This window comes from Methylobacterium dankookense (assembly GCF_902141855.1).
In the GTDB taxonomy this organism is placed as follows: Bacteria; Pseudomonadota; Alphaproteobacteria; order Rhizobiales; family Beijerinckiaceae; genus Methylobacterium; species Methylobacterium dankookense.
Genome location: NZ_CABFVH010000001.1, coordinates 1 through 54,906 on the forward strand (window position 1 = coordinate 1; position 54,906 = coordinate 54,906).

56 protein-coding genes and 1 pseudogene (1 of these 57 only partly in view) are annotated in these 54,906 nt (G+C 69.6%); 22 read left to right on the forward strand and 35 right to left on the reverse strand.

What is annotated here, in order from left to right; translation table 11 throughout:
- Positions 1–526 precede the first annotated feature (526 nt).
- From MTDSW087_RS00005 to MTDSW087_RS00040, 8 genes are all read right to left on the reverse strand, one after another.
- Positions 527–1,207 (reverse strand): metal ABC transporter permease, encoded by a 681-nt coding sequence (locus MTDSW087_RS00005; protein WP_144758390.1) that lies wholly within the window; start codon positions 1,205–1,207, stop codon positions 527–529.
- A 145-nt stretch (positions 1,208–1,352) separates the two neighbouring features.
- A complete protein-coding gene (locus tag MTDSW087_RS00010; RefSeq protein WP_144758393.1) occupies positions 1,353–2,264 on the reverse strand; it encodes a molybdopterin-dependent oxidoreductase in 912 nt (303 codons plus the stop codon).
- Between the two features lie 2 nt (positions 2,265–2,266).
- Positions 2,267–3,154, reverse strand: a complete 888-nt coding sequence (locus MTDSW087_RS00015) for a cytochrome b/b6 domain-containing protein (protein ID WP_373321955.1) — start codon at positions 3,152–3,154, stop codon at positions 2,267–2,269.
- 33 nt (positions 3,155–3,187) lie between these two features.
- The gene (locus tag MTDSW087_RS00020; RefSeq protein WP_144758396.1) at positions 3,188–3,418 is read right to left on the reverse strand and encodes a hypothetical protein; all 231 of its coding nucleotides are present in this window, start codon (positions 3,416–3,418) and stop codon (positions 3,188–3,190) included.
- A 545-nt stretch (positions 3,419–3,963) separates the two neighbouring features.
- Positions 3,964–4,731, reverse strand: a complete 768-nt coding sequence (locus MTDSW087_RS00025; protein ID WP_144758399.1) for an anti-sigma factor — start codon at positions 4,729–4,731, stop codon at positions 3,964–3,966.
- Entirely contained in the window at positions 4,728–5,267 is a 540-nt protein-coding gene (locus tag MTDSW087_RS00030; RefSeq protein ID WP_144758402.1) for a sigma-70 family RNA polymerase sigma factor, read from the reverse strand. Before MTDSW087_RS00030 ends, MTDSW087_RS00025 begins: the two co-directional genes overlap by 4 nt.
- A 60-nt stretch (positions 5,268–5,327) precedes the next feature.
- A complete protein-coding gene (locus MTDSW087_RS00035; RefSeq protein WP_306421683.1) occupies positions 5,328–6,218 on the reverse strand; it encodes a DUF4394 domain-containing protein in 891 nt (296 codons plus the stop codon).
- Positions 6,219–6,465: 247 nt separating this feature from the next.
- Positions 6,466–6,828 (reverse strand): response regulator, encoded by a 363-nt coding sequence (locus tag MTDSW087_RS00040; protein WP_238178976.1) that lies wholly within the window; start codon positions 6,826–6,828, stop codon positions 6,466–6,468.
- A 140-nt stretch (positions 6,829–6,968) separates the two neighbouring features.
- Between MTDSW087_RS00040 and MTDSW087_RS00045 the strand changes: the two genes are divergently transcribed.
- Complete coding sequence (locus MTDSW087_RS00045) at positions 6,969–8,234, forward strand: GAF domain-containing sensor histidine kinase (protein WP_238178974.1); 1,266 nt, start codon at positions 6,969–6,971, stop codon at positions 8,232–8,234.
- 38 nt (positions 8,235–8,272) lie between these two features.
- Here the strand turns inward: MTDSW087_RS00045 and MTDSW087_RS00050 are convergent, their stop codons facing one another.
- The 3 genes and pseudogenes from MTDSW087_RS00050 to rnhA all read right to left on the reverse strand — a co-directional run.
- Complete coding sequence (locus tag MTDSW087_RS00050; RefSeq protein WP_144758408.1) at positions 8,273–10,501, reverse strand: CHASE3 domain-containing protein; 2,229 nt, start codon at positions 10,499–10,501, stop codon at positions 8,273–8,275.
- Between the two features lie 363 nt (positions 10,502–10,864).
- Positions 10,865–12,397 carry a sensor domain-containing diguanylate cyclase gene (locus MTDSW087_RS00055; protein ID WP_144758411.1) on the reverse strand — a complete coding sequence of 511 codons (1,533 nt, stop codon included), beginning with the start codon at positions 12,395–12,397 and terminating at the stop codon, positions 10,865–10,867.
- 533 nt (positions 12,398–12,930) lie between these two features.
- Positions 12,931–13,353: pseudogene (gene rnhA, locus MTDSW087_RS00060) on the reverse strand (ribonuclease HI); the annotation flags it as partial.
- A gap of 705 nt (positions 13,354–14,058) precedes the next feature.
- Between rnhA and MTDSW087_RS00065 the strand changes: the two are divergent.
- Entirely contained in the window at positions 14,059–14,553 is a 495-nt protein-coding gene (locus MTDSW087_RS00065; RefSeq protein ID WP_144758417.1) for a hypothetical protein, read from the forward strand.
- 124 nt (positions 14,554–14,677) lie between these two features.
- Here MTDSW087_RS00065 and ssb read toward each other — a convergent pair whose 3' ends face one another.
- Both ssb and MTDSW087_RS00075 read right to left on the reverse strand, forming a co-directional pair.
- Positions 14,678–15,235, reverse strand: a complete 558-nt coding sequence (gene ssb / locus MTDSW087_RS00070; protein WP_144758420.1) for a single-stranded DNA-binding protein — start codon at positions 15,233–15,235, stop codon at positions 14,678–14,680.
- Positions 15,236–15,438: 203 nt separating this feature from the next.
- Entirely contained in the window at positions 15,439–16,452 is a 1,014-nt protein-coding gene (locus tag MTDSW087_RS00075; RefSeq protein ID WP_144758423.1) for an NADP-dependent oxidoreductase, read from the reverse strand.
- A 123-nt stretch (positions 16,453–16,575) separates the two neighbouring features.
- Here MTDSW087_RS00075 and MTDSW087_RS00080 point away from each other — a divergent pair, with 123 nt between their 5' ends.
- Entirely contained in the window at positions 16,576–16,992 is a 417-nt protein-coding gene (locus MTDSW087_RS00080) for a DUF4174 domain-containing protein (protein WP_144758425.1), read from the forward strand.
- Positions 16,993–17,033: 41 nt separating this feature from the next.
- Here the strand turns inward: MTDSW087_RS00080 and MTDSW087_RS00085 are convergent, their stop codons facing one another.
- On the reverse strand, positions 17,034–17,525 hold the full coding sequence (locus MTDSW087_RS00085) for a hypothetical protein (RefSeq protein WP_144758428.1): 492 nt from the start codon (positions 17,523–17,525) through the stop codon (positions 17,034–17,036).
- Positions 17,526–17,751: 226 nt separating this feature from the next.
- Here MTDSW087_RS00085 and MTDSW087_RS00090 point away from each other — a divergent pair, with 226 nt between their 5' ends.
- The gene (locus MTDSW087_RS00090) at positions 17,752–18,498 is read left to right on the forward strand and encodes a phosphodiester glycosidase family protein (protein WP_144758432.1); all 747 of its coding nucleotides are present in this window, start codon (positions 17,752–17,754) and stop codon (positions 18,496–18,498) included.
- Between the two features lie 141 nt (positions 18,499–18,639).
- Here the strand turns inward: MTDSW087_RS00090 and MTDSW087_RS00095 are convergent, their stop codons facing one another.
- The 9 genes from MTDSW087_RS00095 to MTDSW087_RS00135 all read right to left on the reverse strand — a co-directional run bounded on the left by MTDSW087_RS00095 (position 18,640) and on the right by MTDSW087_RS00135 (position 28,433).
- Positions 18,640–19,098, reverse strand: coding sequence for a peptidylprolyl isomerase (locus MTDSW087_RS00095; RefSeq protein WP_144758435.1), 459 nt, complete (start codon positions 19,096–19,098; stop codon positions 18,640–18,642).
- Positions 19,099–19,191: 93 nt separating this feature from the next.
- Positions 19,192–19,611, reverse strand: a complete 420-nt coding sequence (locus tag MTDSW087_RS00100; RefSeq protein WP_144758438.1) for a hypothetical protein — start codon at positions 19,609–19,611, stop codon at positions 19,192–19,194.
- Positions 19,612–19,652: 41 nt separating this feature from the next.
- Positions 19,653–20,201, reverse strand: coding sequence for a peptidylprolyl isomerase (locus MTDSW087_RS00105; protein WP_144758440.1), 549 nt, complete (start codon positions 20,199–20,201; stop codon positions 19,653–19,655).
- Between the two features lie 54 nt (positions 20,202–20,255).
- Positions 20,256–20,759: a pantetheine-phosphate adenylyltransferase gene (gene coaD, locus MTDSW087_RS00110; RefSeq protein WP_144758443.1), complete on the reverse strand. Its 504-nt coding sequence runs from the start codon at positions 20,757–20,759 to the stop codon at positions 20,256–20,258.
- A gap of 237 nt (positions 20,760–20,996) precedes the next feature.
- Positions 20,997–23,723, reverse strand: a complete 2,727-nt coding sequence (gyrA, locus tag MTDSW087_RS00115) for a DNA gyrase subunit A (protein ID WP_144758446.1) — start codon at positions 23,721–23,723, stop codon at positions 20,997–20,999.
- A gap of 137 nt (positions 23,724–23,860) precedes the next feature.
- Entirely contained in the window at positions 23,861–24,157 is a 297-nt protein-coding gene (locus MTDSW087_RS00120; RefSeq protein ID WP_144758449.1) for a hypothetical protein, read from the reverse strand.
- 114 nt (positions 24,158–24,271) lie between these two features.
- A complete protein-coding gene (locus MTDSW087_RS00125; RefSeq protein ID WP_144758452.1) occupies positions 24,272–24,946 on the reverse strand; it encodes a trna delta -isopentenylpyrophosphate transferase in 675 nt (224 codons plus the stop codon).
- 175 nt (positions 24,947–25,121) lie between these two features.
- Positions 25,122–27,212: a 3-hydroxyacyl-CoA dehydrogenase NAD-binding domain-containing protein gene (locus tag MTDSW087_RS00130; RefSeq protein ID WP_144758455.1), complete on the reverse strand. Its 2,091-nt coding sequence runs from the start codon at positions 27,210–27,212 to the stop codon at positions 25,122–25,124.
- 30 nt (positions 27,213–27,242) lie between these two features.
- Complete coding sequence (locus MTDSW087_RS00135) at positions 27,243–28,433, reverse strand: CaiB/BaiF CoA transferase family protein (protein WP_144758458.1); 1,191 nt, start codon at positions 28,431–28,433, stop codon at positions 27,243–27,245.
- Between the two features lie 167 nt (positions 28,434–28,600).
- Between MTDSW087_RS00135 and MTDSW087_RS00140 the strand changes: the two genes are divergently transcribed.
- From MTDSW087_RS00140 to MTDSW087_RS00185, 10 genes are all read left to right on the forward strand, one after another.
- Positions 28,601–30,316: an AMP-binding protein gene (locus tag MTDSW087_RS00140; RefSeq protein ID WP_144758461.1), complete on the forward strand. Its 1,716-nt coding sequence runs from the start codon at positions 28,601–28,603 to the stop codon at positions 30,314–30,316.
- Positions 30,313–31,497 carry an acetyl-CoA C-acyltransferase gene (locus tag MTDSW087_RS00145; protein ID WP_144758464.1) on the forward strand — a complete coding sequence of 395 codons (1,185 nt, stop codon included), beginning with the start codon at positions 30,313–30,315 and terminating at the stop codon, positions 31,495–31,497. Before MTDSW087_RS00140 ends, MTDSW087_RS00145 begins: the two co-directional genes overlap by 4 nt.
- 2 nt (positions 31,498–31,499) lie before the next feature.
- Positions 31,500–32,696: an acyl-CoA dehydrogenase family protein gene (locus tag MTDSW087_RS00150; RefSeq protein WP_144758467.1), complete on the forward strand. Its 1,197-nt coding sequence runs from the start codon at positions 31,500–31,502 to the stop codon at positions 32,694–32,696.
- Between the two features lie 60 nt (positions 32,697–32,756).
- A complete protein-coding gene (locus MTDSW087_RS00155) occupies positions 32,757–33,908 on the forward strand; it encodes an acyl-CoA dehydrogenase family protein (RefSeq protein WP_144758470.1) in 1,152 nt (383 codons plus the stop codon).
- Positions 33,909–34,049: 141 nt separating this feature from the next.
- Positions 34,050–34,664 carry a hypothetical protein gene (locus MTDSW087_RS00160; protein WP_144758473.1) on the forward strand — a complete coding sequence of 205 codons (615 nt, stop codon included), beginning with the start codon at positions 34,050–34,052 and terminating at the stop codon, positions 34,662–34,664.
- On the forward strand, positions 34,651–35,019 hold the full coding sequence (locus MTDSW087_RS00165; RefSeq protein ID WP_144758476.1) for a transcriptional regulator: 369 nt from the start codon (positions 34,651–34,653) through the stop codon (positions 35,017–35,019). Before MTDSW087_RS00160 ends, MTDSW087_RS00165 begins: the two co-directional genes overlap by 14 nt.
- 65 nt (positions 35,020–35,084) lie before the next feature.
- Positions 35,085–35,810: a di-trans,poly-cis-decaprenylcistransferase gene (locus tag MTDSW087_RS00170; protein WP_144758479.1), complete on the forward strand. Its 726-nt coding sequence runs from the start codon at positions 35,085–35,087 to the stop codon at positions 35,808–35,810.
- 111 nt (positions 35,811–35,921) lie between these two features.
- A complete protein-coding gene (locus tag MTDSW087_RS00175) occupies positions 35,922–36,452 on the forward strand; it encodes an ankyrin repeat domain-containing protein (RefSeq protein WP_144758482.1) in 531 nt (176 codons plus the stop codon).
- Positions 36,453–36,695: 243 nt separating this feature from the next.
- Complete coding sequence (locus tag MTDSW087_RS00180) at positions 36,696–38,483, forward strand: pyrroloquinoline quinone-dependent dehydrogenase (protein ID WP_144758485.1); 1,788 nt, start codon at positions 36,696–36,698, stop codon at positions 38,481–38,483.
- A gap of 22 nt (positions 38,484–38,505) precedes the next feature.
- Positions 38,506–38,916 (forward strand): acyl-CoA thioesterase, encoded by a 411-nt coding sequence (locus MTDSW087_RS00185; RefSeq protein ID WP_144758488.1) that lies wholly within the window; start codon positions 38,506–38,508, stop codon positions 38,914–38,916.
- 179 nt (positions 38,917–39,095) lie between these two features.
- On the opposite strand, the gene MTDSW087_RS00190 is transcribed toward MTDSW087_RS00185, so the two are convergent.
- The 3 genes from MTDSW087_RS00190 to MTDSW087_RS00200 all read right to left on the reverse strand — a co-directional run bounded on the left by MTDSW087_RS00190 (position 39,096) and on the right by MTDSW087_RS00200 (position 41,324).
- On the reverse strand, positions 39,096–40,001 hold the full coding sequence (locus MTDSW087_RS00190; RefSeq protein ID WP_144758491.1) for an alpha/beta hydrolase: 906 nt from the start codon (positions 39,999–40,001) through the stop codon (positions 39,096–39,098).
- A gap of 158 nt (positions 40,002–40,159) precedes the next feature.
- Positions 40,160–41,143, reverse strand: coding sequence for a lytic transglycosylase domain-containing protein (locus tag MTDSW087_RS00195; protein ID WP_144758494.1), 984 nt, complete (start codon positions 41,141–41,143; stop codon positions 40,160–40,162).
- The gene (locus MTDSW087_RS00200; RefSeq protein ID WP_144758497.1) at positions 41,124–41,324 is read right to left on the reverse strand and encodes a hypothetical protein; all 201 of its coding nucleotides are present in this window, start codon (positions 41,322–41,324) and stop codon (positions 41,124–41,126) included. Before MTDSW087_RS00200 ends, MTDSW087_RS00195 begins: the two co-directional genes overlap by 20 nt.
- Before the next feature lie 215 nt (positions 41,325–41,539).
- On the opposite strand from MTDSW087_RS00200, the gene MTDSW087_RS00205 reads away from it, so the two are divergent.
- From MTDSW087_RS00205 to MTDSW087_RS00215, 3 genes are read left to right on the forward strand one after another with little or no spacing between them, the layout of a single operon-like run.
- Positions 41,540–43,159, forward strand: a complete 1,620-nt coding sequence (locus MTDSW087_RS00205) for an ABC transporter ATP-binding protein (RefSeq protein WP_144758500.1) — start codon at positions 41,540–41,542, stop codon at positions 43,157–43,159.
- A gap of 4 nt (positions 43,160–43,163) precedes the next feature.
- Positions 43,164–44,378 (forward strand): phosphopentomutase, encoded by a 1,215-nt coding sequence (locus tag MTDSW087_RS00210; protein ID WP_144758503.1) that lies wholly within the window; start codon positions 43,164–43,166, stop codon positions 44,376–44,378.
- A gap of 8 nt (positions 44,379–44,386) precedes the next feature.
- Positions 44,387–44,575: a DUF1192 domain-containing protein gene (locus MTDSW087_RS00215; protein WP_144758506.1), complete on the forward strand. Its 189-nt coding sequence runs from the start codon at positions 44,387–44,389 to the stop codon at positions 44,573–44,575.
- 9 nt (positions 44,576–44,584) lie between these two features.
- On the opposite strand, the gene MTDSW087_RS00220 is transcribed toward MTDSW087_RS00215, so the two are convergent.
- Entirely contained in the window at positions 44,585–44,974 is a 390-nt protein-coding gene (locus MTDSW087_RS00220; RefSeq protein WP_144758509.1) for a thioredoxin family protein, read from the reverse strand.
- 83 nt (positions 44,975–45,057) lie between these two features.
- Positions 45,058–45,372, reverse strand: a complete 315-nt coding sequence (locus MTDSW087_RS00225) for a hypothetical protein (RefSeq protein WP_144758512.1) — start codon at positions 45,370–45,372, stop codon at positions 45,058–45,060.
- A 196-nt stretch (positions 45,373–45,568) separates the two neighbouring features.
- Between MTDSW087_RS00225 and MTDSW087_RS00230 the strand changes: the two genes are divergently transcribed.
- The 5 genes from MTDSW087_RS00230 (at position 45,569) to MTDSW087_RS00250 (ending at position 48,969) form a co-directional block, all read left to right on the forward strand.
- Positions 45,569–46,198, forward strand: coding sequence for a TetR/AcrR family transcriptional regulator (locus MTDSW087_RS00230; RefSeq protein WP_144758515.1), 630 nt, complete (start codon positions 45,569–45,571; stop codon positions 46,196–46,198).
- A 70-nt stretch (positions 46,199–46,268) separates the two neighbouring features.
- Positions 46,269–46,718, forward strand: a complete 450-nt coding sequence (locus MTDSW087_RS00235) for a DUF2852 domain-containing protein (RefSeq protein ID WP_144758518.1) — start codon at positions 46,269–46,271, stop codon at positions 46,716–46,718.
- A gap of 151 nt (positions 46,719–46,869) precedes the next feature.
- A complete protein-coding gene (gene upp / locus MTDSW087_RS00240) occupies positions 46,870–47,502 on the forward strand; it encodes a uracil phosphoribosyltransferase (protein WP_144759463.1) in 633 nt (210 codons plus the stop codon).
- A gap of 48 nt (positions 47,503–47,550) precedes the next feature.
- Positions 47,551–48,561 carry an NAD(P)H-quinone oxidoreductase gene (locus MTDSW087_RS00245; protein WP_144758521.1) on the forward strand — a complete coding sequence of 337 codons (1,011 nt, stop codon included), beginning with the start codon at positions 47,551–47,553 and terminating at the stop codon, positions 48,559–48,561.
- A 102-nt stretch (positions 48,562–48,663) separates the two neighbouring features.
- Positions 48,664–48,969, forward strand: coding sequence for a hypothetical protein (locus MTDSW087_RS00250; protein WP_144758524.1), 306 nt, complete (start codon positions 48,664–48,666; stop codon positions 48,967–48,969).
- Positions 48,970–49,043: 74 nt separating this feature from the next.
- Here the strand turns inward: MTDSW087_RS00250 and MTDSW087_RS00255 are convergent, their stop codons facing one another.
- The 7 genes from MTDSW087_RS00255 to MTDSW087_RS00290 form a co-directional block, all read right to left on the reverse strand.
- Positions 49,044–49,925, reverse strand: a complete 882-nt coding sequence (locus tag MTDSW087_RS00255; protein ID WP_144758527.1) for a 3-hydroxybutyryl-CoA dehydrogenase — start codon at positions 49,923–49,925, stop codon at positions 49,044–49,046.
- Positions 49,926–50,096: 171 nt separating this feature from the next.
- A complete protein-coding gene (locus MTDSW087_RS00260) occupies positions 50,097–51,047 on the reverse strand; it encodes an electron transfer flavoprotein subunit alpha/FixB family protein (RefSeq protein WP_144758530.1) in 951 nt (316 codons plus the stop codon).
- A gap of 94 nt (positions 51,048–51,141) precedes the next feature.
- Positions 51,142–51,891 (reverse strand): electron transfer flavoprotein subunit beta/FixA family protein, encoded by a 750-nt coding sequence (locus MTDSW087_RS00265; RefSeq protein ID WP_144758533.1) that lies wholly within the window; start codon positions 51,889–51,891, stop codon positions 51,142–51,144.
- Between the two features lie 248 nt (positions 51,892–52,139).
- On the reverse strand, positions 52,140–52,706 hold the full coding sequence (locus MTDSW087_RS00270; protein ID WP_144758536.1) for a cob(I)yrinic acid a,c-diamide adenosyltransferase: 567 nt from the start codon (positions 52,704–52,706) through the stop codon (positions 52,140–52,142).
- 250 nt (positions 52,707–52,956) lie between these two features.
- Positions 52,957–53,589 carry an acyloxyacyl hydrolase gene (locus MTDSW087_RS00275; protein ID WP_144758539.1) on the reverse strand — a complete coding sequence of 211 codons (633 nt, stop codon included), beginning with the start codon at positions 53,587–53,589 and terminating at the stop codon, positions 52,957–52,959.
- A gap of 695 nt (positions 53,590–54,284) precedes the next feature.
- Positions 54,285–54,470: a twin transmembrane helix small protein gene (locus MTDSW087_RS00285; protein WP_144758542.1), complete on the reverse strand. Its 186-nt coding sequence runs from the start codon at positions 54,468–54,470 to the stop codon at positions 54,285–54,287.
- Between the two features lie 39 nt (positions 54,471–54,509).
- On the reverse strand, positions 54,510–54,906 hold the 3' end of the coding sequence (locus tag MTDSW087_RS00290) for a TIGR02302 family protein (protein ID WP_306421707.1). It continues 2,198 nt past the right edge of the window; 397 of the gene's 2,595 nt are visible here — the last part of the coding sequence; the start codon falls outside the window, past its right edge; it ends in the stop codon at positions 54,510–54,512.

Genomic DNA, 54,906 nt, shown 5'->3' on the forward strand with positions numbered 1-54,906 from the left:
GGCGACCCTCGCCTCGGCCCAAGCCTTCCTCTACGCCGCTGCCGTCATGATCCTCGTTCGACGGCTGGGACGCGCCTCATGACTTATCGGACGGACTCTGAGGATGCGCCCTTACGGGGGGCGTCAGGGCCTCTACGAAGACCACGAGTGAGAAAGTTTCAGCCTTTCACGTTGGCGCCGCGAAGAAAAATGATCGCTCCGTCATCCATCGTTCGGTTGTTGCAAGATGCTGAGCCAGAGCGCCCGAATGGGCCGGGGGCGAGCTTCCACGTTGCGGTCAGAGAGGACGTTCAGCCGAAAGATTCACCGGAGGATGTCGGCGGTCCTAGTTTGCCGAGCCCCCGCCGGAACATCGTCGCTCATCGGCTAGGATACGCGGCCGCCCTCCAGGACTGCCGTTCGGTCGGCCCGCACAGTCAATGGGTTCGGGCGGCCATCGCGTCGCTCTTGCCACCCGGAGATCATCGGAGACAAAGGCATCCCGACGCACGGCACTCGCCCGAACCAGCTTCGTCAGAGGTCTTGATCACATGGGCGGCGTCAAACCGTCCTTGCCCACCGCAACCAGCTTGCCGTCCGTCTTGCCGCCATCCTTGGCGACCACGGCGAAGACCTTTGCGCCCGCTGCCAGCGCGGACTTGTCGGCCGGCTCGAACGCGACGACCGGCGCGGAAGGCGGAACGACGATCGTCTTCGTGCCGCCCTCCTTGCCGTAACTCACGGTGAGGGTGCGCGCGCCGTCGCCCGTGCCCGTGCCGGCCTGGACGGTGCCGTTCGTCATCGCGCTCTTCACCTTCGGGGCGCCGCTCGTCTCGGCCTTGACCGTGCCGTTCGTCATGGCGCTCTTCACCTTGGCGCCGCCGGCGGTGTGGTCGGTGATCGCGTCCCAGGCGTAGTGGCCCTCACCCGTACCGCGCATCGCCTCGGGGAAGAGCACGACTTCGAGCGCCGTCATCGGGTTCTCGCCCTTGGTCGCGGTTCCGATGAACACGCCCTCCTTGATCGCGTCGAGGTTCGAGGGGACCACGGACACGACCTTGGCGGCGCCGAGATCGATGATCTCGGTCGCGCCGGCATCCGTCTTCACGGTCACGGTGCTACCATCCGCCTTGTCGATCGTTCCGCGCACGCGCTCCAGCGCCGAGGCAGCGGTTGCGCCGGTCAGCGTCATCAGCGCGGCGACGGCGAATGTCGTGTAGGACTTCATCGGATCGTCTCCCAGTTGCGTGGTCGCTTTATGGTGCGCGGCGCCGCCGATGGAATGCTTGCGTGCAATCAAAATCGATTGATCGGCCCATAAAAATATAATAAGTATTTCTGCCTTATCTTGCGGGGCACCGACGGACGAAGACTTATATCCCGGCGTACCACTCGTAGCCGCGGTCTTCCCAGTAGCCGCCCAGGCCGTCGCCGATCCCGGCCAGGGTCTCGACGACCTCGATCCGCATCACGTACTTGGCCATCTTGTAGCCGAGCTGCCGCTCCACGCGCAGGCGCAGGGGGGCACCATTGCCGACCGGCAGCGGATTGCCATTCAGGTCATAGGCCAGGATCGTCTGCGGGTGGACGGCGTCCACGAGGTCGATGCTCTCGTAGTAGCGGATCGGTGTACGACCCGCCGTCTCGTCCGAGGTCTCGTCCGTGGCCGGCTCGCCGCCGCCCCAATCGTCCGAGCCCGCCGCGGCGACCTGGACGTGGCGGACATGATCCGGCTTCACCGGCCGCAGGCTCGCGCCCTCGAGGCCGGCACCGGCATATTCCAGCGTGTCGGCGCAGTGGAACACGATGTATCGCGCTTGCGGCTTCAATCCGGCGCGGATCAAAATCTCGGCGAGCGGCACGCCCGTCCACGTGCCGATGCAACTCCACCCCTCGACGCAGTCGTGCCGCGTCGTCTGGGTGCGGGCTGGCAGGGCGCGCAGATCCGCCAGGCCGAGCGAGAGCGGGCGCTCGACGAGGCCGCCGACGCCGAGCCGGTAATCCGCGAACCCTCCGGAGGCCAGCCTGCGGTAATCCCGGTCGGGTGGATCGATGGTGCCGTTCGGCTTGAACCACGGCGAGACGGCCGAGGTCGGGAACTCGCGTGCCAGCGAGCCGGGTGAGAGCAGCAGGCGCTGCACGAAGAGATTGGCGTCCTCGCCGAGCCGGAGCGTGCGCCGGCCTGCATCAGTCCCGGCGAAGCGGTCACAGCCGCCGAGAGTTGCGGTGCCAAGGGCGGCCAGGGAGGTCGTGAGGAATCGGCGGCGCGGGGTGATGATGGCCATCGTCAACGGGTCTCCGTGCCGAGGCTGAACCACCCAGTGACCATGCCGCGCATGTTGTTCCAGAAGCCGGAAACGAGCACGAGGAGGACGTGCACGATGACGAACAGCACCAGGAGGTTGGCCGCGATGAAGTGCACGCTGCGCGCCGATTGCCGCCCGCCGAAGAGGGTGGTCAGCCAGGGCCATGCTGCGTCCATAGCGGGCGACATGGCGAGACCCGCAAGTATCATCACGGGCAGGAGCAATAGGACGACCACCAGATAGGTCAGCTTCTGCAGCACGTTGTAGCGCCGCGCCTCCTCGCCTTCCGGGAAACGCAGGCGCACATGCTCGCGCACCGAGCCGCCGATATCGCGAATCTGGTCGCGGTCGGGGATGAGACGGCGGCGCAGCTGTCCGCTTCCGATCCCGTAGAGGAGATAGAGGAGGCCGTTCAGCACGAAGGCCCAGGCGAACAAGTAGTGCCAGCGGCGTCCGGTCGCGAGATCCTGGTTTGCGGGCAGGGTTGCCCAGGCGGGAAAGGCCCGCTCGTTCTCGACCCCGGCAACTTTGGAGAGCCCGAGCACGCCGGTGGTGTCGAGGCGCAGCGCACCGACCTGCAATACGCCGCGCCCGGTGCCGCTTGCGCCGCTCTCGGCCGTGATCGACAGAGCCGGTGCGTCGAAGGTCGATCGATCACCCCAGTACAGGGCTGGATGCGCGTTGAAGATCTGCAGTCCGCTCATCAGCAGGACGAGCAGGCAGACCGCGTTGATCCAATGGGTGACCCTGATGACGAGAGGATGCCGGAACATCCAGCGACGGCGTTCGACCTTCCGGTGGTCCGAAGCGGAGCGTGTGAGGTAGGTTCGTGGCACGGTCTTCCTTTCACGGCTGGCGGCGGAGGTCATGGACCGGACCTCCGCCGCCCTTCGAGGCGCCGCTTACATGCGGTTCATCATCCGACGCTTCATCATGCGACGCTCCATCATCTTCTTCCGCATCATGCGCTTCTTCATCATCATGCGTTCGCTGCGCGTCATGCGGACCTGGGTGACGGTCGAGGAACCAGCCTGAAGGCCGTTCGGGCCCATCGGCGCGGCGGAGGCAGCGCCGGTTCCGAGGGCGAGGCCGCCGAGGACCGAGGCGGCGAAGGCGAGGGTGGTGATTTTCATTTGGTGTCTCCTGTACGGGGAAGGAAGCCTCTGTGGCACAGTGAGAAAGGCGAGGATATCACTGTAAGTTCCTGATCTATCAAATAAATTATCTCCCGCCGATGGCCGTTAGGCGCAGGTTTTCAGGCGCTGAAGCAGGGCCCCACGCCGCGCCCTGGCTGGGCGTACGCCGGCCTGTACGGGGACCCAGCCTGAAAGGTTTCAGCCCGAACTAGAAAAGGCGGTTCCGCCCTCCCACCCGCTACCGTTTGTGGGGCTACCGGGCGATACCGACGCAGCGCGCCGCCGTGATCTTGCTCAGCATGCGAGAGAGCTGTTCCGCCAAGTACGGCTTGTGCACGAGCTCGAACCAATGAAAGGCGTCCTGGACCAGGACGTAGCTGTAACCCGAGGTCATGACTTGGGACACAGCAGCAAAGAGGGCCGACCAGAATAGTGAGGGCGCAACGGTCTGCTTTCGGCCGGCAAAAGAAGCGGCAGACGTTTGCCATGTGACGAAACTCGGCTGGAAGAAGAGAGAGTTCGTGAGCAGCTTGCTCGCGCCGTCACAACGTCTGCGCCGCAGCTCCCTTCGCGCGGCCTATGAACAGGATCCGGCCTGTCGGACGACCGATCGGCGAGCCCGCCTCAGGTTCCAGCGTGATCTCGAAGAGCTGCCCATCGCCTATGGTTTCCAGTCGTTCCGGCGGCAGGCGGATTGCCCCGCCCGGCGGCAGCACACCGAGCGAAACCGGTCCGCGCGCCTGATCCCACAGGGTCCAGAGCTGCAGCGAGCGCCCGCTCCCCGGCCGCACCTCGGCCAGCGGCAGAGACCGCACCGTACCGTTCTGGGCAATCTGGATGAGCCAGCCAGGGCCGCTCTCCTGCCCGGCAGCATCGCGGCTCTGCAGGATCGCGAAGTAGCGCGTCGGGCTCTCGGCAGGGGCCGACAGACGGTTGGGCAGGATCGCCAGCAGGATCGCGGCGGCCGTGGCGAGGGCCGTGGTGGCCCGCCATAGAGCGGCGCTCCGCCACGCCGCTCTCACCGCCCCGTACCGTGGCCGTGACGGGGCCGAGGTCGTCGCCCGGCCGAGTGCCTGCCGGCGCGTCGCGAGATCCCGTTCGATCCGTGCCCATTGGGTCGGATCGACCTCGGCCTTTCCGAGAGCGGCGGAGGCCGGCAGCAATCGCTCCTCCCAGAAGGCGACGCGGCGAGCGAGATCCGCATCAGAAGCCAAGGCCTGCTCGACCTCCGCCGTGGCAGCGGCGTCGAGCAAGCCCAGCACGTACTCGCCCGCCAAGACGTCGCGGTCTTCCGGCTCGCTCGGGATCATGACAGGCAATCCTTCAGGGCGATGAGGCTGCGGCGGACCCACGCTTTCACGGTCCCGAGCGGTGTACCAAGCCGCTCGGCAATCTCGGACTGCGAAAGGCCATCGACATAGGCGAGCAGGATCACCTGCCGCCTGTCCGCGTCGAGCTGCGCGAGGCAGCCGTGTAGACGGGCGCCGTCCTGCGATGTCGCCAGCTCGGCGAATGGATCGGGCGCCTCGTCCGCGATCTCGGCCCCCGCCGCCACATCGAGGTTCGTTCCCCGGCCGGCTGCCCGAACGTGCTTCAGCGCGCGGTGTCGCACGATGCTGGTGATCCAGGCGCGCCCCGCACCCCGGTCGCGATCGAAGGTCCCGGCGCGCATCCAAATGTCCAGAAAGGCATCGTGCAGGACGTCGGCGGCAACGTCGCGCCGCCGCACGATCCTGAGCGCGACGGCGAGCAGGAAACCGGCCTCGTGCTCATAGAGACGACGCAGCGATGCCCTATCCCCGCGGGCACAACCCTCGAGCGCGGAGGCGTGGTCGAACGGCTCCATGATCCTCCCGGCGCCCGGCAGGACCGGCCGCCAAGCCGGTCCTGCGTCATCTGAACGAGCTTACATCTTGGGCAGGATGGCGATGTCACGGACCTTGCCGGACACGCCGTCGATCTTGGCGGCCATCTCGCCCTTTCCGGTGGCGAGATCCACCTTGTAGAGCGTGTCGCCGGCCATGGCCCAGGCCTGATTGCCGCCTTGGCCGTCCGAGAGGATGTCGAAGGCCACGGCGTCGCTGGACATGCCGAGCATGCCGACGGTGTTCAGGATGCCGTCATTCGGTGGAGCCTGCTTCAGCAGCGCGCCGGAGGCCTCGATGTCGAACAGGACCGTTTCCTTGGTGCCCTTGAAGGCATTGGTGTAGGCGCCGGCCACCACCTTCGGGGTCTTGCCCTCCATCGCGTCGGTTTCGGCAAATTTCAGCTGGCCATCCTTTGTGACCTTCCCATCATCGACGTTGGCGCGGAGGTTCGTGCCGTCCGAGCCGATGATGCGCAGGCGGTCGGCCACGGGATTGAAATCAACGGTCGCCGCGGTGCCGCCGGTCAACGTCGTGTCGAGCTTCGACTTGGCCGTGGCCTTGCCCGACATCGGATCGATCGTGACGACGCTGCCGTCGGAGATCACCGCGTAGAGCATGCCGTCGGCTGGCCGTACGTCGATGCCGAGGACGCTCCCGCTGATCCCGGTGATCGTCACCGTCTTCGTGACCTTCTTCGCGGCCGTGTCGACATGCGCCAAGGTGGCATCACCAACGAGCGCCGCCACGGTGTCCGCACGAGCGGCGGTTCCGAGGCAGGTGCCGGCGAGCAGAGTTGCGGCGATGAGGCTCGATCGCATGGTGTTCTCCATCTGCCGCGGAGGCGGCATCAGGCGGGCTAGCCATGAACCGAGGGATCGGATGCAGCCAACGGCGAATTTTTCTCCTCTGCGGGACCCATCCGCATTCAAGGACCGCTCAGGTTGTGAACAAGACCTGCTTTTGATCGACGCTCATCTCTCTGCATCTGGCAGCCCGGCTTGCGCAGATCTGCTTCCGAACCGCCCGATGGACAGGCTGGGCGTTCACACAGGCGTGAACCCGTTACAGTACCATTCCGCTCGGCCCGTTCAATGATCCGCGAACAGTATCCACAACGCCATGGCGCGGCTCAGGCTGACGGGAGGAGGCTTACGCATCGGAGCTACACGTTTTCGATCAAGCGGCCAGGAGGTTCTCGACGATCCGCACGACCTCCGCGCCGCAATAGGGCTTCGACAGGTAGCGGGCGTCGCGGGCCATGTTGCCCGGACCAGGCGCGGCGCGGCCCGACACGACCACGATGGCGCAGCCGGGGCACAGCTCCCGCACGTGGCGCGCCAGCGCGAACCCGTCCGGCTCGCCCGGCATCTGCACGTCCGTCATCACGGCGCCGATGTCGGGCCGCTCGGCCAGCATCGCCAGGGCGAGGGCGCCGTTCGCGGCCTCAAGCACCTCGAAGCCGGCGTCGGCGAAATGGTCGGCCGCCAGCATGCGCAGCAGCGCCTCGTCGTCCACCACCAGGATCACCGGGACCGCCACCGCGCTTCCTCCATAGGCCGGACCACCTCAACCCGGGCCGCGGCCGAATGATCCGTCGAAACAAGCACATGCGTCTTGGTGGTGACGCCTCGGCCGAGGTACAAAAGTGGCCGGGCGGTCCGAACGGGCGGAAGCGAGCAGTGACGGAAGGATTGACGGAAGACGCGGCACTGGTCGCCGGCCTGAAGGCGGTTCCGGGCGTCCTGGAGGTCGTCCGGGCGGCGACCGGCATGCGCTTCGCCGCGGTCGCGCGGGTCACGGCGGACCGCTGGCTGGCCTGCGCGGTGGAGGACGGGATCGGCCTCGGCATCGAGGCGGGCGGAGAGCTCCCGGTCGAGACGACGATCTGCCGCGAGGTCCGGCAGGCGGTGGTGCCGGTCGTCATCTCGGACGCGCGATCCGACGCCGTCTACTGCAGCCACCCGACGCCCTCGATGTACGGGTTCCGCAGCTACGTCTCGACGCCCATCGTGCTGCCGGGCGGCTCGTTTTTTGGTGTGCTCTGCGCGCTCGATCCCGAGCCGAGGGACCTGTCAGCGCCTTGGCTGTTGCGCATGTTCAAGCTGCACGCCGAGCTCGTCGCCTTCCAGATCGACGCCCATCGCCGGCTCGCCGCCGGCGCGGCGGACCTGGCGACGAGCCGGCGTGACCTCGCGACGAGCCAGGCTGACCTAGCGACCAGCCGCGCGGATTTCGCGATGAGCCAGGCCGATCTGGCGACGGCCCAGGCCGACCTCTCGACCAGCGCGGCCTCGCTCACGGACGAGCGGGACAGCTCGGCCCTGCGCGAGCAGTTCATCGCCGTCCTCGGTCACGACCTGAGGAATCCGCTCGCCTCCATCGATGCCGGCGCGAAGCTCCTAGCCAAGGAGAACCTGTCGGAGCGCGGGCGGGGCATCCTGGACCTCGTCGGCAAGAGCGTTGGCCGCATGGCTGGGCTGATCGACGACGTGCTCGACTTCGCCCGCGGCCGGCTCGGCGGCGGCATCGCCGTTAACAAGGCCGACAGGGTCCCGCTCGCCCCCATGCTGCGCCAGGTCGTCGACGAGCTCGCGACTGGCCACCCCGACCGCCGGATCGAGGTCGAGCTCGACGGGATCGGCGACTGCCGCTGCGACCCGGCCCGCATCGGGCAACTTCTGTCCAACCTCGTCGCCAACGCCCTGACCCACGGCGCGTCCGACGCTCCGGTCACGGTCCGCGGCGTGATGATCGACGGCATCGTCGAACTCTCGGTCGGCAATGCCGGCAGGCCGATCTCGCCGGAGGCGATGGCAAACCTGTTCCAACCCTTCGTGCGCGCGTCGAGCCGCCCGAGCCAGCAGGGCCTGGGGCTCGGGCTCTACATCGCCTCCGAGATCGCACGGGCGCACGGCGGCACGTTGACGGCCACCCTCCGGTCCTGAGGCGACGACCTTCGCCTTCGTGATGCCGGCCTGAGGCCCTACGCGCCACGCCGGGGCAGGAGCTCGATCACGTTCTCCGCGGTGGCCGGGGCGGACTGCGCCGGTACCCCGAGCGCGGCCGCGACCTGGACGGCGAGCTGGTCGCGCCGGAAGGGCTTGGAGATCAGCCGCACGCCGTCGTCGAGGCGACCATGGTGGACGATGGAGTTCTCGGTGTAGCCGGACATGAAGACCACCTTCACCTCCGGCCGCAGGGCCAGGATGCGCTCGGAGAGTTCCCGGCCCCGGATCCTGCCGGGCAGCACCACGTCGGTGAGGAGGAGATCGATCGCGGGTGCGTTCGCGCCGAAGACGCGAAGGCCCTCCTCACCGTCGGCCGCCTCCAGCACCCGGTAGCCGAGGTCGGACAGGATTGCGCAGGCGATCTCGCGCACGGCCGCCTCATCCTCCACCACCAGCACCGTCGCAGAGCCGCGCGGCAGTTCGACCGGCGTACCGGTGCGTGCCGGCGCGGCGGCCGCGCCGATGGCCCGCGGCAGGTAGAGCTTCACGGTCGTGCCCTCGCCGGGCTCGGAGTAGACCTTCACGTGCCCGCCGGACTGCTTCACGAAGCCGAACACCATCGCGAGGCCCAGCCCGGTGCCCTTGCCGTCCGGCTTCGTGGTGAAGAACGGCTCGAAGACGCGGGCCGCGACCTCCCGGGTCATGCCGTGGCCGGTGTCGGAGACCGCGACCATCGTGTAGTCGCCCGGCGTCACCTCAGCGTGGTGGCGGGCGTATTCATGGTCGATGGTCTTGTTGGCGAGCTCGATGGTGAGACGCCCGCCGCCGGGCATGGCATCCCGGGCATTCAGGGCGAGGTTGAGCACCGCGCTTTCGAGCTGCGCGGGATCGGCCATCGCCGGCCAGAGACCGGCGCTCTCGACGTAGCGCACCTCGATGTGCTCGCCGAGTGTCCGCCGCAGCAGCGGCACGAGGTCCGGCATGGTTGCGGCGAGGTCGATGGCGGCGGGCGCCAGCGGCTGCTTACGGGCGAAGGCGAGGAGCTGCCCCGTCAAGGTCGCGCCGCGCTGGGCTGCCCAGGCGGCGCGCTCGATGCGCTGCTGCATCCTGTCGTCGCCCGCGAGTTTGGCGCGCACGAACTCCAGGTTTCCGAGGATGACCTGCAGGAGGTTGTTGAAGTCGTGGGCGATGCCGCCGGTCAACTGCCCGATGGCCTGCATCTTCTGCGCCTCGCGCAGGACGCCCTCGGCCTGCGCCCGCTTCGTCATGTCCGACACGGTCAGGACGAAGCCGCCGTCCGGCATCGGCGTGCGGCGCAGTTCCAGATGGTGCTCGTCGCCGCGTACGCGCTCATAGACGACGATGCCGCGCGCGTCGCCGGCGCCGGCACGGATCTGGTCCTCGCTCTCCAGCGCCGGGCGCCCCGCCTCTGCCGTGTGCTCGACGAAGGCGGAATAGGTCGTTCCCGGCCGCACCATGGCCTTGGGCAGGTCGAGCAGGACCTGGAAGCACTCGTTCCAGTTCGTGAGCCTGCGGTCGGGACCGAAAACGGCGACGCCCTGGCTGAGGCTGTCGAGCGAGGTGCGCAGCCGCAGGGCGAGGGCGCGCTGCTCGGCCTCGACGCGGTAGGAGCGCGACCAGGCCTGGTTCAGAAGCCGCGCCGCCCAGAGCAGGGTCAGGATGGCGAGGAGCGAGCCGCCGACGACCATCCAGCGCACCCAGGCAGCCCTGGCGTCATTCTGGGCGAGCCGCTCGGCGAGGATCGCTTGCTCGTCCCCCTGCAACGCCGAGAGCGTCCGCTCGGCATCCACCATGAAGTCGCGGCCGGCGTCGGTGTCGACGATGCGCTTGGCCGCGTCGAAGCCGCCGTCGCGGCGTGCCTGCACGGTCTGGGCGAGCTCCTCCAGCTTGTGCGCGACCAACGGTGCGAGCTCCCGCAGGCGGCTCTGCTGGGCCGGGTTGTCGGCGGTGAGCTTCTGCAACTCGCCCTGGAGCACGCCCAGGCGGTCGCGCGCGCTACCGTACGGGGCGAGGTACTCGTCGCGGCCGGTCAGGACGTAGCCCCGCTGGCCGCGCTCGGCGTCGCGCAGGGCGACCGCGAGGTCCTTCAACGCGAGGAGGACGTCGTAGCTGTGCTGCGAGGCCTCGCGCGCCTGCCGGGACGCGTTCAGCCTTTCCCAGGTCGCCGCCCCGACCAAGGCGAGGATGGCGAGGAGCACGCCGAAAACGAGAAGGTTCGCGCGCTTGACGAGATACTGGGTCATGGGGTCCGGGCCTGGCTGCACCATGCCGGGACGCCAGCGAGAACCGCGCGCGTTTGCGGTGGGTGATGTCCCGATCATGCCTACAGATTCCGGCTGGATCGAGGAGGCGTCACAATGTAGCCCCCGCGGTCGCCTACCCATGACCTCGACAGCGGAGAGCGCTTCCGGTTTAAGGCGGAAGGGCTGCGGCGCCTTGGTCTCGATACCCTGGTGGTCTTGCCGTACGTGTGACAGCTGGTCGGCGGAATAGATCTTGTGCACCAGCTTGCAACCGTGGGCACACTTCTCCGCGATGCTTGAATCTCGGGAGCTTGATCCCGTGCGGCCCTATCGCCGGGGGACGTGCCTGGGGTGACAGCCACGTCAAGCTCGCATCAGGCGCAGGGACTCCGACCTCCCGCCCCCACCATCCGCCGGCGCGCACCGGGTCTGGTTGCGCCCGCCTTCCTTGGCCGCGTAGAGCGCGGCGTCCGCGGCATCGTAGAGCGCCTGAGCTGTCCCGCTTGGCACGCCTGTCCCGGTCGCCACGCCGATGCTCGCGGTCACCGCGCCAGCGCCGATGCCGGCCGACGCCACCGATAACGTCGTCAGCGCTCCGTGGACCTTGTCCGCCACCCGAAGGGCACCGGCCGCGTCGGTGTCGGCCAGGAGGATGGCGAACTCCTCGCCACCGACGCGCGCCACGAGGTCGTCGGGCCTATGCACGCTCACCGATAGGCACCGGGCGAGCCCCTTCAGGACATCGTCGCCAACGGTGTGGCCGTAGCGGTCGTTGAAGCGCTTGAAGTGGTCCGCATCAACGAGGATCAGTGAGACCGGCTTGCCCGTGCGGCGAGAACTGTCCCAGGCGGTCGCGAACACCTCGTCGAAGCGCCGGCGGTTGGCGAGGCCGGTCAGGGCGTCGGTGCTCGACAGCCGGGCGAGCTCGGCCTGCATCGCGGCGCGCCGACGCAGTTCCCGGCCGAACATCAGCGACAGGAACGCGGTCAGGCCGCACAACGTGATGACGACGGCGGTGATGACGACCGCCTTCCCGCGCCATGCGGCCTCGACCTCGTCGGTGGCGACGGCGACGTTGAGGATGAGCGGCAGGTCGCCGACCTGGGTGAAGGCGTAGTGCCGCTCCACGCCGTCGCGGACCGATGGCGCGACGAAGGTGCCGCTGCCCTCGCGGACGAAGCGGTCGAAGTTCCCGGTGCCGGCGATGTTCGCCCCGATGTCGGCCTCGACGGAGGGGTGGCGCGCGACGCGGGTGCCGTCCCGCAGGTAGAGGTTGATCGCTCCATCGCGCCCGAGGCCAAGGCGGTCGAACAGGCGGACGAAGTAGGACAGCTTCAACGTGGCCAGCGCCACGCCCGCGAAGGAGCCGTCCGCGTTGTCGATGCGGCGGCTGAACGGCAGCATGCGCTCGCCGGTCAGGCGCGAGACGAGGGGGCGACCGATGTAGAGACCCACGTCACGGCGGGCCTTGTGGACGGTGAAGTATTCGCGGTCCGCGTAGTTGCCCTTGCGCGGCGGCAGAGCCTGGGCGTCCACCGCAATGTCGCCGTCGGCGTCGATGACCAGCATGACGCCCAGGTCCTTCGCCGTCGCCGACCGGTCGAACAGGATCAATTGCCGCGCCCGAGGGCTCGCCTCGGCTGTCTCGGGTGCCCGGATGTTGTCGACGACCGCCTGCAGGGAAAGGTCGATGAGCTCGACGTTGCGGGCGATGTCGCGCTCGATGACCTGAAGCAGGTTTTTCGAGGTCTGCTCGGATTTGTCCCAGGCGTCCCGCCGGAGGTCGAGCAGCATCAGCGCGGACACGACGAGCATGCCAAAGGGGGCCAGCACACCCAACGCGATCCATGTGCGGGCGGAGCGGAGGCGTCGCGCGAGCGGGCGCGGCAGGGCCATCGGCGGGCACTCCCAAGCGTTGTCGTTGTTTGGTTGCTAACGCCCAAACTCTTTACCGGCGCTTTGCGCCTGCACCGTCACTGCTCCGGCAGCCTAATCGTGGCTAACGCGGTGTTTGGCGCGACCGCGGGCATCCTTCGCATGCTGCGTTGCCGCTTTCAGGGCGTCGGTAGTGATGCCGGTCGCATCGCGGTCCGGTCATGCTCCTGGAACAGACTTTCACAAGTCCAATCGCAGAGGTCCGAAGATGGCGCATCCAAGACCCACAAGCTGAGCAGCTGTAGTGTCCGCTTCGGAGAAGCCGTGAGGGGCGGCTGAATGACCGAGATGGAGCGCAAAGTGGAATTTCTGCATTTGGTCGGCCTGCTGCTAATTTTGCTGTGGCATAAGATGGCAATTGGCTGCCCGGGATGCCGCCAATGTACCTACTTAGGACTTTTCACGCTTCCATTTCGGTTCGTGTGTTCGGATTGGTGTTAGTGTGCAGGCTGTGACTAACTCTGTATGAGCGCATCCTGTCTCGACAAGCCGGCTGCCTCTTGCCGGCCTCGGCCCGCGAGGCAGTCCGCGCGCTCGTTGAGCGGGTCTCCAGCATGGCCGCGTACCCAAGTCCAAATCACATTCCGCCGATTTGCAAGCTCGTCCAAGCGCTGCATTAAGTCGACGTTCTTCACTACACCCTGGGTGTTGCGCCAGCCCCTCGCCTTCCATCCAGGCAACCACTCGGTCACGGATTTAATTACGTATTGGCTGTCGCAGCGAATTTCGATCGAAGCGCCCTCAGGGAAGCGCTCCAACGCCCGAATAGCAGCGGTTAGCTCCATGCGGTTGTTTGTGGTGCTGAGCTCACCCCCGTAAAACTCCTGATTGCCTTCCGTTGCTGTGATGACGACGCCCCAGCCGCCCGGGCCTGGGTTAGGTTCGCAGCCACCATCAGTGTAGACAACAGTTTGCATCGGAATCTGATCCTTCGGGATTGAAGCGGTAGCCCCTCAACCTGGAATCGAGGGAAGGATCAGCTTTTATCAGCTCAAGTCGGATTTTCTACGGAGATCGAGCGGTGTGCGGCAAGTAGAAAGCAAAAACTAAGCCATCTCATGCGATCGGATGAGCTGATTTGGATCGTTAATGCTCGAAATGGAGCAAATTGAGATTGCAAGGTCTGCAAATTTCGCTATCACAATATTGTGTGCAGGAACTCCATCGGCCTCTTCCCTCTGTCATCGGCGGGCGCCCTCGGAGCCCCGGTCGCCGCCGTAGCTAGGGCCTGATCGCTGGGCGGGTAGGCGGCACCCCGCAGACGCTCGGGTCCGGCTGTTCGCGCGGGGGCGTGCCGCCGTTCCGCTTGCCTCGGCATGAGGGATGGATGGGAGAAAGCGGTCTCATGCGACCTCCGGGTGATCCCTTCGGGATGGCGGATGTCGCCTTCGCTCAAGCGCCACACGGGCTTGCTGAGACCGCGTCCGGTCCGATCAACCGGACGCGGTGTCATCGGCGCATCGGCGAAACACGACGTCGAAATGGCCTTCACGGCTTCCGGATAAGACCAAAGATCTGCGACTTTGGATCTATCGACCTATCAATTCAATCAAAAGATCAATATCCGGAACATTTTGTCTTCTGATCATTTGTCGTCGGGGGCGTCAGGAGCAGAGGTTGCCATGCGACGCCTGTTGTCCATTGTCTTGCTCAGCACTCTTCCTGGCGGCGTACTGGCCCAGGAGGATGAGGCCAAGGAAACCGCGCCACAGGGCACGACCAAGCTGCCGAGTCCCACCGTGAGCGTCCATTCCGAAGCGCTCGACCGGCTTCAGGCCCTGCCGAAGCCTGCGGCGCAGAGAGACCTGAATACCTTCGCCCTCGCTTCCGCGCATCGCGAGCGGGCGGCCTCGATGGAGGAGAAGACGAACGGGCTCTGGCAATCGTGGCTGGTCTCGGTCTGCGAGGGCTGCGGGTCCGATGGCCAGCCCTTCACCGATCTGAGCGGCGAAGAATACGCCAAACGGCAGCGCGCCCAGCAGGACAGGGGCCCGGCTACACGGCCCCGATATACCTATTACTATCCGTCGCGGGGCGACCGGATGAACGTCGAGAACATCGCCGTGAACCTGAAGAACGAGAATATCGACCAGATCCGGAGGGACCCGAACCGTTGATTGTGGACTGATCTGCAGCGATCGACCGGATCCGGTTCAGGGGCCCGAACGAGAACGGCCAGGATCGCGTGGATCCTGGCCGCCGGTCGGTGAGCTTGGGTGTCGGTGTGCCGACAGCCGGTTCCTAGAACGGGATGTCGTCGTCGAGGTCGTAGTTGCCCTTGCCGCCGCCACCGCTGGACGGTGCCGGGCGGCGCTCGCCGCCCTGGGCGCGGCCGCCACCGAAATCGCCGCGGCCACCACCGCCACCGCCGCCGCCGTAATCGCCGCCGCGGCTGATCTGGCCGCCGCCCTCGTCGTCCGACGCGAAGTCGCCGCCACCGCCGCCGCCGCGGCCGTCGAGGATCGTCATCTCGCCGCGGAAGCGCTGCAGCACCACCTCGGTGGTGTATTTCTCGACGCCGGAATTGTCGGTCCACTTCCGGGTCTGGAGCGAGCCCTCGATATAGACCTTCGAGCCCTTGCGCAGATACTGCTCCGCCACGCGGGCGAGGTTCTCGTTGTAGATCACCACCGAGTGCCACTCGGTGCGCTCCTTGCGCTCGCCGCTGGACTTGTCCTTCCAGGTCTCCGAGGTCGCCAGGCGCAGGTTCACCACCGGGTCGCCCGAGCCGAGCCGGCGTGTCTCGGGGTCGCGCCCGAGATTGCCGACCAGGATCACCTTGTTCACGCTGCCCGCCATCGCTCTCTCCTACCGTTCGATCTCACTGGGCGTTCGTTCTCGAGCCCGGGCCGGGCAGTGATGACCGGGGACGGCCGGGGCGGCAACGCCGCGCCCGCGCTTGTTCCCGGTAAACACATCCGGACGGACCCGAGAATGTTCTATATTTGTTCGATATCGCCGGCAAGCGGCCGGCGCCGATGGGCTGGGGATTTCCCCGGCCCTCAGGCGACGTGCACGATCAGCTTGCCGAAGTTGCGCCCCTTGAGCAGGCCGATGAAGGCTTCCGGCGCCTTCTCCAACCCCTCGACGATGTCCTCCCGGTGCTTCACCCGGCCCTCCCGCAGCCAGTGGCCGACATCGCGCAGGAAGGCCTCGGCCTGGTCGGCGAAGTCCCAGACGATGAAGCCCTGCATGTGCAGGCGCTTGGTCAGGATCATGCGCATCAGGCCGGGGCTTCGGTCGGGCCCGGGCGGCAGCTCGGTGGCGTTGTAGGCCGAGACGAGGCCGCAGACCGGCACCCGGGCGAAGTCGTTGAGGAGCGGCAGCACCGCCTCGAAGACCGCGCCGCCGACATTCTCGAAATAGACGTCGATCCCGTCCGGGCAGGCGGCGGCGAGCGCCTGGGGCAGGTCGTCGCCGCGATGGTCGACAGCCGCGTCGAAGCCGAGCTCCTCGGTGAGGTAGCGGCACTTCTCGGGGCCGCCCGCGATGCCCACCGCCCGCGCGCCCTTGAGCTTCGCGATCTGCCCGACGAGGGAGCCGACCGGGCCGGCGGCGGCGGCCACCACCACGGTCTCGCCGGCCTTGGGGCGGCCGATGGTGAGGAGGCCGGTATAGGCGGTCATGCCCGGCATGCCGAGGATGCCGAGCGCCGTGGTCGGGGGGACGCCCGGCGGGATCCGCTGGAGGCCGCGCCCATCGGAGACCGCGTAATCCTGCCAGCCGCCGAAGGCGGAGACCAGCTCGCCCACCGCGAAGTCGGGATTGTCCGATTCCACCACCTCGCTCACCGTGCCGCCGGTCATCGGCTCGCCGATGGCGACCGGGGCGGCGTAGGATTTCGCCGCGCTCATGCGCCCGCGCATGTAGGGGTCGAGGGAGAGCCAGCGGGTGCGCAGCAGGACCTCGCCGGCCTTCGGCACCGGCACGCGCGATTCCTCCAGCCGGAAATGGGCCGGACTCGGCTCGCCGTGCGGCCGCGCGGCGAGCACGATGCGGCGGTTCATGGCGGCCATGGACATCTCCTCTCGGCACTCCCGTTCGCCGCAATCTGGCGCGCGTGGGCCCTGCGGCAAATCCCGCGCGATCCTCCCGCCGCCTCGCGCGTTCACCGCGCTGGAACGGAACGGGGGTGCGCGATGCGGATCGGACTCGGAACGCTCGGGATGGGCGTGGCGCTGGCGCTCGCCGGAGGTCCGGCGGGCAATGCGGCGCCGGACCCGCTCGCCGCCCATCGCTGGCATGCGCGCGTTCTGGTGCTCGCCGCACCGGACGGCGACGATGCGCGGCTGAAAGCCCAGCGGGAGGCGGTGGCCGCGGCGCAGCTGGATTTCTCGGAGCGCGATCTCGTCGTGGTGGATGCGGTCGGGCCGGGCGCGGAGGCTGCCGCCCTGCGGCGCCGGCTCGGGCTGCCCGAGGCGGAGTTCCGCGCCGTCCTCGTGGGCAAGGACGGCGAGGCCAAGATCACGGCGTCGGAGCCGATACCGCCGGAGCGCCTGTTCGCGACGATCGACGCCATGCCGATGCGGCGCGACGAGATGCGGTCGCGGCGCTGAGGAGAGTGGACGGGGCCGGCGCAAGGCCGGCCCCGAACGGGTCAGTAGCAGCGCTCGACCAGGACGCGGCGGTAGCCGTAGGGCGTCCAGCGCACGCGCGGGACGGTGTAGCAGCCGCCGCCATAGCCGTAATCGTAGCCGCCATAGCCGACCGGGGCGTAGCCGTACCCGTAGCCCGGATAGCCGTAGCCTCCGTAGAGCCCGCCCGCCGCGAGGCCGAGGCCCACGCCGAGCCCCAGCCCGCCGAGGCCGTAGCCGTAGCCACGGCGCCAGCCGCCGCCGTAATAGCCGCCGCGCCAGCCGCCATAGCCGCCGCGCCAACCTCCCCCGAAGCCGGCGCCCCGATAGCCGCCGAAGCCGCCGCGGAACCCGGCACCGCCGACCCCGCCCCGGAAGCCGCCGCCGCCGAAGCCGCCACCGTGGAAACCGCCGCCCCGGAAGCCGCCGCCGCCGAAGCCGCGCGCGTCGGCGGTGGCCGGCAGCATCGCGACCGCGCCGGCGATCAGGGTCGAAGCCAGAAGAACCCGCTTCATCTCAAACTCTCCCAGAGCAACCTGAACATGCCCCAACAACCTATCAACGTGCGGCCGGTGCCGCTTGTTCGGGTTGCGCATGCGACAGATCGGTCCGGCGCACTCAAAGATTCGTGTCCCAGTCTGGGACCATGGCGCGGCCCGCCTTGAAAGCGCCTTGCCTTTCGCGCGAAGAACGGCCCCGCTCGGCGCTGCCCCCCTCCAGAGGACCTCGGGTTCAGGATCCATGACGACGACGGCTTTGCGCGCCCTCCTCGCCGCCACCGCCCTGCTGCTGGCGGGCCCCGCCGCCGCGGCGCCGGCCGACGGCCCCTGCGCGACGGTCCAGGCCCAGGGCGAGAGCTTCACGGTCTGCACCCTGGACCTGCGGCGCCAGCGGGTGCGCATGTTCTGGCTCGGGCCGGACGGCCTGCCCTACGCCTCCCTCGGCAGCCTCGCCGAGAAGCAGGGCGCGCGGCTGACCTTCGCCATGAATGCCGGCATGTACGACAAGGGGCAGGCCCCGGTGGGGCTCTATGTCGAGGAGGGGCGCGAGCTGAAGCCCGTCTCGACCACGAATGGGCCGGGCAACTTCCACCTCAAGCCCAACGGCGTGTTCTACGTGAAGGGCGAGCGCGCCGGGGTGCTCGACACGGCGCATTACCTCAAGGCCAAGGTGAAGCCGGATTTCGCCACGCAATCCGGGCCGATGCTGGTGATCGACGGGCAGATCCACCCGAAGATCTCGGCGGACGGCCCCTCGCAGAAGATCCGCAACGGCGTCGGCGTGCGCGAGGACGGCCGCACGGCGGTGTTCGCGATCTCGGAGCGCCCGGTGACCTTCGGCGCCTTCGCGCGCCTGTTCCGGGACGACCTGCACTGCCGCAACGCGCTGTTCCTCGACGGCAGCGTGTCGAGCCTCTACGCGCCGAACCTGAGCCGGAACGACCTCAGCCGCCCGCTCGGGCCGCTGGTGGGCGCGGTGTCGCGGTAGAGCCGTACCCCATCGCGTTGCGACGGAGTACGGCTCCAGCCCCTTGTTTTCACGTGCTCTCTTACGCCGAACCGGCTTCCGCTTCGGCGGAGAGCGCTCTCCTGGGACGCCGCCCGGTCCCGCCGGGCGGCGCCCGATGCGTCAGGCCGCGCCGACGGTCGCCTTGACGATCTTGTCCGGCGAGCGCGGCGGCTCGCCCTTGTTGATCGTGTCGACGATGTCCATGCCCTCGATGACCTTGCCCCAGACCGTGTACTGGCGGTCGAGGAAGCGCGCGTCGTCGAAGCAGATGAAGAACTGCGAGTTGGCCGAGTGCGGGAAGTTCGTGCGGGCCATCGAGCAGGTGCCGCGCACATGCGGCTCGGCGTTGAACTCGGCGTTGAGGTCGGGCAGGTCGGAGCCGCCCGAGCCGGTGCCGGTCGGGTCGCCGGTCTGGGCCATGAAGCCGTCGATCACCCGGTGGAAGGGCACGCCGTCGTAGAAGCCCTGGCCCGCGAGCGTCTTGATGCGCTCGACGTGGTTCGGCGCGAGGTCGGGGCGCAGCGCGATCACCACGCGGCCCTTGGTGGTCTCGAGCACGACGGTCTCGGTGTCAGCCATGTCAGTCACTCCTGGTTGGTGAAAGCTTGATGGGTCACGCGTGCGTGACGCAGGGCGTACCCGCCGGACGCGCCGGCGGCAAATCCGGTCCCCTCACGGGGCACGCCGCCGCTGGACGAGGCGCAGCGCGATCGGCCGGCCGGCGATGGCGCGCCCGAGATCCGGCGTGATCCGCGCCGGGGTGCAGGCCCGCAGCGCGGCGAGCGTCGCCCGGGCGAGGCGGCGCCGGCCCTCGCCCGAGACGCCCGCGGTGAAGACGATGCGGGGCGCCGCGATCAGGCTGCCGTCCCGCCGGAGCGAGAACCGTGCCGTGACCTCGACGCCTGCGTCGCCCGCGCCCTCGGGCGGCTGCCAGCAGGCGGCCAGAGCCGGGTAGAGCGCGGCCAGCGTGTCGGCGGCCTCCGCGGGCCTCTCGGCCAGCGGCACCGCGACCGTGCCGCTCAGGGTCTGCGGCAGGGAGAGCGGTGGGCCGGGCGCCCCATAATAGGAGGCGCGCGCCTCGGCCGGCGCCAGGGCGCAGAGGCCGGCCAGCGCCGCGAGGGTGTGCCGGGCGCTCAGTTGGCCTTCTCGGCCATCTGCATCTTCACGATCTTGTCGGGATCCTGGACCGCGCCGTTGTCGCTCTTGGAGCCCTTCTTGACCTTGTCGATCACGTTCATGCCGTCGGTGACGACGCCGACCACGGTGTACTGGCCGTCGAGGAAGCTCGCCGGGCCGAGGCAGATGAAGAACTGCGAGTTCGCCGAGTTCGGATTCCCCGAGCGCGCCATGCCGACCGTGCCGCGCAGGAACGGGGCCTGCGAGAACTCGGCCGGGATGTCGGGCAGCTTCGAGCCGCCGGTGCCGTTGCCCTTCGGGTCGCCGGTCTGGGCCATGAAGCCGTCGATGACGCGATGGAACTTCAGGCCGTTGTAGAAGCCCTGGTTGATCAGGGTCTTGAGCTGCTTCACGTGCTTGGGCGCGAGGTCGGAGCGCAGCTCGATGGTGACGCGCCCGTCCTTGGTGTCGAGATAGACGGTGTCCGGCCCGGCGGCTTTGGCCGCGGGGGCGAGCGCGAGCGAGGCGGCGAGCGCGAGCCCGAGGACGGCGTGGCGTCGGTTCATGTGGCGTCTCCGTTCAGTCGAGGAAATCGGTCGCGGGACCGGGGGTTCGCGAAGTCAGGGCTTGGCCTGGAAGCGTGCGGCGAGGCGTTCGGCCACCGCTGCGGGCACGAAGGGCGCGACGTCACCGCCCATCGCGGCGATCTGGCGGACGAGGGTCGCGGTGATCGGGCGGACATGGATCGAGGCCGGCAGGAACACGGTCTGCACCTCGGGGGCCATCGCCCCGTTCATTCCTGCGAGCTGCATCTCGTAGTCGAGATCGGTGCCGTCGCGCAGGCCCCGGATGAACAGGGTGGCGCCGAAGCGCCGCGCCGCCGAGACGGCGAGGTCGTCGAAGGTCGCGATCTCGAGCGTCGTTCCCTCGGCCTGGGCCAGCGGGGTGCAGGTCTCGCGCAGGAGCTCCGCGCGCTCGTCGGCGCCGAAGAGCGGCGTCTTGCCGGGATGCACGCCGATGGCGATGACGAGGTGCGAGACCAGGCGACAGGCTTGTCGCACCACGTCGAGATGGCCGTTCGTGACCGGATCGAAGGAGCCGGCATAGAGCGCTGTGCGGTTCATCGCGGCCGGACCTAGCGCGTTTTGATGGGAAACGGAACCTGCGCCTTGGCGGGCGGTACGGTTGCGGGTCAGGCGCGGGTTCCCTCCCCCTTGCGAGGAGGGGTCAGGGGTGGGGGTGGCTCAGGATCGGGCGAAACGGTGCCTTCTGCACCACCCCCACCTCCGGCTCCTCCCCGCAATGGGGAGGAGAGGCCCATCGCCGATCGTCGCGGATCCTGTCGTCGCCCGGAGGCGGCCTCAGGCCGCCTCCTCCCCGCCGTCCTCCTCGCCCTCGATATGCTCCACCGAGACGACCTTCTCGGCCTTGTCGGTGTTGAACACCGTCACGCCCTGCGAGGCGCGGCCGACGATGCGGATGTCGTCCACCGGCACGCGGATGAGCTGGCCGCCATTGGTGACCAGCATGATCTGGTCGGCGGACTCGACGGGGAAGGAGGCCACGAGGTTGCCGTTGCGGGCGTTCACCCGCATCGCCGTGATGCCCTTCCCGCCACGGTTCGAGGTCCGGTACTCGTAGGCCGAGGAGCGCTTGCCGAAGCCGTTTTCCGACAAGGTGAGGACGAATTGCTGGGCGCCTCCGAGTTGCGCGTAGCGCTCCTGCGAAAGCGGTGCCGCTTCGGTGCCAGCTTCCTCGGCGTCGGCATCGCCGTTCTCGGGTGAGGTGTCGCCGATGACGGCGCGCTGCATCTTGAGGAAAGACACCCGCTCCTCAGGCGAGGCCTCGACATGATTGAGGATCGCCATGGAAATGACCCGGTCGTCCTTCCCGAGATTGATCCCGCGCACGCCCGTCGAGTCGCGGCCCTTGAAGACGCGCACATCCTCCACGGGGAAGCGGATGCACTGGCCGAGGGCCGTCGTCAGCAGCACGTTCTGGTCCGGCCGGCAGATCTCGACATGGACGATGTGGTCGCCCGGATCGAGCTTCATCGCGATCTTGCCGTTGCGGTTCACCTGCACGAAGTCGGACAGCTTGTTGCGCCGGACGTTGCCGCTCGCGGTGGCGAACATCACGTCGAGCGTCTCCCAGGAGGCCTCGTCCTCCGGCAGCGGCATGATCGTGGTGATGCGCTCGCCCTGTTGCTGGAGCTGGAGGATGTTCACCAGCGCCTTGCCGCGGGCGTTCGGCGCGGCGATGGGCAGGCGCCAGACCTTCTCCTTGTAGGCCTGGCCCTGGTCGGAGAAGAACAGCACCGGCGTGTGGGTGCTGGCCACGAACAGCCGGGTGACGAAATCCTCGTCGCGCGTCGTCATGCCGGAGCGGCCCTTGCCGCCGCGGCGCTGCGACCGGTAGGTCGAGAGCGGCACGCGCTTGACGTAGCCGGCATGGGACACGGTGACCACCATGTCCTCGCGGGCGATCAGGTCCTCGTCCTCGACGCTCGAATCGTAGTCGACGATCTCGGTCTTGCGGGGTGTGGCGAACTGCGCGCGCACCTCGGCGAGCTCGTGCTTCACGATGCCCTGGATGCGGACGCGCGAGCGCAGGATGTCGAGATAGTCGGCGATCTCGTCGGCCAGCGTCTTCAGCTCGTCGCCGACCTCGTCGCGGCCGAGGGCGGTGAGGCGCTGCAGGCGCAGGTCGAGGATGGCGCGGGCCTGGATCTCGGAGAGGCGGTAGGTGCCGTCCTCGGCGACGCGGTGGCGCGGGTCGTCCACCAGCGCGATGAGCGGCGCGATGTCGTGGGCCGGCCAATCGCGGCTCATCAGCGCCTCGCGGGCGGTGTTCGGGTCCGGCGAGGTCCGGATCAGGCGGATGACCTCGTCGATATTGGCCACCGCGATGGCGAGGCCGCACAGGACGTGGGCGCGCTCGCGGGCCTTGTTCAGGAGGAACTTGGTGCGCCGGGAGACGACCTCCTCGCGGAAGTCGTTGAAGGCCTGGAGCAGGTCCTTCAGGTTCATCAGCTCGGGGCGGCCGCCGTTCAGCGCCACCATGTTGCAGCCGAAGGAACTCTGCAGCGGCGTGTAGCGGTAGAGCTGGTTCAGCACGACGTCGGCCATCGCGTCGCGCTTGATCTCGACCACGATGCGCATGCCCGAGCGGTCGGATTCGTCGCGCAGGTCCGAGATGCCCTCGACGCGCTTGTCCTTCACCAGCTCGGCGATCTTCTCGATGAGCGTCGCCTTGTTCACCTGGAACGGGATCTCGGTGAAGATCAGCGCCTCGCGCTCCTTGCGCAGCTCCTCCACATGCGATCGGGCGCGCATGATGATCGAGCCGCGGCCCGTATTGTAGGCCAGCCGGGTGCCGGCGCGGCCGAGGATGAGGCCGCCCGTCGGGAAGTCGGGGCCGGGCACGATCTCGATCAGCTGCTCGATCGTCAGGCCCGGATCGTCGAGGAGCGCCATGCAGGCGTCGATCAGCTCGCCGAGATTGTGCGGCGGGATGTTGGTGGCCATGCCCACCGCGATGCCGCCCGCCCCGTTGACGAGGAGGTTCGGGAAGCGCGCCGGCAGGACGCTCGGCTCCTCGCGCGACTCGTCGTAGTTCGGCCCGAAATCGACGGTGTTCTTGTCGATGTCCGCGAGAAGCGCGGTCGCGGGCTTGGCGAGGCGCGATTCGGTGTAGCGCATGGCGGCAGGCGGATCGCCGTCCACCGAGCCGAAATTGCCCTGCCCGTCGATGAGCATCAGGCGCATGGAGAAGTCCTGCGCCATCCGCACCAGGGCGTCGTAGATCGATTGGTCGCCGTGCGGATGGTAGAGACCGATCACGTCGCCGACGATGCGCGCCGACTTGACGTATTTGCGCTCCGGCAGGTGCCCGGATTCGAAGGCCGAGTAGAGGATGCGCCGATGCACCGGCTTCAGGCCGTCGCGCGCGTCCGGAAGCGCGCGGCTCACGATCACGCTCATCGCGTAATCGAGGTAGGAGCGGCGCATCTCGTCGGTGATGGAGACGGGGCGGATGTCGGTGGCGGGCGGCGGCGCGCCGGCCCCCGGATCGTTTGTCTCGGCCAAGGCTACCTGTCCAGAACGCGGGGCGCGCGCTGGGCGGCACCCCTCGGGATCGCGTCGCGCCCGTCCGAGCGCGCGGGAAGATACGTGATATCAAGTGGTTAATTAATGATCACGACGCTCCCGCGCAAGGCTCCGGTTCAGGCCGCGAGCGCCATCGGCGCGGGTTTCGAAGCCTTTCCGAGACCGAGGAAATCCTCCACCGCGGCGAGGTCGGGAAAGCTCATGAATTCCGGGCGCAGCGGCGCCGGCAGGCCCTCGAAGGACAGCCCGGGGAAGGCGTCCGGATGGGGGTAGAGCTGCCAGGGCGCGCCGGGCTCGGCGGGCTGGAACAGCATCGCCACCTTGCGGCGGCCGAGCCGGACCAGCCGGGTCGGGCTGTAGCTCAGCGTCTCGATCGCGTAGGTCTCCTGACGGCGGTCGGTCGTGCGGCGCATCGAAGGCTCCTTCGGATGGTGCGGCCGAGGGGCCGCGCGGTGACTGGAGGCCTCCTGCGAGGCCTCCGCTGCGCTCCGGCACCTCGGGACGAGGTCGCGGTGTGGAGCATTGGCCTAGGCGGCCCGGCGGCGGCCCTTTGTTCCGGGCCAGCCGAGCGCCACGAGGCGCGCCTTGGCGTAGTCGCGCACCTCGTCGCGGGTGCCCTGGGGTATGCCGGCCAGGATCGCTTGGGTCTCGCCCGTGAGCATCAGGTCGGTGACGGCGTTGATCGATTCGGCGGCGTCGATCGCCCGCTTCAGGTCGGCCTCGGCCTCCGTCACCTCGTCGAAGGGCGGCGCGTCGAAATCCTCGCTCACCGCCTGGACCTCGGCGAGGCGCCCGCCGCGGAACTCGTCGGCCTCCTCCTCCGAGTAGACGAGGCCGTGCAGCTCGATCAGCTTGAGGATGACGCGGTCCTTCGCCCGCTTCTCGGCCATGGCGTAGACATAGGCCGCCTGCTTGCCCGAGACGCGGTAGTTCACGTTCACCAGGGCCTCGCCGATCGACCACTCGACCCGCTCCATGCCGGGCTTGGCGCCGGGCAGGTGGCCGGTGACGAGCAGCACCGCCTCGTCGCGCTCCGAGCGGATGATGGTCGGCGGCTCGAAGCGGATGCCGGCCTGCGCGGCGATGCGCTCCAGGGTCTTGTGGTAGATCACCGCCGTGCCCTGGACCCGCCAGACATTGCCCGCGAAGGGCTCGCCGTAGCGGATGAGGGTGTCGGCGATCTGCTTGTCGGCGGTCCGCATGAGCTGCACCTCGCGCTCGGGCCCAAGCCCGCGAGCTTGGCCGTTCGTTCGTGTTTTGTTCTCATCTATATGCGGAGTTTTCCACAGGCTCGCAAGGGTGCCGGGCGCAGGAATTTCGACGCGGATTTCGCGCACGGCGCTCTCCCTCCCCCACAAAGGGGGAGGGCGAATCGCATCAGCTCCGGCGTCGCGCCTTGTCGAACCCTGAGAAGCTGCCGCCCTCGGCGGCGAGCGTCTCCAGCAGGGCGGCCGGCTTGAAGTCCGGCCCGTGCTCGGCCTCGAGGGCGCGCAGGCGCTCGACGATGGTCGAGAGCCCGATCCCGTCCGCCCAGTGCATCGGGCCGCCACTATAGACCGGCCAGCCGTAGCCGTTGATCCAGACAATATCGATGTCGGAGGCGCGTAGCGCCTTGCCCTCCGCCAGGATCTTCGCGCCCTCGTTGACCATCGGGTAGAGGCAGCGCTCCAGGATCTCCCGGTCCGCGATCTCCCGCTGGGTCACGCCCTGGCGCGCCGCGACCGCGCGGATCACCGCCTCGACTTCCGGAGAAGGCGTGGCCTTCCGGGACTCGTCGTAATCGTAGAAGCCCTTGGCGGTCTTCTGGCCGCGGCGGTCGCGCTCGCACAGGATCTCGCGCACGGTCTCGCCCTTCGAGGTCTCGCGCGACCAGCCGAGATCGAGCCCGGCGAGGTCGATCATCGCGAAGGGGCCCATCGGCAGGCCGAGATCGGTGACGACGCGGTCGACCTGGCTGGGCGTCGCGCCCTCCAGCACCAGCCGGTTCGCCTGGGCCTGGCGCTGGGCCAGGATCCGGTTGCCGATGAAGCCGTGGCAGACGCCCGCCAGCACCGCGATCTTGCCGATGCGCCGCCCGAGCGCCATCGCGGTGGCGACGACGGCCGGCGCGGTCCGCGCGCCGCGCACCACTTCGAGGAGCCGCATCACGTTGGCCGGCGAGAAGAAGTGCATGCCGAGCACCCGCTCGGGCCGGGCGGTCGCGGCGGCGATGGCGTCGATGTCGAGATAGCTCGTGTTCGAGGCGAGGATCGCGTCCGCCTTCGCGATGCGGTCGAGGCGGGCGAAGATCTCGGTCTTCAGGTCGAGATTCTCGAAGGCCGCCTCGATGACGAGGTCGCAATCGGCCAGCGCCTCGAAGTCGAGCCCCGGCTCGAGCAGGCCCATCCGCGTCTCGACGTCGGCGGCGCTGATGCGGCCCTTGCGGGCGGTGCTCTCGTAGTTGCGGCGGATAGTCGCGAGGCCGCGCTCCAGCGCCTCGGCCCGCGCCTCGACGATCCGCACGGGGATCCCCGCATTGAGGAAGTTCATGGCGATGCCGCCGCCCATCGTGCCGGCGCCGATGATGCCGACGCGGGTGACGGCCAAGAGCGGCAGGTCGGCGGCGAGGCCGGGGATCTTGGCGGCCTCGCGCTCGGCGAAGAAGACGTGGCGCTGCGCGATCGACTGCGCGCCGGCGACGAGGCGCAGGAAGGTCTCGCGCTCGAAGGCGAGCCCCTGGTCGAAGGGCATGGTGCAGGCCGCCCGGATGCAGGCGATGCAGGCCTCCGGCGCCTCGAAGCCGCGGAACTTCCGGGCGTTCTCGGCCCGAAAGGCGTCGAACAGGCCCGGATCGTCCCGGCCCTCGGCGAGCCGGTCGTCGCGGTCGCGGATCCGCGGCGACGGCCGGCCCTCGGCGATCAGGCGCTCGGCGAAGGCGACCGCGTCGGCGACGAGGTTGTCCTCCGAGGTCAGCGCGTCCACGAGCCCCATCTCGCGCGCGGCCTCGGCCCCGACCGGGTTGCCCGAGGTGATGATCTCCAGGGCCTTCCGCGGGCCCACCACCCGCGGCAAGCGCTGCGTGCCGCCGGCGCCCGGCACGATGCCGAGCTTCACCTCGGGCAGGCCGATCTTGGCCCTGGGCGTCGCCACGCGGTGATGGCAGGAGAGCGCGAGCTCCGTGCCGCCGCCGAGCGCCTGCCCGTGGATCGCGGCGATCACGGGCTTCCCCGAGCCCTCCACCGCGGCGTTGAGGCCGTTCAGGTCGATGCCCTGCGGCGGCCGGCCGAACTCGGTGATGTCGGCGCCGCCGCAGAACAGCTTGCCGGAGCCGGTGAGCACGATGGCCAGGATTGCGGGGTCGGCGCCGGCCTCCGCGATGCGCGCCGCCAGGCTCTCGCGCAGGGCCGAGCCCAGCGCGTTCACCGGCGGGTTCGCCAGGGTGATCACGGCCACCCGGCCCTCGCGGCGCATCTCGGTCCTGTCGCTCATGCCATCTCCTCTCGGCTGGTGAAGGGGGGATCAGGCCACCACGCCCCGCTCGCGCAGTTGCGCGACCCGCACCCCGTCGAAACCCATCCCGGCCAGGATCTCGGCCGTGTCGGCGCCGAGGCGCGGCGGCGTGCGGCGCACCGGCGGGCGGGCGCCGTCGAGGCGATAGGGCGGCGCGAGCACCGGGGCCGGTCCGTCATGGAGCATGCCGGCCTCCGCCGTCCGCGGCGAGCGCAGGGCCTCGTGCAGGCCCGCCACCTCGCCGCAGGGAATGCCGGCCGCCTGGAGGTCGGCGATGAGCTGCGCGCGCGGTCGCCGCGCCAGCTCCGCCTCGATCAGGGGCCCGAGCGTGTCGCGCAGGCGCGAGCGGCCGAGATTGGTCGCGTAGTCCGGGTTCTCGGCAAGCTCCGGCCGGCCGATCACCGCGCAGAACCGGCGGTACTGCGCGTTGTTGCCGACGGTGATGACGAGGGGCCCGTCCGCCGCCTCGAAGACGCCGTAGGGCACGATGGCCGGATGCGCGTTGCCGACGCGGGCCGGGTCGTGCCCGAGCGCCAGCGCGCCGAGCCCGACATAGGAGGTGAGGCTCAGCCCGGAATCGTAGAGCGCCATCTCCACGTGGCGGCCCCGCCCCGTACGTGCGCGGGCATAGAGGGCGGCGAGCACGGCTTGGGCCGCATATTGCCCGGTGAAGAGGTCGACGGCGGCGACGCCGAACTTCAGCGGCGGGTCCTCGGCGCGGCCGTTTATGGCCATCAGGCCGGATTCGCCCTGCACCACGAGGTCGTAGCCCGGCCGCTCGGCCTCTGGCCCATCGCCGACATAGCCCGCCACCGAGCAGTAGATCAGACGCGGATTCTCCGCCGAGAGCCGGTCGTAGCCGAGGCCGAGCCGGTCGGCCCCGCCTCGCTTGAAGTTCTGCACCAGCACGTCGGAGCGGGCGGCCAGCTCCCGCGCGATGGCCGCGCCCTCCTCGCTGGCGAGGTCGAGCCCGAGGGAGCGCTTGTTGCGGTTCACGCTGTCGAAATAGGTGGTGCCGCCCTCCCCCGTCGGCACGCCCCAGTCGCGGGTGTCGTCGCCGCGCTCGGGATGCTCGACCTTGATCACCTCGGCGCCGAGATCGCCCAGCACCTGCGCGCACCAGGGGCCGGCGAGCACCCGCGACAGGTCGAGCACGCGCACCCCTTCGAGCGGCAGGTCGGTCCCGGCTGGCGCCGTCATCGCTTCCTCTCCCGACATCGTCCGTGACACGGCCGAGACCGCCTTTTCGAAACTGCGGTATGGTCCGTTGACAGGCGTTTGGCCGAGCACATATCGAATTTTCGAAGCCGGAGATAGCGGCCCGTACGAGGTCGCGCTCCGAGGCCGCAAGGGAGGCTGGCCGAGCGATGGATGCAGCGCGCGACGACGCGGCGGGCCCGGATTCGCAACCCCTCTGGCAGCGGCATTTCCCGGATTCCTGCCGCTGGGATGGCGACATCGAGCGCATCACCATCCCCGAGCTGCTGGCGCGCGGACTCGCCCGGGCGCGCGGTCCGCTCCTCGACTTCCGCGGCCGGCAGATCGGCTTCCCCGAATTCGCCGCGCGGGTGGAGCGGCTCGCCGCCGGTCTGGTCGCGGCGGGGTTCGCGCCCGGCACGGTGATCGGCCTGCACCTCCCGAACACGCCCTTCCATCCGCTGGCCTTCTTCGCCGCGGCCCGGGCCGGGCTCACCGTGGTCCACCTCTCGGGCCTCGATGCGCCGCGCGAGCTCGTCCACAAGCTCGCGACCACGCGGGCGCGGGCCCTCGTCACCACGAACCTGCCAGGCTTCCTGCCCGTCGCCCTGAGCCTCCTCGACGGGGGCCAGATCGACCGGGTCTATGTCGGCGACGATGCCGAATGGGGCCCCTCCCCCATCGCCGAGCCGCTGCCGGTCCCGGCGCGGCCCGACGTGGTCCCCCTATCCGGTCTCGAAGCGGACCCGCCGGAGACCTGGCCGGCACGCGCCCCCGACGACGTGATGCTGCTGCAATTCACCGGCGGCACCACCGGCCTGCCGAAGGCCGCGATGCTGACCCATGCCAACCTCACGGCGGCGGCCTCGATGTACCGCCTGTGGTGCGACGACGGCGACGACGACGCGGTCTCGACGCGGGTGATCTGCGTGCTGCCGCTGTTCCATATCTACGCGCTGACCACGGTGCTCCTGCGCTGCACGCGGGCCGGCAACACGATCCTGCTGCGGCAGCGCTTCGATCCGGCCGAGATCGTGGAGGACATCGCGGTCCGCCGCGCCACCGCCTTCCCCGGCGTGCCGACCATGTGGATCGCGCTCCTCAACCGGCCGGGCATCGAGCGGATCGACTTCTCCTCGTTGCGCTCCTGCATGAGCGGGGGCGCGCCCCTCGCCTTCGAGGTGATGAACCGTCTGACCCGGCTGATGGGCGTGCGCCTCTCCGTCGGCTGGGGCATGACCGAGACGGCGCCCGCCGGCACCCGCCTGCCGAAGAGCGCGGACCTGCGCCCCGGCGTGATCGGCATCCCGCTGCCGGGGGTGGCCATGCGGATCGTCTCCCTCGACGATCCCGGCCGCGCGGTCCCCACGGGCGAGACCGGGGAGATCGCCATCCGCGGGCCCAACGTCTTCGCCGGCTATTTCGAGAAGCCGGAGGAATCGCAGGCCGCCTTCCGCGACGGCTGGTTCCTGACGGGCGATCTCGGCCGGGTGGACGCGCGCGGCGTGTTCGAGATCGTCGACCGGCGCAAGAACATGATCATCTCCGGCGGCTTCAACGTCTATCCGGTGCAGATCGAGAGCGCGATCTACGAGCATCCGGACGTGGCCGAGGTCATCGTCATCGGCATCCCCGACGCCTATCGCGGCCAGGCCGCCAAGGCCTTCGTCACCCTGAAGACGAGAGCCGAACCCTTCACCCTCGAAGCCTTGCAGGACTTCCTCGGCAGCCGGATCGGACGCCACGAGATTCCGCGCGCCCTGGAATTCCGGGACGCGCTGCCGCGCAGCCCGGCCGGCAAGCTGCTCGCCAGCGTGCTCGTCGCCGAGGAAGCGGCCAAGGAAGCCCACACGTCATCAGCGAAGACCGGACAGGATCCGATATGACCGAGGCCGTCATCGTCTCCACCGCCCGCACGCCGATCGGCCGGGCGTTCCGCGGCGCGCTCAACCTCACCGGCGGCGCCGATCTCGGGGCGCACGCGATCCGGGCCGCCGTGGAGCGGGCGCGGCTCGACCCGGCCGAGGTCGAGGAGGTCGTGCTCGGCTGCGGCTATCCGGAGAACGCCACCGGCGGCAACGTGGCGCGCCATGCGAGCCTCGTCGCGGGCCTGCCCGTGCAATCGGCCGGCGTCACCGTCTCGCGCTTCTGCGCCTCGGGCCTGGAGGCGATCGCCAGCGCCGCCCGGCGCGTGGTGCTGGACGGCGTGCCGGTGGCGGTGGCCGGCGGCCTCGAATCGATCAGCCTCGTGCAGCCCCGCGTGCAGCGCGAGCTGACCCGCAACGACTGGCTGACGCAGCACCTGCCCGCGATCTACATGCCGATGATCGAGACCGCCGACATCGTGGCCGAGCGCTACGGCATCTCCCGGGAGGCCCAGGATGCCTTCGCCCTCGCCAGCCAGCAGCGCACGGCGGCGGCGCAGGAAGCGGGCCGCTTCGACGACGAGATCGTGCCGGTCACCGCCATGATGGCGGTGACCGACAAGGTGACCGGCGAGACGCGCACCCTGGAGACGCGGCTCGCCAAGGACGAGGGAAACCGGCCCGACACCACCCTGGAGGGCCTCGCCAAGCTGAAGCCGGTGCGTGGCGAGGGCGCCTTCATCACCGCGGGCAATGCGAGCCAGCTCTCGGATGGGGCTTCGGCCTGCGTGGTGATGTCGGCCGAGGAGGCCGCGCGCCGCAACCTCGCCCCCCTCGGCACCGTCCGCGGCTTCGCCTCGGCCGGCTGCGCGCCGGACGAGATGGGCATCGGCCCGGTCTTCGCCGTGCCGCGGCTCCTGGAGCGGCACGGCCTCACGGTCGGCGACATCGACCTGTGGGAGCTGAACGAGGCCTTCGCCTCGCAATCGATCTATTGCCGCGACCGGCTCGGGATCGATCCCGACCGGGTCAACGTCAATGGCGGGGCGATCAGCCTCGGCCATCCCTTCGGCATGTCGGGCGCCCGCCTCGTCGGCCACGCCCTGATCGAGGGCCGCCGCCGCGGCGCGCGCTACGCCGTCGTCACCATGTGCGTCGCCGGCGGCCAGGGCTGCGCCGGCCTCTTCGAGATCGGAGCCTGAGCATGGACCTGCGCTTCACCCCCGAGGAGGTCGCCTTCCGCGACGCGGTGCGCAGCTTCTGCCGCAGCGAGATCCCGGCCGAGATCCGGCGCAAGGTCTCGGAGGGGCGCGGCCTCACCAAGGACGACATCGTCGCCTCCCAGCGCATCCTCAACGCCAAGGGCTGGGCGGTGCCGCACTGGCCGCGGGAATGGGGCGGCCAGGATTGGACCCCGATCCAGCGCTACATCTACACGGAGGAATTGCTGCAGGCCGCCGTGCCGCTGCCGCAGCAGTTCAACTGCTACATGTTCGGCCCCGTGCTCGCGACCTTCGGCAGCGACGCCCAGAAGGAGCGCTTCCTGCGCCGCGCCGCCAATCTCGACGATTGGTGGTGCCAGGGCTTCTCCGAGCCCGGTGCCGGCTCCGACCTCGCCTCGCTGAAGACCCGGGCCGTGCGCGACGGGGACCATTACGTGGTGGACGGCCAGAAGACTTGGACGACGCTCGGCCAGCATGCCGACTGGATCTTCTGCCTCGTGCGCACCGATCCGGAGGCCAAGAAGCAGCGCGGCATCTCCTTCCTGCTCATCGACATGACGAGCCCCGGCGTCACCGTGCGGCCGATCCTGACGCTCGAGGGCCGGCACGAGGTCAACGAGGTGTTCTTCGATTCCGTGCGCGTGCCGGTCGAGAACCTGGTCGGCGAGGAGAACCGGGGCTGGGACTACGCCAAGTTCCTGCTCGCCAACGAGCGCACCGGCATCGCCCGGATCGGCCTGACCAAGGAGCGCATCGCCCGGATCAAGCGGCTCGCGAAGGAGATGCCGGCGGGCGACGGCACCATGTGGGACGATCCGGCCTTCCGCACCCGCATCGCCGAGGTCGAGATCGAGCTGAAGGCGCTGGAGATCACGCAGATGCGGGTCGCGGCCAGGCAGGGCCGGGCCGACTCGACGCAGCCCGACCCCGCCTCGTCGCTCCTCAAGATCCGCGGCTCGCAGCTCCAGCAGGCGGCGACCGAGCTTCTGGTCGAGCTCGCCGGCCCCTTCGCCCTGGCCGCGCCCGAGCGGGGCGCCGGGGCCAACGACCTGCCCGGCGGGTTCGACTGGGTCGATGCCGCGGCGCCGAGCTACTTCAACAACCGCAAGGTCTCGATCTACGGCGGCTCGAACGAGATCCAGCACAACGTCATCGCCAAGGGCGTGCTGGGGTTGTGAAGCGCAACTCTCTTCCCCCTTGCGGGGAGGGGCAACTGGATCAGCCGAGGGACCGAGCCTATGGATTTCGATGTCAGCGAGGAGCAGGGCCTGCTGCGCGACAGCGTGGAGCGGACTCTGGCCGACGCCTATCCCTCCCTCGAGACGCGGCAGGCCCGGATCGCCGCGCCGCTCGGCTTCTCCGAGGAGGGCTGGGCCAGCCTCGCCGAGCTCGGCGTGCTCGGCCTGCCCTTCGCGGAGGCGGATGGCGGCTTCGGCGGGGGGCCGGTCGAGACCATGATCGTGATGGAGGCGATCGGCCGCACCCTCGCGGTCGAGCCCTATCTGGCGAGCGCCGTCCTCGGCGGCACGGCCCTGCGCCTCGGCGCCGATGCGGACCAGCGCGCGCGCCTCCTGCCGGGCGTGATCGACGGGTCGCTGCGCCTCGCCCTCGCCCAGACCGAGCGGCAATCGCGCTACGACCTCAACGATGTCGCGACGACCGCGCGGCGGGCGGGCGACGGCTACGTGCTCGACGGCCAGAAATGCGTCGTCCTGAACGCCGATTCCGCCGGCCTCCTCGTGGTCAGCGCGCGCAGCGCGGGCGAGCGGCGCGACCCGCACGGCATCGGCCTGTTCCTCGTGCCGGCCGATGCCGCCGGGCTCTCGGTGCAGCCCTACCCGACGCAGGATGGCGGGCGCGCCGCCGAGGTGAGCCTGTCGGGCGTCGAGGTCGGGGCCGATGCGGTCCTCGGCGACGCGCAGGACGGGTTGCCGCTCCTCGCCCGCGTGGTCGAGCACGGCATCGCCGCGCTCGCCGCCGAGGCGGTCGGCTCGATGGAGGCGCTGCACGCGCTCACCGTCGAATACCTGAAGACCCGCAAGCAGTTCGGCGTGCCGGTCGGCAGCTTCCAGGCCCTCCAGCACCGGGCGGTGGACATGATGATCGCCCTGGAACAGGCCCGCTCCATGGCCCTCTACGCCGCCATGATGGTCGAGGCGCCGGACGCGGCCGAGCGCGCCGCCGCGATCTCCTCGGTCAAGGTGCAGGTCAACAAGGCCTGCCGCCTCGTCGGCCAGGAGGCGGTGCAGCTCCACGGCGGCATCGGCATGACCCTGGAATATGTCGGCGCCCATCACTTCAAGCGCCTCGCCATGATCGAGTACCAGCTCGGCGATACGCCCCACCATTTGCGCCGGGTGGTCGATGCGGGCGGCCTCATCGCGGCCTGACGCCGCGAAATCAGGTTCCGGTTGCGTAATTTCGATCTGCACTTTCAGGTTGCGCGCCCGGAACTGACGGAGCAGCCTTGTCTCGGCCGCACTTCCGCGATACTTTGCATCGCAAAGCGCGCGGCGCCGGGGGCGGGGTTCATGCACGAGCTCGACAGGGCATTGGCCGACATCGTCGCGATCCGCAGCCAGATCGCGCGCGACACCACCTTCCGCGGCCTCGGCGCTGCGACGGTGGCGGCCACCGGCCTCGTCGCCCTGGTGGTCGCCTGCGGGCAGGCGCTCGTCCTCGGCGACCTCAGCGCCCGGCCGCTGCTGTTCTTCGCCCTCTGGATCGGCGCGGCCTTCCTCGCCTTCGCCCTCGTCGGCATCGAGACGGTGCGCCGCTCGCGCCGGCTGCATTCCGGCCTCGCCGACGCGATGATCTGGAACGCCATCGAGGTGTTCCTGCCGACCGCGGGCGCCGGCGCCTGCCTCGGCCTCGTGGTGGCCCGCTTCGCGCCCGAGGCGCTCTGGATGCTGCCGGGCCTGTGGCAGGTTCTGATGGGCCTCGGCCTGTTCGCCGCTTCGCGCATCCTGCCCCGCCGCGTCCAGGCGGTGGCGGCCTGGTACCTGCTCGCGGGCCTCGCCGGGCTGGCGCTCGCCAGCGCCACGCACGGCCTGTCGCCCTGGCTGATGGGCGTGCCCTTCATGGTCGGCCAGGGCTGGCTCGCCCTGATCCTCCACCACGCGGGAGGCTGCGATGGCGATCTCTGAGCGCGAGCACGGGCGCTTCTCCTACGAGGGGCTCGACCGGGTGATCCACGAGAAGGCGCGGCTCAGCGTGCTGACCTCGCTGGTCGCCCACCCCAAGGGCCTCGCCTTCCCCGACCTCAAGCGCCTGTGCAACCTCACCGACGGCAATCTCAGCCGCCACCTCGCGGTGCTGCAGGAGGCCGACCTCGTCAGCCTGGAGAAGGGCCAGTCCCAGAACCGGCCGCAGACCGTCTGCCGCCTGACGACGGCCGGGCGCGGCCGCTTCCTCGACTACCTCGCCGTCCTCGAGCAGGTGGTGCGCGACACCGCTAAAGCTGCCGAACGCGCGCCCGATTTCTCGACCAAGACTGCCTGACGCCCGTGCGGCGCACCGCTTTGGGGCGCACCACTTCGGCCAGCCGACCGATCGGAGACTTTACGATGCAAAGCCCGACCGCCGCGAGATCCGGTCTGCACGCGGCGATCATCATGGACGGGAACGGGCGCTGGGCCACGCAGCGCGGCCTGCCGCGCATCGCCGGCCATCGGCGCGGCGTCGAGGCGATCCGCGTCACGGCCGAGGCCTGCCCCGATCTCGGCATCGGCACGCTGACGCTCTACGCCTTCTCCGCCGACAACTGGCAGCGCCCGGCCGACGAGGTCGGCGGCCTGATGCGGCTGCTGCGCTCCTATCTCCGCAACGAGACCGCGCGCCTCGCCCGCAGCGGCACCCGCCTCAGCGTGATCGGCCGGCGCGACCGCCTGCCCGACGGCATCCCGCAGGCGATCGAGGCGGCCGAGGCGGCGACCGCAACGGGCGACCGCCTGCACCTGCGCATCGCGGTGGATTACTCGGCCCGCGACGCGATCATCGCCGCCGCCGCCCGGCTGCAGGATCCGGCGATCGGCCGGGCCGGCTTCGGCCAGATGGTGGCGGGAGAGATGCACGGCTCGCCCGTCGACGTGGACCTGCTGATCCGCACCGGCGGCGAGAAGCGGCTCTCGGACTTCCTGCTCTGGGAGGCGGCCTATGCCGAGCTGCACTTCACCGAGCGGATGTGGCCCGAGTTCGGCGGCGCCGACCTCGCCGAGGCGGTGGCCGAGTTCCGCCGCCGCGACCGCCGCTTCGGGGGCCTGAACGGCCCGAAGGTGCCGGCCGCGGCCTGATCGGCGATCCCTGATCCGCGATTCCCGCCGGATCGGCCACGACGACTGGACAGCGCCGGCCCCCGGCGCCAGATCCCGCGGGCCTGCGAAGCGCGCCCCGCGAGACCATCGATGTCCGACGATCCCTCCCCGCCCGCCCTCGACGCCGAGACCCTCGCCTTCGCCGGCCGCGTCTTCCAGTTCGCCCGGATGGGCCATGCGGACGAGCTCGCCGAGCTGTTCGGCCAGGGGCTGCCCGCCAACATCCGCAACGACAAGGGCGACAGCCTCCTGATGCTCGCCGCCTATAACGGCCAGCCCGATGCGGTGCGGGTGATCCTGGAGGCCGGAGGCGATCCGGAGCTGGCCAACGATCGCGGCCAGACGCCGCTCGCCGGGGCCGCCTTCAAGGGCGATGCCGGCATCGTCCGGATTCTGCTCGATCATGGCGCCGCGGTGGACGGCAGCGGTGGCGACGGCCGCACCGCCCTGATGGTGGCGGCGATGTTCGACCGCACGGAGATCATGGAGCTGCTGCTCGCCAGCGGTGCCGACCCCGACCGCCGCGACGCTGCCGGCAAGAGCGCCGCCGAGATGGCGCAGGCGATGGGCGCCCAGAACGCGCCCGACCTCCTGGCGCGGGCGCCGCGCGTGCGGGGATAGCGCAGCTGGGGGAAAGGGCTGCGGTCAGGGATGAAAAGCGATCCGGAGTGGTCGCTGTGATCCGCACCGGGCCTCTCCTCCCCCTTGCGGGGAGGAGCCGGAGGTGGGGGTGGTGCAGAAGGCACCGATACGCCCGATCCTGAGCCACCCCCACCCCTGACCCCTCCCCGCAAGGGGGAGGGAACACACGCCTCATCCTGAACCGTCGAACGACGCCACGAAGAACACGATCGGGAGGAAGACATGTCGGCGAGATCCACCGCGCTCGGCCGGGCGCTGTCCTTGGCCTGCCTGCTCGGCCTCGGCCTGCCGGGACCTGGTCGCGCCGCCGACGCGGACTGGCCGGCCTTCGGGCACGACGCCAGCAACGCGAACTTCTCGGGCCTCGCCCAGATCGACCGCGGGAACGTGGCGCGCCTGCGCCCCGCCTGGCTGTTCCAGACCGGGGTGACCGGCTACTTCCAGGCCCAGCCGATCATGGTCGAGGGCACGCTCTACGTCTCGACCACCGGCAACAACGTCGCGGCGCTCGATGCGCGCAGCGGCCGCGTGCTCTGGACCTACACGCACAAGGCCCGCACCGAGAAGATCTTCGGGCCGCCTTCGAATCGCGGCCTCGCCGTCTCGGGCGGCCTCGTCTTTCAGGCGACCATGGACGGGCGGGTGATCGCCCTCGACGCGAAGACCGGCGCGGTGGCCTGGGACCATGAGGCGGTGCGGCCCGAGGAGGGCGAGACCGAGACCGCCTCCGGCCTCGCGCAGACGCTGGGCGGCAAGCCGGTCCAGGGTTCGAGCCGCCTCGGCTTCAAGATGCCGCCGCTGGTGGCCGACGGCCTGGTCATCGTCGGCGTCACCGGCGCGGGCTACGGGCTGCATGTGGAGGACGAGCGCGGCGGGCTCGACGGCGGCTCCGTCGTCGGCATCGAGGGCGGCTACGGACGGCGCGGCTGGCTCGCCGCCTACGACGCGAAGACCGGCGCGGAGCGCTGGCGCTGGTACGTCACGAAATCGGACGGCTGGGAGGGCGGCTTCGTCACCGCGACGCCGGACGGCGTGCCCCTGCACCGGAACATCGCCGCCGAGAAGGCGGCGGCGCCGGCCAACCGCGAGGCCTGGCGCGTCGGCGGCGGCTCGCTCTGGATGACGCCGGCCTACGATTCCGATCTCGGCCTGATCTATCTCGGCACCGGAAACCCGGCGCCGCAGAATTTCGGCCTCTCGCGCCCGGGCGACAACCTCTACACGATGAGCCTCGTCGCCCTCGACGTGCGCAGCGGGCAGCTCCGCTGGCACTACCAGCAGGTGCCGCACGAGGAGTGGGGCTACGACGTGGCGAGCCCGCCGGTGCTCCTCGACCACCGCACGGAAGACGGCCGCACAGTGAAGGCCGTGGCCTCGGCGAGCAAGACGGGCTGGGTCTACGTGCACGACCGCGCGACCGGCGCCCTGCTCGCGCGCTCCGAGCCGCTCATCACCCACAAGAACCTGTACCAGCCGCCGAGCGCGGAGGGGGTGGTGGTGAGCCCCGGCCCCCTCGGCGCCGTGTCCTGGCCGCCGACCGCCTACGATGCCGCCCGCGGCCTCGCCTATGTCCAGGTCCGGCACGGGGCCGCCACCTACACGGTGAAGTCGGTCCCCGGCGGCCCCGGCCGCCCCGAGATCCGCTACACCGAGACCAGCGAGGCCAAGGGCGAGCCGAGCTTCAGCACGCTGACCGCCGTCGACCTCGCCCGCACCGGCCGCATCGCCTGGTCGGTCCGCGCGGGGAGCCGCCTGTCCGGCGGCACGCTCGCCACCGCGGGCGGCCTCGTCTTCTCGGGCGAGGAGGACGGCCATCTCGACGCGCACGATGCCGAGACCGGCAAGATCCTCTGGCGCTTCCAGTGCGGAGCGGGCATCAGCGGCCCGGCGATCACCTACGCCCTCGACGGGCGGCAATACGTGGCGGTCGCCGCGGGCGGCGCATCCTTCACCAAGGCGTCCGGCTTCGGCACGGGAGATGCTCTCGTGGTGTTCGCGCTGCCCGATTAGGCACGAACGATCCGGGGGTTCCATGACCGCAGAGACGATGCCGGCCGAGGCCGTTCAGCCGCAGGACCGCGGGGCGCCGGTCATCCGGACCATCGCGATGCCCTCCGATACCAATCCGGCCGGGGACATCTTCGGCGGCTGGCTGATGGCGCAGATGGATCTCGCGGCGGGCAACGTCGCGGCGCGCCGGGCACGCGGGCGCTGCGCCACGATCTCGGTGGAGGCGATGACCTTCCACCACCCGGTCTTCGTCGGCGACGAGGTGAGCATCTACGCGCAGATCCTGAAGGTCGGGCGCACCTCGATCCGCATCCACGTGGAGGTCTGGCGCCGCGAGCGCGAGAGCGAGACGACGCGCAAGGTGACCGAGGGGATCTTCACCTTCGTGGCGATCGGCTCGGATCGCCGGCCGCGGGTGGTGCCGGAGGTGTGATTCCATTTCCGGTGGGTCGGAGCGGTCCACCGCGGATCCCCTCTCCCCGCTTGCGGGGAGAGGGGGGGTGCCAAGGCGATCCCGCAGCGGGCAGCGAGAACCGCGACAGACCCCCTTTCCCGTTCGGGAGAGGGGACCCGCGCCTCGTCCTGAACCGTCGCGGGGTAGGAAAACGACCCCTACCGAACCCCGACGGTCACCTGCTGCCTGTTGAGGGCCTGTCCCTTCAGGAAGGCAGCCATCTCGGCAAGCACCGGCGCCTTGGAGCGGAAGGTGACGGAGAGGGCGAGCAGCGGGTCGCTGTGGTCGAGGCGCGGATAGATCCGCTCCTGCACCGGCACATGCGCCGCGCGCAGCTTCTCGGCGAGGCTCTGGGTGTTGCGCGGGCGCACGACCGTGTCGGCCTCGCCGGTCGCCAGGAAGGCCGGCGGCGCGTTGGGGCCGGCGAAGCTGACGGGCTGGGTCGCGGCCGGATCGGGCGCGGCCCCAAAGACCTGGATCGAGGTCTCCGTGTCGAAGGGCGCGAAGTCGTAGGGACCGGAGAGGCCGGCCACCGCGCGGATCACCCGCGGATCGACGCCCGCCGCGCGCAGGTAGCGCGGATCGAGGCCGAGCATCACCGCGTTGTAGGCGCCGGCCGAATGGCCCGCGAGCACGATTCGGCGCGGGTCGCCGCCATAGGCCGCGATGTTGTCGCGCACCCAGGCCACCGCCTGCGCCCCGTCCTCCAGGAAGCCGGGGAACGGCGTCTCGGGGAATAGCCGGTAATCCGGCACCACCGTGACGAAGCCCTGTGCCGCGAGCGCTTGCCCGACGAAGGCGTAATCGTCTTTCGTCCCGCTCTGCCAGGAGCCGCCGTAGAAGAAGATCAGCACGGGGGCCCGGTCGGCGGCCTCCACCGGCACGTAAACGTCGAGGCGGCGCCGCGCCCCCTCGCCGAAGGGCTCGTCGCGCAAGGCCTGCCGGCCGCCGGGATCGCGCGGCCCGATCGCGTCGAACAGCGACAGCGGCGAGCCGGCCGCGATCCCGAAGGCCGCGAGCACGAGGCAGACCAGACTGGCGAGTGCGGTGAGGACGCGTGTCATGCGATGCCCGTTTGCCCCTTTGCTCCAAGGAAGCCCGTCCTCGGGGCGGATTCATGACGCGAAAGCGGCCGAACGCTGCGGCCGAGGAAAGAATGTGTGCGCTCCCCAGGGAAATCGACGCCGGTCCGGCATCGGGGAGCTGGCCGGACGGCGGCTTCCTACGTTTTCAGCACGATGCAGGCGCCCCCGGCGCCGCGGATCCGCCCGCACACCGCATCCGCCGCCTGCCGGCTCTCCGCCGGGATGCGGACCCGGTAGAAGGCCCGCGTGCCGCGGTTGCGCAGGCGCGTCCCGATGATCATCGGGCGGACCTCGCCGATCACCTTGGCATAGGCGGTGCGCGCCCGCTGGAAGCTCGCCAGGGCCAGCGACTTCGAGAAGTTGCCGGCGAGCTGGATGCCCCAGGGCGCCGCCGGCCCCTCGTTCGGCCCGATGGCGAAGCGGTCGCCGCGCGACGGGATGCGCAGGGCCGCGGTGGTCTGCAGGCAGGTCTGGTGCGTCTCGGCCGGGATCTCGGCCTTCGCCTCCCTGGCGTCCTTCTTCGCGTCCGCGTCCTTCTTGGGCTCGCCGCCCTCGGGAAACTCGATCGCGCCCCGCGGCCCGCCGCGCCAATCCTCGGCCGGGTTGCCCGTGATCCAGAGCACGTAGGCGCGGGTCTCGGCCGGGAGGCCGCCGCTGCCGGCGAGCCAGTTCGTCACCCGCTGCGCGCCGCCATTGTAGGCCGCCGCCGCGAGCCCGAGATTGCCGAACTGACGCTTGAGGTCGGCGAGGAGATGCGCCGCGTGCGGGATCGCCTGCTCGGGATCGAAGGGATCGAGCAGCCCCCGCTCCCGGGCCGTGCCGGGCATGAACTGCGCCACACCCTGCGCGCCCGCCGGGCTGACCACGCCCACGCGAAAGCTGCTCTCGCGCCAGATCAGCCGGGTCAGGAAGGGCACGGGTAGCCCCCGCGTCTTGGCCGAGCCCTCGATGAGCCGGCAGAGCGCCTGCTCCACGGTCTCGGTCGCCCCCTCGGAGGGCGCGGCCTGCGCGATGCCGGCGGCGAGGAGCGCGCCGAGCGCGGCAAGGATCCGGAACAGGGAGGCGGTCACGGCCGGGGTTCTAGCGTGCCGGGCGGCGCGATCAATCCGCGTCGGCCGCATCGGGGCACATTGCGGGCGCGCTGGGGTGGTAGCCGTGCGGCAGGATGTCGACACCGACGAGGCGTGCCTCGAAGCGAACGCGGTCCGCCTTAAGGCGGCGCTCAAGGCAGATGCAGGCCATTTCGGGGGTGATGTCGGGCACCGATCCGGCCAGCACGCGGGTCCGATCGAGCACGCGCAAGCCCTTGAGAAGAATCTGCTGGCGCGCTCAGCTCGGAGAGTGCGAGCCCTGCCGCCGTGACCCGAGCCCGCGGCGAGGTCCGTCACCGCGAACAGCGCCGAAGGGCGCCCAGATGGCGCCGAGAAAGTCTCGTGCCGCCATGATCAGCCCCGTTCGCCGTGGCACCGCGCCCGCGCTATAACCGGCCGACGATCCGCCGCCCGAACCCGCGTGTGATGCCCGAGCCGCTGCTTTCCGTCGAGAATCTCTCCGTCACGTTTCCGGGCGCCGGCACGCGCGCCGTCGACGGCGTCAGCTTCACCATCGAGCCCGGTGAGACCGTGGCGCTCGTTGGGGAATCGGGCTCCGGCAAGTCGGTCACTGCCCTGTCGATCCTGCGGCTGGTGGACGGCGCCGCGACGCTCGGCGGCGCGATCCGCTTCAAGGGCCGCGACCTCGTCGCCCTCCCGGAGCGCGCCATGCGCGAGGTGCGCGGCGCCGACATCACCATGGTGTTCCAGGAGCCGATGACCTCGCTCAACCCGCTCCACACCATCGAGCGGCAGATCGGCGAGGTGCTGGCCATCCATCGCGGCCTCACCGGGCGCAAGGCGCGGGCGCGCATCCTCGAACTGCTCGAACTCGTCGGCCTCCGCGATGCGGACCGGCGCATGGGCGCCTATCCGCACGAACTCTCCGGCGGCCAGCGCCAGCGGGTGATGATCGCCATGGCGCTCGCCTGCGAGCCGGACCTGCTGGTGGCCGATGAGCCGACCACCGCCCTCGACGTGACGGTGCAGGCGCAGATCCTCTCTCTCCTGGCCGACCTGCAGAAGCGGCTCGGCATGGCGATGCTGTTCATCACGCACGATCTCGGCATCGTGCAGCGCATCGCCTCGCGGGTCTGCGTCATGCTTGCCGGCAGGATCGTGGAGGCCGGCCCGGCCGCGGATGTGTTCGGCGCGCCGAAGCACGACTATACGCGCCGCCTCATCGCCTCCGAGCCGAAGGGCCGCGCCAACCCTGTGCAGGCCGACGCACCGACGCTTCTGGAAGCCGGGCCGCTCAAGGTCTGGTTTCCGATCCGCTCGGGCGTCTTGAGGCGGACCACCGACTATGTGAAAGCCGTCGATGGCGTGTCGCTCCGCGTGCGCGCCGGCGAGACGGTAGGCGTCGTCGGGGAATCGGGCTCGGGCAAGACCACGCTCGGCCTGGCGCTCCTGCGCCTCATCGCGTCCGAGGGGCCGATCGTGTTCCTCGGCCGATCCATCGACGACTACGGCATCGCCGCCATGCGCCCGCTCCGGCGCGACATGCAGGTGGTCTTCCAGGATCCCTACGGCTCGCTCTCGCCGCGCATGGCGGTGGCCGACATCGTGGCCGAGGGGCTGATCGTGCAGGGCAACGTCCGCTCTGCCGCGGAGCGTCGCGCCATCGTGGCCAAGGCCTTGCACGATGTCGGCCTCGACCCTGCGGTGATGGACCGCTACCCGCACGAATTCTCCGGCGGCCAGCGCCAGCGCATCGCCATCGCCCGGGCGATGGTGCTACAGCCCCGCTTCGTCGTGCTCGACGAGCCGACCTCGGCGCTCGACCGGTCGGTGCAGGCGCAGATCGTCGGCCTGTTGCGCGACCTTCAGCGCGAGCGCGGCCTCGCCTACCTGTTCATCAGCCACGACCTCAAGGTGGTCCGCGCGCTCGCCAACCACGTCCTCGTCATGCAGCACGGTCAGGTGGTCGAATCGGGCCCCGCCGAGCGGATCTTCGCGGCTCCGCAGACGGAGTACACGCGCACCCTGTTCTCGGCCGCCTTCGACCTGCGCAGCGACACGGTCGCCGACCTCGAACCGGCCTGATCCGATGGCGCGGGCCTTCCTCATCGTCCTCGATTCCGTCGGCATCGGCGGAGCACCGGATGCCGCCGCCTATGGCGATGCCGGTTCCGACACGCTCGGCCATATCGCCGAGGCCTGTGCCGCGGGCCGCGGCGATCGCCCGGGCCTGCGCGAGGGCCCGCTCAACCTGCCAAACCTCACGAGCCTCGGGATCGGGCTCGCCGCCGCCGGCGCGACAGGCCGCATTCCGCCGGGGCTCGAACCGGTAGATGCAGTGCAGGGCGCCTACGGTCACGCCGTCGAGACGGCGGCCGGCAAGGATACGCCCTCGGGCCACTGGGAGATCGCCGGCCTGCCGATGCGCGAGCCGTGGGGCCACTTTCCCGACACGGTGCCCGCCTTCCCCGAAGCGCTGACGCGCGACCTCGTCGCGCGGAGCGGCATCCCGGGCATCCTCGGTGATTGCCACGCCTCGGGTATTCCGGTGATCGATCGGTTCGGGCCCGAGCACATGCGGACCGGGAAGCCGATCTGCTACACCTCCGCCGACAGCGTCTTCCAGATCGCGGCGCACGAGGAGACATTCGGGCTGGAGCGGCTCTACGATCTCTGCCGCGTCGCTCGCGACCTCTGCGATGCCTATCGCGTCGGCCGCGTCATCGCTCGGCCCTTCCTCGGCGATCCCGAGGCCGACTTCTATCGCACCGGAAACCGCAAGGATTTTTCGGTGGCGCCTCCCGGCGAGACCCTGCTCGACCTCGCGGCGGACCGCGTGGTCGTGAGCGTCGGCAAAATCGGCGACATCTTCGCCCACCGCGCCACGGGCCGGGAGGTCAAGGCGCCCGGCAACGCCGCCTGCCTCGATGCTGCGCTCACCGCCTTTCGCGACCTGCCCGAAGGTGGCCTCGTCTTCCTGAACCTCGTGGATTTCGACACGGAGCACGGCCACCGCCGCGACGTGCCGGGCTACGCCGCGGAACTCGAAGCCTTCGACGTCCGGGTGCCCGAGATCCAGGCGGCCCTGAAGTCCGGCGATCTCTGCGTGATCACGGCCGACCACGGCAACGACCCGACTTGGACGGGCACGGACCATACCCGCGAGCAGGTACCGGTCCTGGCCTTCGGTCCCGACATTCCGGCTGGATCAATCGGCCGGCGGGCGAGCTTCGCCGATATCGGCGCCACCGTGGCGCGCCATCTCGGCCTGCCGAAGTTGGCGCACGGCATTTCCTGGTGGTGAGGGCAGCAATGCGTGACGACGACGACAGGCCGCGCAAGGCTACGGCCCATGAGATCGGCCAGCGGCTCGACACCCTGTCGGTGGAAGATCTCGCCGAGCGCATCGCTCTGCTGCGGCAGGAGATCGAACGCCTGGAAGCCGCGCGTCAGGCCAAGGTCGCGGCGCTCGGCGCGGCGGATGCCTTCTTCAAGCGCTGAGGGCGTTCCTCAGAGTGTCTTGTCGAGCAGGCCCTCGATCCATTCGGGCTGAGTCTCGCCCACCGAGCGGCCGGTTTCGGTCGTGCCCTTAAAGGCGATCAAGGTGCTCTGCATCCGCGCGTCGAAGCGGCGCAGCAGGTCCTTCTGGCTATCGAAGTCGATGCCGTAGATCACGAGATCCTTGAAGCGCGGCTCGGCGGCCAATTTCGCGAGGATCGGCTTCTGTGCACGGCAGATCGGGCACCAGGGCGCCGAGACCGCCACCAGTATAGGTCGGCCGGCCCGCTGCGCCGCCTCGAACGACAGGGCCGAGAAGGGCTCGATCTCGCCGGCCTTTACAGGAACTGCGAACATCGGCGCGAGCGCGATGAGCGCGAGGAGATGGCGGCGGGTGGTCATGGCAGCGCTCCGGGCGTTTCCGGCGGCGGCAGCTCTTCAAGCCTGGCCCGCCTCGCGACGATACGCCGCCGGCCCTCGGAAGGTTACGTCACGTCGGCGCGAGGTTTGGGAGCGCGGAGAGCCCGCTCCTCCGCAACGAGCCCTTCGAGGTCGGCAGGCGTCACCGCATCTATGGTGCGGCGGATGCGTAGCGCGTGCGTCGGTTCGCCGACCCGCATGACGAGGACGATGGTCTCAAGATCCGGGCAGCCCGGATCTGGACAGGCAATCTCGTTGACGGTCACCGCATCCTCCGGATCGAGGGCGAGCGCCGCCGCGACATCCCGCTTGAGCTTGGCCGCGAGCGCCGCGCGCTCCGCCGAGCGGGCGCGCCACGCTTTCAGACTGACGAAGGCCATCGGATCACTCGCAGCCGACTCCGAGATGCCGAATGTAACTGTGTTGCAAAGCCGGAGCCATGCTTTTCACGCGGCGGTCACGTGTGCAAGCGCCCGGAAGCGTTGGACGATTCCTGGCAGTCCGGTCAGAGTCTGTTAATCAGGCAATGGTTCCGGGAGCTTGGCGTAGGGCCCTCGGGGCTTCGAGGAGTGGTCTTTGCGACACTGGCACGAGGGACCGGGCGACCGGCGCAGCTACCATCACGGGAACCTCAAGGAGGCCTTGATCGAAGCGGCGCGCCGATTCATCGCGGAACGCGGCATCGGTGGCTTCACTCTCGTGGATGCCGCCCGCCTCGTCGGTGTGACGCCGGCGGCCCTGTACCGGCATTTCCGAGGCCGAGAGGCGCTTCTCGAAGAACTCGCCAGCCGCGGCTTCGCTGAACTCGCCGAGCGCCTCGCCCGCGCCCTGACGTCTCGCGGCACAGCATTGGAGCGCTTCACCCGCATGGGCGAAGCCTATCTCGCCTTCGCCGAGGAAGAGCCGGGCTACTACGCCGCGATCTTCGAGACGCGCGGCGTGCATGTCGACATCGCGGCGGGGGGCGGCCGGCCGAGCCCCTTCGACCTTCTGGTGGAGGCCTTGCAGACCACCTTTCCCGATGGGTTCGGCGGTGTAGCCCCCCGCTTCATCGCCCTGGAGGTTTGGGCTCTGTCGCACGGGCTCGCGACGCTCGCGGCCGCCGGCCACCTGCCAAAGGGCCCAGGCATTCCCGACAAGTACGAGTTGCTGCGGGCGGGCGTGCTCGCGCTGGTGCATGGCGCGGGGAGCCGTCCGATTTCGTGAGGCCAGCCCTTGAAAGCCATGATCCGCCCACGCATGTTAACGGCGTTCACATGACATGCGGAGCGCACCCGTGAGCACATCGTCCAACCCCTGGGCTGCCGGCAGGGTCTGCCATTCCGGTCCCTTCCCGCGCCGTTCGATCGAGATCGGCGCCATCGTCCTGGCCTTCGTCTACTGGTGGCCCATCGGCCTAGCCCTGATCGCCTGGAAGGTCGCCGGCTATCCGGCCTTGTCCGAACTGCGCGATCTTGCGGAGCGGGCTCGCTCGGCCCGCGCACCCTCGCGCTTCGCCCAGGCCTTCGAGGCGGCCAACCGCCGCTCCACGGGCAACTGGGCCTTCGAGGAGTATCGCCGGAACGAGATCGATCGCCTGGAGGCGCAGCGCCGCGCCCTCGAGGAGGAGAGCCGCGCCTTCGCGGCCTTCGTCGATGAGCTGAAGCGGGCCAAGGACCGCGAGCAGTTCGACGCCTTCATGGCGAAGCGCCGTTCGGAAGGTGGTACCGGCCCCGCCAACGCCTGACCGACCGCCTAAACCGGTCGCAAGCTGTGCGTTCCGGGCTCCCCACTCTTCGGGTGGGGAGCCCTTTTTCATGCGCGTTCGCGTCCCGGTGCCGTTGCGCGCCGCCTCGGCCTTCGGCACACCATCTGCCGTTCGGGACGAGGGAGACGGCATGGCGGCTTCGGTGACGGTGGTGGACCACCCCCTGGTGCAGCACAAGTTGACCCTGATGCGTGACAAGGCGCGCTCGACCCAGGGCTTCCGCCGGCTGCTCAACGAGATCGGGATGCTGCTGGCCTATGAGGTCACCCGCGACCTGCCCCTCGAGCCCGTCACCATCGACACGCCTCTCGAGGAGATGGAGGGGCGCCAGATCCAGGGCAAGAAGCTCGTTCTCGCCCCGATCCTGCGGGCAGGAGTCGGTTTCCTCGACGGCATGCTCTCGCTGCTGCCCTCGGCCCGCGTCGCCCATGTCGGTCTCTACCGGGATCCCGAGACGCTGGAGGCCGTGGAGTACTATTTTAAGGCTCCCTCCGACCTCGCCGACCGCACGGTGCTGGTGCTCGACCCAATGCTCGCCACGGCGAACTCGGCGGTGGCCGCCCTGCAGCGCCTGAAGGAGCGCGGGGCGCACGACCTGCGCTTCGTCTGCCTGCTCGCGGCCCCCGAGGGCATCGCCCGCTTCCAGGCCGCGCATCCGGACGTGCCGATCTGGACGGCGGCGATCGACAGCCATCTCAACGACCACGGCTACATCGTGCCGGGCCTCGGGGATGCGGGCGACCGCATGTACGGCACGCGCTGACCCGACGGCCCTCTGCCCGGCCGCAACGACACCAACGAGGAGACGCCCATGCCCGCCACGTTGCCCGAGACCATGCGCCAGCTCCGCTACGCCAGCGCGGGCGGGCCCGATGTGATCGCCCTGGAGACGGCGCCCGTGCCGACGCCCGGCCCCGGCCAGGTGATGATCGAGGTGGTGGCCGCCGGCATCAACCGGCCTGACCTGATGCAGCGCCAGGGCAAGTACCCGCCGCCGAAGGGCGCGACCGACGTGCCGGGCCTGGAGGTCAGCGGCCGCATCGTCGCGCTCGGCGAGGGCGTGTCGGGTCATGCGCTCGGCGACGAGGTCTGCGCCCTGGTGATCAGCGGCGGTTATGCCGAGTACGCCCTGGCCGAGGCCGGACACTGTCTGCCGCGCCCGAAGCCGCTCTCGCTCGTCGAGGCCGGCGGCATCCCCGAGACCTTCTTCACCGTCTATTCCAATGTCATCCAGCGCGGGCGGCTCTCGGCCGGGGAGAGCTTCCTGGTGCATGGCGGGTCGAGCGGCATCGGTTCGACCGCGATCCAGATCGCAAAGGCGCAAGGGGCCCAGGTCTTCGCGACCGCGGGATCGGCGGAGAAGTGCAGCTTCTGCGAGGATCTCGGCGCGGATGCCGCGATCAACTACCGCGAGGCCGATTTCGCGGAGGAGATCCAGCGCCTCACTGCAGGCAAGGGCGTGGACGTGATCCTCGATATGATCGGCGCGAGCTACTTGCAGAAGAATCTCAGCTCGCTCGCCGTCGAGGGGCGTCTCGTGATGATTGCCCTCATGGGCGGCTACAAGGTCGACGGGCTCAACATCACGCCGGTGATGCTGAAGCGCCTGACCTTCACCGGCTCCACGCTGCGGCCGCGCGCCAAGGCCGACAAGACCGCGATCGCGGAAGGCCTGGCCCGCGACGTGTGGCCGAAGCTCGATGCCGGCACGATCAAGCCGGTAATCCACGCCACCTTCCCCTTCGAGGAGGCGCGCGAGGCCCACGAGCTGATGGAATCGAGCGCCCATCTCGGCAAGATCCTGCTGCTGACGGGGCGATAGGGGGCGACCTCGACAGGAACCCGGCCGAGCGGCGATGCGTTGGCCGGCCATGACGATCCGCATGCGCCGGCGAGCCGCTGTCGCTACAGACGAGGGTTCTTCATGGTCGAGAAGTTGAACAACGAGGAAGCGCGCCAGGGCGAGCGCGGCAAGCCGGTCCTGTGGGTCCTGCTCGCGAGCCTTGCCCTGCTGGTGATGGCGACCATCGGCCTGCTCACCTGGAACGGCGCCAATTCGCCGAAGGACTATGCCAGCCAGAGCCAGGATGCTTCCCGGCAGGAGGTGACCGGCTCGGTCACCGGCCAGTCGAACGCGCCATCCTCTGCCAATTCCGGCGGGACGCCGGCCGGCAATCCGGCCTATCCGGAGAAGTCGCAGCCGAGCGCCAATCCGAACGCGCCGAAGTAATCGCGCGATGCGGTAACGAAAACGGCCGGAGGCTCACCGCATCCGGCCGTTTTCGTGTAGTCAAGGCATGAGTTTCAGCGCGTGGGGACCGGTGTCGGACCGCGATAGTCGTAGAAGCCGCGCTTGGTCTTCCGTCCGAGCCAGCCGGCCTCGACGTATTTCACCAGCAACGGGCACGGACGATACTTCGAATCCGCCAGCCCATCGTAGAGCACCTGCATCACCGACAGGCAGGTGTCGAGGCCGATGAAGTCGGCGAGCTGGAGCGGGCCCATCGGGTGGTTCGCGCCGAGCCGCATGGCGGTGTCGATCGACTCGACCGAGCCCACGCCCTCGTAGAGCGTGTAGATCGCCTCGTTGATCATCGGCAGCAGGATGCGGTTGACGATGAAGGCCGGGAAATCCTCCGACATCGTCGAGGTCTTGCCGAGCTTGGCGATGAAGGCCTTGGAGGATTCGTAGGTCGCATCCTCGGTGGCGATGCCGCGGATCAGCTCGACGAGCTGCATCACCGGCACCGGGTTCATGAAATGGATGCCGATGAAGCGCTCCGGCCGATCGGTGGCGGCGGCGAGACGCGTGATCGAGATCGACGAGGTGTTGGTGGCGACGAGCGTCTCCGGACGCAGCGAGCTGCACAGGGCCGTGAAGATCTCGCGCTTCGTCGCCTCGTTCTCGGTGGCCGCCTCGATGATCAGGTCGCAACCGCCGAGATCGGCGAAGGTCCGGGCCGGAACGATGCGATTGCGAGCCTCGCGGCTCGCCGCCTCGTCCATCGAACCCTTGGACACGAGCTTGGCGAGGCTCGCGTCGATGACGTCCAAGCCCGCCTCGATGCGCGCCGCCTCGCGATCGTTCAGATGGACGTCCAGGCCGGCGGCCGCGCAGACTTGCGCGATCCCGCTGCCCATCTGTCCGGCGCCGATGATGCCGACACGAGTGATGTCGATAGCCATGTCTCGATCCGAGCCCCATCGTCGGCCGCCGGGCCGGCGGCCGACCTGTCCAGAGCGGCCGGCGGAGAACCGTCGGCCGCTCATGGCGCTTTCGAAACCTTCTAGCTCGCGTTTGCGAACCGAAGAACCCCCTCCGCGCCCGTTGGCAGCGTGTTCCTGCCCGCGTGTCGCTCAGCCCTTGGCTTTGGCGATCTCGCTCTGAAGCTCCGGCACGACCTGGAACAGGTCTCCGACCAAGCCGTAATCTGCCACCTGGAAGATCGGCGCGTCCTCGTCCTTGTTGATCGCGACGATCACCTTGGAGTCCTTCATGCCGGCCAGATGCTGAATGGCGCCTGAGATGCCGACCGCCACGTAGAGATCGGGCGCCACCACCTTGCCGGTCTGGCCGACCTGCCAGTCGTTCGGCGCGTAGCCCGCATCCACCGCCGCGCGCGAGGCGCCGACCGCGGCACCGAGCGCGTCGGCCAGCGGCTCGATCAGCTCCTTGAACTTCTCCGCCGAGCCGAGCGAGCGGCCGCCGGAGACGATGAACTTGGCCGATGCCAGCTCCGGACGGTCGGACTTGGCGATCTCCTCGCCTTTGAAGGTCGAGCCGCCGGCCGCGGGAGCCGCCGCCGACACCGCCTCGACGGAGGCCGCCGCACCGCCCTCGCCCGTCGCCTTGAAGGCGGCGGTGCGCACGGTGATCACCGTCTTCGGGCCCGGCGCCTGCACGGTCTGGATGGCGTTGCCGGCATAGATCGGCCGCTCGAAGGTATCGGGCGAGACCACCTTGATGATGTCCGAGACCTGGGCCACGTCGAGGAGCGCGGCTGCGCGCGGCAGCACGTTCTTGCCCGTGGTGGTGGCTGCCGCCACGATCGCCGAATACGGCTCCGCGATCGCCGCGATCAGGGCGCCCACCGGCTCGGCGAGGTCGTGATCGTAGACCGCGTCCTCGGCGTTCAGCACCGTCTCGACGCCGTCGAGCTTGGCAGCGGCCTCGGCGGCGGCCTTGGAGTTGGAGCCGAGCACCAGGGCGTGGACCGGGGCGCCGAGCTCCTTGGCGGCGGTGAGGGCCTTGAGCGAGCCGTCTTTGACCTGCCCGTTGGCGTGCTCGATGTAAAGCAGAGTTGTCATGCGATGATCCTGACGATGCGCGGCGCCGTAAGGCAGCCCTGTGACCGGAGCGGGTTGGCCCTGAGGCGGCCCCGTGGGCCGCCTCGAAGGAACCTCAGAGCACGCCGGCCTCGACCTTGAGCTTCTGGACCAGCTCGGCGGCCGAGCCGACCTTGATGCCGGCGGAGCGGCCCGGCGGCTCGGCGGTCTTCAGGACCTTCAGCTTCGGGGTGACGTCGACGCCGAGGGCGTCGGGGGCCACCTCCTCCAGCGGCTTCTTCTTGGCCTTCATGATGTTGGGGAGCGAGGCGTAGCGCGGCTCGTTGAGGCGCAGGTCCGTGGTGACGATGGCCGGGAGCTGCAGGCTCACGGTCTGCAGGCCGCCATCGACCTCGCGGGTGACGTCCAGGCTGCCCTCGCCCGCCTCGATCCTGAAGGCGAAGGTGCCCTGCGGCCAGCCGAGCAGCGCGCCGAGCATCTGGCCGGTCTGGTTGGAATCGTCGTCGATGGCCTGCTTGCCGAGGATGACGAGCTGCGGGCTCTCCTTCTCGACCACCGCCTTGAGGAGCTTGGCCACCGCCAGCGGCTCGCAATTCACGTCGGTCTTCACCAGGATCGCGCGGTCGGCGCCCATGGCGAGCGCGGTGCGGAGCGTCTCCTGCGCCTGCTGAGGGCCGATCGAGACGGCCACGATCTCCGTGACCTTGCCCTTCTCCTTGAGACGGATCGCCTCCTCGACGGCGATCTCGTCGAAGGGATTCATCGACATCTTGACGTTGGCGAGCTCGACGCCCGAACCGTCGGCCTTGACGCGGATCTTGACGTTGTAGTCGACAACCCGCTTCACGGGCACCAGGACCTTCATGGGGCCTCTTTCCTCCGCACGGACTCTTCTCGAAGGGGCAGCGTCAGGCGTGCGTCATCCGCACGGACGCGCGCCCGCTCTCACAGGGCGCGGACCGTAACGGCCACATTTCCGCCTTGTCAACGCGCCGGATCCCGCCGCCTTTCGAAAAGCGTTTCTGGCGCGGCCAAGGTATTCTTGAGGTCGAATTTCGGGGACGCGGTATGGCCCCGCGCGGCCGGAGCCGGCGCTCACGCGGACGCGTCGCCTCAGCGATTCTGCCCGGGCACCCAGAGCACGTCATCGGCCCCGTTGGCATTGGCGGCGCGGCTCGCCACGAACAGGAAATCCGACAGCCGGTTGAGATATTGCAGCGCCTCCGCCGAGACCGTCTCGCTGGCGGCGAGCTCGACGGCGAGGCGCTCGGCCCGGCGGCTCACCGTGCGGGCGAGGTGGAGATAGGCGGCGGCCGGCGTTCCGCCGGGCAGCACGAAGGACTTGATCGGCGGGATCGCCGCGTTGAGCGCGTCGATATCGGTCTCGAGCCGGGTGACCTGGCTCGCGACGACGCGCAGGGGCTCGTAGGGCAGCGGCTCCGCGCTCGGCGGCGTGGCGAGGTCGGCGCCGAGATCGAACAGGTCGTTCTGGATCCGGCCGAGCATCGCATCGAGCTCGCCCGTGGTGTGCAGCCGGGCGAGGCCGATCGCCGCGTTGGCCTCGTCCACGGTGCCGTAGGCCTCGACGCGCAGGTCCGCCTTCGAGCGGCGCTGGCCGTCGGCGAGCGCGGTCGTGCCCTTGTCGCCGGTGCGGGTGTAGATCCGGTTGAGCTTGACCAAGGCGTTCCTCGAGCGGCGCAGAAGGCTCTCATACCAGACTGTGATGAACGCGACTCATCGCAGCCTGCCCGCGCGGCGGCGGCCGTCCGCCGGGCGCGTTGATCCCGACCCTTGGTCGCGATCAACGCACTTTGGTACAAGCCATTGTCTCGGCGCGCTCTCCTGCGCCGAGGAGGCGGAGCGCGTGCTCTATCAATGAGTTAGAGACGGATTCGCCGATCAGGTCGAAGCGACCTGATCGGATCCGGCTCTAGAACGTGTAGCCGATCTTGCCGCCGTAATTCGTCAGGCCGCGGTTGTTCGCGCACAGGCCGGCATTCGACATGTGCTCGACGGTGGCCATGATGCTCCAATGCTCGCTGATGCGGAAGCCGAGGGCGGCCGCCTCGCGGAAGAGCGGGCTGCAGCCGAGCGTGTTGAAGCCGTAGGGCGCGCCGATCTTCGGGCCGGTATAGCCGTTATGGGCCGCGCCGCCGAAGAAGCCTTCGAGGAAGACGCGCCGGTTGAAGGTCTCGGGGAAGAGATCCACCGTCCAGGTCGCGCCGATATAGACGTAGCTGGTGCGGCCGCCGGTGTTGTAGCTGCCGCCCACGGTCGGACGCGGGACGAAGGCCTGCCAGAACGGATCGGCGCTCACGATCGGCTTGGCGAACAGGATCTCGCCGTTGAAGTTCTCCTTGGCGAAGCCCCGAGCCTTGCCCTCGGCGCTGCCCGGATCCTGGATCGCGCCGCCGACGCGCAGCTCGGAGACGATGCTGAGCGGCTGCACGGGCGCGGCATAGACCGGAGGGGACGGCGGCGGCGCGCCGAGATCCGCGGCCAGGACGGGCGTGACCGTGGCGAGCGCTGCGGCGCCGGTGAGGAGGCTACGGATCTTGGGCATGCTTTACGCGTCCGGTTGAGCCGGCCATGCTTAGCACGCCGCGGTTGCGCTCACGCCAGGTCAGGGGGCCAATTCATCCGCCGGGCGATGGAATGCGCCGGAGTGCGGCGCTCCGGTCACACCGGCTCCGCGCGGCCTCATACGGTCTCCGGTTGAGCAGATCGGCCATCGCGGATCCCCTCTCCCCGCTTGCGGGGAGAGGGCTCAGCCGACATCGTCGTCGGCTGAGCGAGGCGGCAGCCGAGGGTGAGGGGGCGCCGCAGGCACAGTCTCTTCCGGAATCGCCCCCTCACCACCGCTCCAGCTTCGCCTCCGCTTCCCACAGGGACGACAAGGTCCCTGTGGGCCTCTCCCTGCAAGCGGGGCGAGGGGGGCGCGTGTGCCGGCCGAAGCAATCACCCGGAAATGGTATCATACCAATTTCCAATCGATGGAAGCGGTTAGCGCCGGGCTTCTCCTCCCCCTTGCGGGGAGGAGCCGGAGGGTGGCTCAGGATGGAGCGTCACGGTGCCTTCTGCACCACCCCCAACCCCTGCCCTCTCCCCCCAAGGCGAGGGGAAGCCCGATCCCTGCAAACGCGCTCGAATCGCCCCTAGAGCCGATCCCGATCGCTTTGCAATCGGGATCGGCTTCAAGTCATTGTTTTGACGCGCTCTCTTTCGCCGAACCGGCATCCACTTCGGCGGAGAGCGCTCCTAAGCGGTGCGCCACCAGACCACGCCCATGATGATCAGGATGGCGACGAACTGCAGCAGCACGCGCAGGCGCATCAGCTTCTGCGAGAGGTTCGCGCTGCCGCCCCGCAGCATGTTGACGAGGCCGAGCAGCAGGACCACCGCGACGGCGAGGCAGGCGACGAGGACGAGGGAGTTTCCGGACATCTGGGGTGCGTTCTGTGGGGTCCTGAGCCGAGGCTCGTGTCAGTTGCGGCGCAGGAGCCGCTCGAAATAGTCCAGCTCCTCGCGCGGACGGGTCGGGTCGCCGAGCTTGCGCCGCAGCTCCTCCATGATCCGCCGTGCCCGCTGCACCGCCGATTCGTCGGCGCCCGGCACCTTCACGCGCCCGTCCGACATGTCCCGCCCGCGGGTGGGGCGGCCGAGCGGGTCGTCGTCGCGGGCGCCCGCCTGGCCCTGCTGGCCGGGCTGCTGGCCCTCGGGCTGCTCGCCCTGGCCCTCGCCCTCGGCCATCTGCTGCATCTGCTGCTGCATGCCCTCGGCACCGCGCTTCAGCCCGTCGAGGGCGCGGCCCTGCGCGTCCACGGCGTCGCCCTCGCGGCCCTGGCGCAGGGCGCCCTCGGCCTCGCGCATGGCCTCCTCG

Coding starts and splice junctions, on each gene's coding strand:
- MTDSW087_RS00005 (WP_144758390.1), bottom strand. CDS start 1,207: ATGAAGTCCTACACGACATTCGCCGTCGCCGCGCTGATGACGCTGACC.
- MTDSW087_RS00010 (WP_144758393.1), bottom strand. CDS start 2,264: ATGGCCATCATCACCCCGCGCCGCCGATTCCTCACGACCTCCCTGGCC.
- MTDSW087_RS00015 (WP_373321955.1), bottom strand. CDS start 3,154: ATGACCTCCGCCGCCAGCCGTGAAAGGAAGACCGTGCCACGAACCTAC.
- MTDSW087_RS00020 (WP_144758396.1), bottom strand. CDS start 3,418: ATGAAAATCACCACCCTCGCCTTCGCCGCCTCGGTCCTCGGCGGCCTC.
- MTDSW087_RS00025 (WP_144758399.1), bottom strand. CDS start 4,731: ATGATCCCGAGCGAGCCGGAAGACCGCGACGTCTTGGCGGGCGAGTAC.
- MTDSW087_RS00030 (WP_144758402.1), bottom strand. CDS start 5,267: ATGGAGCCGTTCGACCACGCCTCCGCGCTCGAGGGTTGTGCCCGCGGG.
- MTDSW087_RS00050 (WP_144758408.1), bottom strand. CDS start 10,501: ATGACCCAGTATCTCGTCAAGCGCGCGAACCTTCTCGTTTTCGGCGTG.
- MTDSW087_RS00055 (WP_144758411.1), bottom strand. CDS start 12,397: ATGGCCCTGCCGCGCCCGCTCGCGCGACGCCTCCGCTCCGCCCGCACA.
- MTDSW087_RS00065 (WP_144758417.1), top strand. CDS start 14,059: ATGCGACGCCTGTTGTCCATTGTCTTGCTCAGCACTCTTCCTGGCGGC.
- ssb (WP_144758420.1), bottom strand. CDS start 15,235: ATGGCGGGCAGCGTGAACAAGGTGATCCTGGTCGGCAATCTCGGGCGC.
- MTDSW087_RS00075 (WP_144758423.1), bottom strand. CDS start 16,452: ATGGCCGCCATGAACCGCCGCATCGTGCTCGCCGCGCGGCCGCACGGC.
- MTDSW087_RS00080 (WP_144758425.1), top strand. CDS start 16,576: ATGCGGATCGGACTCGGAACGCTCGGGATGGGCGTGGCGCTGGCGCTC.
- MTDSW087_RS00085 (WP_144758428.1), bottom strand. CDS start 17,525: ATGAAGCGGGTTCTTCTGGCTTCGACCCTGATCGCCGGCGCGGTCGCG.
- MTDSW087_RS00090 (WP_144758432.1), top strand. CDS start 17,752: ATGACGACGACGGCTTTGCGCGCCCTCCTCGCCGCCACCGCCCTGCTG.
- MTDSW087_RS00095 (WP_144758435.1), bottom strand. CDS start 19,098: ATGGCTGACACCGAGACCGTCGTGCTCGAGACCACCAAGGGCCGCGTG.
- MTDSW087_RS00105 (WP_144758440.1), bottom strand. CDS start 20,201: ATGAACCGACGCCACGCCGTCCTCGGGCTCGCGCTCGCCGCCTCGCTC.
- coaD (WP_144758443.1), bottom strand. CDS start 20,759: ATGAACCGCACAGCGCTCTATGCCGGCTCCTTCGATCCGGTCACGAAC.
- MTDSW087_RS00120 (WP_144758449.1), bottom strand. CDS start 24,157: ATGCGCCGCACGACCGACCGCCGTCAGGAGACCTACGCGATCGAGACG.
- MTDSW087_RS00125 (WP_144758452.1), bottom strand. CDS start 24,946: ATGCGGACCGCCGACAAGCAGATCGCCGACACCCTCATCCGCTACGGC.
- MTDSW087_RS00130 (WP_144758455.1), bottom strand. CDS start 27,212: ATGAGCGACAGGACCGAGATGCGCCGCGAGGGCCGGGTGGCCGTGATC.
- MTDSW087_RS00135 (WP_144758458.1), bottom strand. CDS start 28,433: ATGACGGCGCCAGCCGGGACCGACCTGCCGCTCGAAGGGGTGCGCGTG.
- MTDSW087_RS00140 (WP_144758461.1), top strand. CDS start 28,601: ATGGATGCAGCGCGCGACGACGCGGCGGGCCCGGATTCGCAACCCCTC.
- MTDSW087_RS00145 (WP_144758464.1), top strand. CDS start 30,313: ATGACCGAGGCCGTCATCGTCTCCACCGCCCGCACGCCGATCGGCCGG.
- MTDSW087_RS00150 (WP_144758467.1), top strand. CDS start 31,500: ATGGACCTGCGCTTCACCCCCGAGGAGGTCGCCTTCCGCGACGCGGTG.
- MTDSW087_RS00155 (WP_144758470.1), top strand. CDS start 32,757: ATGGATTTCGATGTCAGCGAGGAGCAGGGCCTGCTGCGCGACAGCGTG.
- MTDSW087_RS00160 (WP_144758473.1), top strand. CDS start 34,050: ATGCACGAGCTCGACAGGGCATTGGCCGACATCGTCGCGATCCGCAGC.
- MTDSW087_RS00165 (WP_144758476.1), top strand. CDS start 34,651: ATGGCGATCTCTGAGCGCGAGCACGGGCGCTTCTCCTACGAGGGGCTC.
- MTDSW087_RS00170 (WP_144758479.1), top strand. CDS start 35,085: ATGCAAAGCCCGACCGCCGCGAGATCCGGTCTGCACGCGGCGATCATC.
- MTDSW087_RS00175 (WP_144758482.1), top strand. CDS start 35,922: ATGTCCGACGATCCCTCCCCGCCCGCCCTCGACGCCGAGACCCTCGCC.
- MTDSW087_RS00180 (WP_144758485.1), top strand. CDS start 36,696: ATGTCGGCGAGATCCACCGCGCTCGGCCGGGCGCTGTCCTTGGCCTGC.
- MTDSW087_RS00185 (WP_144758488.1), top strand. CDS start 38,506: ATGACCGCAGAGACGATGCCGGCCGAGGCCGTTCAGCCGCAGGACCGC.
- MTDSW087_RS00190 (WP_144758491.1), bottom strand. CDS start 40,001: ATGACACGCGTCCTCACCGCACTCGCCAGTCTGGTCTGCCTCGTGCTC.
- MTDSW087_RS00195 (WP_144758494.1), bottom strand. CDS start 41,143: ATGCGGCCGACGCGGATTGATCGCGCCGCCCGGCACGCTAGAACCCCG.
- MTDSW087_RS00205 (WP_144758500.1), top strand. CDS start 41,540: ATGCCCGAGCCGCTGCTTTCCGTCGAGAATCTCTCCGTCACGTTTCCG.
- MTDSW087_RS00210 (WP_144758503.1), top strand. CDS start 43,164: ATGGCGCGGGCCTTCCTCATCGTCCTCGATTCCGTCGGCATCGGCGGA.
- MTDSW087_RS00215 (WP_144758506.1), top strand. CDS start 44,387: ATGCGTGACGACGACGACAGGCCGCGCAAGGCTACGGCCCATGAGATC.
- MTDSW087_RS00220 (WP_144758509.1), bottom strand. CDS start 44,974: ATGACCACCCGCCGCCATCTCCTCGCGCTCATCGCGCTCGCGCCGATG.
- MTDSW087_RS00225 (WP_144758512.1), bottom strand. CDS start 45,372: ATGGCCTTCGTCAGTCTGAAAGCGTGGCGCGCCCGCTCGGCGGAGCGC.
- upp (WP_144759463.1), top strand. CDS start 46,870: ATGGCGGCTTCGGTGACGGTGGTGGACCACCCCCTGGTGCAGCACAAG.
- MTDSW087_RS00245 (WP_144758521.1), top strand. CDS start 47,551: ATGCCCGCCACGTTGCCCGAGACCATGCGCCAGCTCCGCTACGCCAGC.
- MTDSW087_RS00250 (WP_144758524.1), top strand. CDS start 48,664: ATGGTCGAGAAGTTGAACAACGAGGAAGCGCGCCAGGGCGAGCGCGGC.
- MTDSW087_RS00255 (WP_144758527.1), bottom strand. CDS start 49,925: ATGGCTATCGACATCACTCGTGTCGGCATCATCGGCGCCGGACAGATG.
- MTDSW087_RS00260 (WP_144758530.1), bottom strand. CDS start 51,047: ATGACAACTCTGCTTTACATCGAGCACGCCAACGGGCAGGTCAAAGAC.
- MTDSW087_RS00265 (WP_144758533.1), bottom strand. CDS start 51,891: ATGAAGGTCCTGGTGCCCGTGAAGCGGGTTGTCGACTACAACGTCAAG.
- MTDSW087_RS00275 (WP_144758539.1), bottom strand. CDS start 53,589: ATGCCCAAGATCCGTAGCCTCCTCACCGGCGCCGCAGCGCTCGCCACG.
- MTDSW087_RS00285 (WP_144758542.1), bottom strand. CDS start 54,470: ATGTCCGGAAACTCCCTCGTCCTCGTCGCCTGCCTCGCCGTCGCGGTG.